The following is a 56,931-nucleotide window of genomic DNA, read 5'->3' as shown; positions in this document are numbered from 1 at the left end:
TTACGGCGTCGGTGAACCCCGACCAAGTGCGCTCCGTGGTCGACAACGTCTCGGGTTTCGCGGCCGCGCTGAATGGCCAGTCGAGCCGCATCGGCACGGTGGTCGCCGCCACCGACACGGTTCTCGCCACGCTGAACAACGCACTGACGGGCCTCAACGGGACGCGGGCGCGGGTGGATGGCCTCCTTGCGGGCGTGCGCGCCGACGACATCTCGCGTGCGGTCAACAACGTTTCCTCGGCCACGACCAATATTGCGAGCGCGGCGGACTCGGTGCGCGCCGTCGCCGACGACATCGGCAATCGTCGCGAGGATATCAACTCGATCATCACCAACACGCGCGACACGACGTCGAACCTGCGCACGGCTTCGGCCCAGGCGCAGACGCTCATCAGCTCGGTCAACAACCTCGTCAACAGCCCGGACGGGCAGGGCTTGACGGCTGAAGCGCGCGACACGCTGCGCACCATTCGCCAGACGGCGCAGACCATCCAGGCGGCGGTCGGTCCAATCTCTTCCAACCTCAACAGTTTCACGGGCCAGGGGCTGCAGGAAGCGCGCAACCTCATCCGCGAAGCGACGCGGGCGGTGACGCGGATCGAGCAGGCGGTTACCGATCTATCCGCCAACCCGAGCCGCATCATCTTCGGCGGCGACGGCGCCGGTGGTGGCGAAATTCGCCAGTTCGATGGCCGGGCCCGGCGCTGACGCTCCATTCCATAATTGCTCCGCCGGCTGATGCGAACGGTCGGCGGATCCCTTACCGTTCGAGCGGCACGGCCGCCTCTACCAACTCGCCGAGGATATAGGATGGCAGGCAAGGCCTCTCACAAGTTCGTTTCGGTCTCGCTCCTGGCCGTGCTCCTGTCGGGATGCGCGTCACTGAAGCAGCCGCCCGCGACCTTCGAACTTTCGGCTCCGGCGCCCGCCGTCAGCCGCAGCGCGGCGACCCGCGCTCAGATCCTCATCCCCGAGCCGACCGCCTCCAAGTCGCTCGACAGCCAGCAGATCGTTATCCGTCCGACACCGCAGACGATCGAAACGCTCGGCGCCAGCCAGTGGAGCGACCGTCTTCCGCGCCTCGTGCAGCTTCGCCTGCTTCAGGCGTTTCAGAACACGGGCCGTGTGGGTGCCGTCGGCGTTCCCGGCCAGGGCCTGGCGATCGACTATCAGGTCGTGACCGAGCTGCGCCGCTTCGAGGTGAGCGTTGAGGGCGGCGGCACGACCGCCGTGGTTGAGATCGCCGTCAAGGCGCTGAACGATCGCACGGGCGTCGTGCGCAGCACGCGCATCTTCCGCGGCACCGCTCCTGTCACTGCCGCCGGCAACCCGGCCTATGTCGCTGCGCTGGATCAGGCCTTCGGACAGGTCGCCGACGAGATCGTCGCCTGGACGCTGAAGCTGATCTGAGAAGACGGCATTCGGCATGAAAGAAAAAGCCCGCCTTCACGGCGGGTTTTTTTTTGTACCCGGTTGCCGGGTTGATGCTGATTGTGCTGCTCGCCATTCGAACCAAGGCCTCGTTCAGAAGGATGCCTAGCGAGCGTTGGTTTGGGGTGCACCGACGAGTTGTTCGTCGGTCGGATGTTGATCTCGAAGACTCGTCTCCGAGACCGGGGGTCGTTTAGCGCGCAGAACTCCGTCGGCCGGAAGGCCTCGCTTGCAGTGGGTCGATTGTCTCTCGGATAGGCCAGTCAATCTCCAAGCAGACCGACGTTTGATCCGCATCAGGAGCGAAGCGGTCATCCCGCGCATTCCGCCGGATCAATGTGGAACACCACCTGCCCAAACGAAAACGGGCGACCTTTCGGCCGCCCGTCCTCATGAATGGTTTAACCTTCGACTTACTCGAAGCGGCCTGAGGCGTGGGCCAGCATCGTGTAGACCTTGCCGGTGTCGGAGGTCAGGTAGCTCTTGCTCTTCGCGTTGTCGGGGTCGTTGCGCGACGCTTCCTGGAGCAGCATCTCGAAGTCGCCGATATAGCGATCGACCGCCGTCTTGAAGCTCGCGTCGCGCTGATACTTCCGACGAATCTCGTCGAAGGTCTGCTGGCCCTTCATCGTGTAGAGCCGGCGCGTGAAGACGTTGCGCTCGCCGTTGCGATAGCGATCCCAGAGTTCGACCGAGACGTTGTGGTCGATCGCCCGGGCGATATCCACCGACAGCGAATTCAGCGAGTCGACAACATGAGCTTGCGAACGCTCCGTACGGATCGGGGCTTCAGTTGCTGCTGGGATAGGGGCAGCGGCATCGTCCGACGCGGCGTCCTCTTCCTCTTGTGACGCGCGGCGGAGAAGGTCGGAGACCCAGCCGCCCTGGCGGTCGGCGTCATTGCCACCCGCGTCCGGGCGTTCCGGCGCGGCAGAGGGACGAAGCGGCGAATGGTCCGTGGCACGCGGCGCGGGAGCCGGAGCAGCGACCCGCGTTTCCACCATGCCGCGTGTGTCGCGGGCGAGATTGCCGTCACTCACGAAACCGCCAGCCATCTGAGCTTCGGTCTCGGTGCGCTGCGGCGCCTGAACGTGCTGCGCAGTGGCGGCAACCGGCGCGCGGGGCGCACGCGCCTCGCTGGAGCGTGCGGTCAGTGCGGCCGCCGAGCGCCCGGCGCCGGCATCCGGGGTGCGAACGTCCAGAGAGCGGCCCGATTGCGTGACGATGTCGGTGAGTTCGCGCAGGGCGCGGATCTGGTCCGACACGGCACGGCGCATGGCCCGCGTGCTTTCCTTCGTCTCCTCGGGAAGCTCGAAGACGCCCTTGCGGATTTCCGAACGCGCGTTCTCAAGTTCGCGGCGAATGTCGGCGGCGGCGCGGTGCATGTCCGTCGTCGCGCTGCCGAAGCGCTGGGTCGCCTCTTCCACTACGCCCCGGATCGTCTCGCGAACTTGGCCAGCGGCGGCGGCAGAGCGACGCTCGGTTTCCTCCAAATGACGACCCGCTTCGTCCAGCGAGGCGGTGAGTTCGCCGCTGATCGTCTCGACCACCGACTGCGAGCGACGCTCGGCTTCGGCGAAGAGGCGATCCACCACGCCCTCGAAGGAGAGGAGCATGCGACCGACATCGTCGGAGCGCGTCGCCAGACCGCTGGCCAGCTGCTCCAGACCCTCGCGGCGACCTTCCAGCGTTTCCTGCAGGTTGGACTGCGTGGAGTCGAGAAGAACGGCGGCCTCGGTCAGCATGCGCTCATGCTCGCCGAGCTTTTCGCCCAGCGTCGAGAGACGTTCCAGGGCCTGCGCAGTGGTGTCGTCCATGCGAACGACGTTCCGCTCCAGGCGCTCGGACGAGGCGGCGATCTCGCCGCCGACGCGGTCCGCCTCGTCGCGGAAGCGGGCGCCCGTTTCGTTGAGGGCCGATTCGGCGCGGCCCATGTTCTTGGCTGCATCGTCCAGCAGGCTGCGCAGCGCCGAGTTGCCGCTTTCCAGACGCTCGGCGATGGCGCCGATGTCGCGGCCGAGAAGCTCGCGAGCATCGGAGATGGAGGAGGTGAGCGAACCGGAGCGATCGTCCAAAGCGGCCAGGAGGCCTGAGGACGAGACGCCGAGATGCTCGACCGTCTCCTCGGCGCGGCGAACGAAGTCAGCCACGATCGCGTCGTTCTCGCTGCGCAGACGCTCGGCGACCTGACGGGCCGCCTGTTCCAGCGCTTCCACCGCCTGCGATCCCGTCGCGGAAAGGCGATCCACGATCGGACGGGTTTCGGTGTCGATGAGATGCGCAATCTCGGAGTTGCGGCTGGCCAGCAATTCAGCCAGCTCGCGGGTGCGGTTGCCCATGGCGTCGCCCACGGCTCCGGCGCGCTCCACCAGATGGTTCTCGGTCTGGCTGACGCGCTGCGCCAGTTCGTTGCCGAAGAGGCTGGTCGATTCCGCGATCTGCTCGCGAATGCGATCGGCTTCCACGCGGATGGCTGTGGCGACGCCCGAAAGGCGCTGCGTGATCTCCGAGCCTTCCGCCATGAGGTTTTCGCGGGCGGCCTGCGCGTCTCGTAGGATGGTGCCCGAGAGCTCCGAAGCGTCGCCGCGCATGGTTCCGGTGACGGAGACGATCTCGTTGCGGATCAGCTCTGCGGCTTGGGCGATTTCGGCCCGCAGCACCGAAGCCGACTGGGTGAGATCCTCGCGAACGCCATCCGTGGTTCCGTCCAGAACCTGCGACAGCTGAACCGACAGGCCAGCGAGTTCAGCCGCAAAGCGGGCCGCGCGTTCGTCCAGCGTCGAGGACGAGCGGTCCGTCTCGCCGCGAATGAGGGCGGCCGCATCTTGCACGCGGCTCGCGAAGCTCTCGGCATCGCCGGAGAGGCGATTGCGCGCGGCTTCCGCCTGCTCGCTCATTGAGAGGGCGACGGCATCGAGCTCTTCCGACAGACGCAGGGCCTCGGCGGCCAAGCGCTCGCGGGTTTCGCCGGCGCCGGTCTGCAGACGGTCGGTCGCCTGGGCGACTTCCTCGACGATGCGGCGTGCCTGCTCGGATACTTCCTGCTGCAGACGGTCCGTTTCGCCGCGCATGGCACTGGCCACGGAGCCGACCTGTTCGGCGATCCGCCCCGCATCTTCCAGCAGAAGGCGGCGCGACGTCTCGCCCGCTTCGTTCAGATGGCCGCTGGCGTTCTGGAACTCGGCGACGATGGCAGCGGCCTGCTCGGCCACCTCGCGGCGCACGACGTCCGAGTTCTCGCGGATCTGGATCGCGGCGCTCGCGACTTCCTCGCGAATCTGGTTGGCGTCGGCGGCGAACTGTTCGCGCGTCTGGTTTCCAACGATGCGCAGCTTGTCGGCCGCCCCTTCGAAGTCGGACGAGAGCGCCACGGCCTGATCGGCCACCACGCGACGAGCCGTTTCGGCGTCCTGGCGAAGCCGCTCGGCCATGTCTTCCAGACCACCGGCGAACTCGTTGGCGACGAGAGCCAGACGCTCGCGGGCGGCTTCGGCTTCGGCCCGCATGGCGAGCGACGCGCCGCCGATCTGCGTGGTGAAGCTATTGCCTTCTAGAGCCAAGGCCTCACGGACCTCTTCGGCGTCGGTCCGCATGCGGCCCGCGACGTCGGCCACCGTGCGGCCCAGCGTTTCCGCCTCGTTGGCGAAGCGCTGACGCGCTTCCTCGCTGAGGTTGCGGATGGCCTCGGCGGAGGCGGCGATGCCTTCGGCGACGCGCTCGCTCTCGCCCGTCAGCTCGCTGCGAGCCATGGCCGAGACATCCTGCACGGACTGGGAAACGGCGCGGATCCGATCCTCGAACTTCGCGACCTCCTCGGCGAACTGCCCCCGAGCCTCTTCGGAGGAAGCACGGAAAACGCTGCCGAGCTCGCCGATGACGATGGCGATCTTCTGTGTCTCGCTTTCCAGGCCGGAGCGGGCGCGGTCGGCTTCCTCGCCCATCGTGGCCGTCGCGGCGACGATCGAGTCGCGCAGCGTGTCGGCGATGTGGGCGGCGCGGCCGGTCAGGGTGCGCTCAACATTGGCGAGACCCCGCTCGAGGGTGGAGGTCATCGACTCCGTGCGCTCGTCGACGGCGAGCGCCAGCGTGACGACGCCGGCTTCCAGGGCCGCGACGATTTCCTCGCGCTTGGCTTCCAGCGAGCGAGTGACATTGCCCGTGCTCTGTTCCAGCACGCGGCGAACGTCGTCCGCCCGGTCGCCCAGCGTGGCCGCCAGCGAGCTGGCGACGTCTTCGATCGCGGAGGTCAGGTTCTCGCGGCGCTCGTCCATCGCGGCGGCGAGCTGGCCGTCGGATTCCAGAAGGGCTTCGCGCAACGATGCGATGCGCTGGTCGAGGGTCTGGGCGATGGCCGTGTGGCCCTTGTCCAACTCCTCGCCGAAGCGGACGGTGCGGTCCTGCAGATCGGTCAGGAGCGAGGACTGAGAAGCGTCGGCCAGCTCTCGCATGGCGATGACGCGCTCGTCCAGCCCGTCGAGCAGCGCGAGACGCGCGGTCTCCACGCTGTCGCGCAGCTGCGTGCCACGGCCGTCGAGGCCTCCCAGAAGCGAGGCCAGGGCATTCTCGACCGCCGTGAGGATGGTCCGAGCGCTCTGGTCGGCCTCGGTGGAGAAAGCGCCACTGCGCTGCTCCAGGCTGCCGACCAAGCTGTCGCGTGAGGCTTCGATGACGCCGCGCAGGTCGTCGACGCGCGCCTTCAGGTCGCCCGCGATGCGCTCGACCGTGCCTTCGAAGGCCGCCTCGACGCCGGAGGTCTGGAGTTCGAGCCCGGCGAGGAAGGCCTGACGGCGATCGTCGCCCATGGCGAGAACCGCTTCGAGGCGGCCGATCACGTCTTCACCGACTCGAGCGGTGTAGAGCTCCAAGGATTCGGACAGACGCTCTCCGCTGGCGCGCACGAAGGCCTCGCTCGCCGAAAGGCGATCGGACAGGCCGGTGGCGATGGCATTGGAGCGCTCGTCCAAGTCGTCGAGCAGGCGTGCCGAACGCTCGGCGATCAAATCCTGCAGGGTCGCGGTGCGCTGGTCGAACGAACCGGCGAGACCGCGCGAATGCTCGTCGAGCACCACGTTGATCGCGTCGCGCTTCTCGGCGAGCAGAGCGTTGATGCGGGTCAGACGATCGTCAAGATCGGTCCCGAGCAGGGCACGGCCTTCCTCGAGAAGGCGACCGACCTTGTCCGCATGCGTTTCCAGCGACTGGCGGATTTCGATCGCCTTGCCGTCGGCGCTTGCGGCCAAGCGCGTGTCGGCCCCGTCCAAAGCGCCTTCGATGCGCGTGACGCTGGTGTCGAGCGCCTGGGTGATGGCGTTGCCGCGCTCCTCCAGCGTGGCGGCCAGAGACTGCTGAGCGAAGGCGAGAGACGTGTCGATATCGGCGGCGCGGTCGTTCAGGACCGAGCCGAGCGTGCCGATCCGCTGCTCGAACGTGTTGCGGAGTTCGTCCGTCTGCGACTGGAACACCGCATCGACATTGGCGACGGCGTCGCTGGCCGTCCGTGCGATCGTCGCCTGGCCCGAAGCGAAGGCACGCCCGATCTCGCCGGTGCGCTCGCTAAGCACGTTGGCGAACTCGCCCGTGCGCTCACGCAGAGCTTCGGAGATCCGGTCGGCGGACCGGTCGATCGCCGCAGCGCGATTCTCGATCGACGTGACCAGCGCCGCGCCCTTGCCGGACAGGGCCTCTTCGAGCTGAGCCAAGCGCTCGTCGAACCGGCCGAGAATGTCGGCGTTGCGGTCCGACAGAAGGGCGGTGGCGCGCTCGATGCGGGCGTCGAAACCCTCGTCCATCAGGCCGATGAAACGCTGCGCCTCGTTGGACAGGCGCTCGACGCGATGGTCGAGATTCTCGGCGAGCGAACCCACCAGCGCCTGGCCGTCGGCGCGCATCCGCTCCGAGCGGCTGTCGAGCGTTTCGGCAACGCTTTGGTCGAACTGCGCGCTCTCGGCTGCAAGGCGCTCGGCGCGCTCAGACAGGACGCGTAGGACCGTCTCGTTGGATTCGGCCAGCCGCGTGCTGGTTTGATCGTTGATGGTGGAGACGTGCTGAAGAAGTTCGGCGGAGCGGGCTTTCAGCGCGTCCATCTGCTCGGCCAGAGAACGAGCAATGTCGTCGCCGGTCTGGCGAAGCTGGCCGGTCGTGGCCTCGGCAGTCTGATTGATGCGCTCCACAATGTTGGTGCTGCTGCCCTGCAGGGCACCGTCGACTGCGCGGCTGCGCTCGTCGAACATTTCCATCATGGCGCGGCTGCGCTCGTCATAGGCGCGGGCGATCTCGGCGCTGCGATCGTCCAAGAGCGCGTTGAGGCGGGCGGAGGCTTCCTCGACCTGCGACAGGATACGCGTGGAAACGCCGTCTACATCGCCGACAAGCCGGTCATGCGAACCGACGATCGAACTGCGCAGGCGCTCGGCATGCGAAAGCATGGCTTCGCGCTCGGAGCCGAGATCGGCCACGAGCGAACGGATCTTCACCTCGTTGTCGGCATAGGCGCGCTCGAGCGAGGAGACCTCGGCGTTCACAAGGCCTTCCAACTCGCTCATGCGGGCCAGCGCGCGTTCGACGCCTTCGCCAAGCACCGCGACTTCACGCCGAACGGCCTGTCCGACGCTGGTGACGCGCTCGGAGGCAAGGCTCTCCGGCTCGGCCAGACGCAAGGCAACCTCGGCGAGGGAGCGGCTCATCAGGCGCAGATCCTGCGACCGGCGAACCATGACGGAGAAGCCCATAATGAGCAGCGGCGGAAGAGCGATCGCGGCCGCGAGCGGCGCCAGAAGCGGAACGATATTGGCGGTGAGGCCGGGTTCGCTTGTGAGGAAGGAATAGGATGCGGAGGCCGAAAGGGCGGCCCAGCCTGCGGCGATGACGCCGCCGATCACGAGCGGGCGGTTCGACGAGCGGCGGCTGAGAAGCGCGTCCGCCATGACGGCGGCCGAGCGCTGCTCGTCGTTCGCGACATCGCTCTTGAAGTCGCGGGCCGGGCGAGCGGGCGCTTCCGCCAGGGGCGCGGCGGCGGAGCGACGCGCATCGCCGGTGGGCTGCGCCGGGGTGCGCGAGCGCCGCTCGGAACGAAGGCGCGAGCTGGCATCCGCCGCAGCCAGAACGGCCGGCGAGGTGGCCTCGGCAACTTCCGGCGAGACCTCAGCCGCTGCCGCAGGGCGCGACGCGGGCGCTTCGCTGCGAAGACCGGCGTCAGCCTGGCTCAAGGGCGCCTGTGCTACGAAGGGCTCGTCCTCGAAACGGAAATCGTCGAGGTTCGGCATCAGGTCGTCATGGTCGGGTGTCGTTGCGGCGGCCGCAGCTGGTGTGTCCAAGCCGGCGTCCTGACGCAGGGCGCGCGTCGCCTCTTCCACGCTGCGGTCGAAATCGCTCAAGGCGAACTCGATCGAGATGTCCTCGGCCTTGAGGGTCTGCTTCTCGACATGGCCTTCGGCCTTGCCCGACAAGCGATCCGCTTCGCCGTCCGACCGCAGGAAGTCTTCGTTCTGAAGCGCCGCCTCCAGTTCGTTGACCGCTTCCTCGGAAAGCTGTTCGGCCGTCTTGATCTTCGACATCGTGCGCCGCGCCTCGATACTCGTTACATTGGGTTCCTGCGGGCAGGGCGGTCATGTCGGAAACATGTCCGTAGCCTGCCTCAAGAACCACGCCACCCTCCTGCCACCGTTTGGGCGGCAGGAGGGCATGGTCCCTGCTCTTAAAGTAAATAGAGGAGCGTCGGAAGGGAACCGGAAAAGCGGGCGAAACCTACAAGTTTAAACATTTGGTTAACGCCCTTTCATATCTTGATAAACGGAAGTCGGTTTCGGCCTCGAAATTCGACCGGATCTCTCGTTCACGGATCGACCTTGACCAATCCGCGATAAGCTCACCATTCCAAATCCGAACGAATTTTAATTTTCCCCCGGTTTCTCAACACATTCGCTGCTCCTTGGACTTCCCTTCGACCGTGTCTCAGACTCCCGGAACCCTGCCAAACCTGGATCGCCGGCTTCTTCTTCTCCATTGCGGCGGGGATAAAAGCTTAGCGCGCGAGATCCTGGACCTCATGCTGAGCCAGATCCAAACGGCGCGGCGCATTCTCTCTGATGCCGATCCGGCGACCCGCGTTTTCATCGCCCACGGCCTCAAGGGCGCGGCGCGCAATTGCGGCGCCTCGGCTTTGGCGCAGGCGGCAGACGAATTGGAAAGCGATCCGTCGAGCGAAAAGGCCGCAGCAGGCCTTGCCGCCGAACTCACGACCTTGGAGGGGATCCTTCGCGGCGAAGACGAGCGGAGAAGCGTCGGCGGTTGACCTCTCGCGCCCACGGGTCTACCCGACAGCCATGACAGCGATCGTATTCATTGCCCATGACGGCACCCGCTACGAGATCGATGCCGCCAACGGTTCGAGCGCAATGGAGAACGCCGTTCGCAACGACGTTCCTGGCATCGACGCCGATTGCGGCGGTGCCTGCGCCTGCGCCACCTGTCACGTCTATGTCGAGGAGGCGTTCCTGCCGCTGCTTCCCCAAATGGAAGCGATGGAGGAGGACATGCTGGATTTCGCGATCGACGTGCGCGCCAATTCGCGCCTTTCTTGCCAAATCCGTGTTCGCCCGGACCTCGATGGGCTCACGCTCTGTGTGCCGGAACGACAGCCCTGAGGCATCGTCCCGGCGAATGGATCGACGTTACCGAGCGGCGAGGCGGCTCATGCTCTCGTCCAGCTTTCGCTTGAGCCGTGCGTCGATCCGCTTCGCTTCAGCGGCGTCGAACGCCAGCTGATCGGCATCGTGATGCTTGATCATGGCGCGGATTTCGGCGTTGGCCCGCGACTCCATCAAACTGCAATTGGCCTCGGCGGGAAGCGAGCGGATTTTGTCCTCGATGCGCTTCAGCCAGGACTTGGCGATATGGGCGTGCTCGGCCTCATGGGTCGCGATGTCGTCGCGAAGGGTCTTCCAGAGAACCCGTGTCTCGCGGGTGCTGTTGGAGGGCGCGGACCAGCGAGGGAGCGTCGTGCGCAGGTCGAGCTTCACGCGCGCCTGACCGATACGGCAGCCTCCCGGAACGGCCTTATAGCTCGTATCGGACTTGAAGGAGACTTCGGTGGAGCCGGCATGGCGGTCACCTCCGCCGATGTCGGGACCCTTCATGCCGAGCTGGCGGTTCAGCTCGTCGAAGCTCTTGCCGCTCACCATGAAATAGGTAGTGTGCTCTCGAATCTCGCCCGAAAGAGCCGGCCCTGCCGACAGGGCGCCGAAGACGATGCATAGGGCGAGACTACGTTTCATGCCATGCTCCCAGCTGCTTGAAACTTGCGCGCCCTACGCTATCCGAACATCGACGCGGCACAAGCCGGTTTCGTTAGGAATTTCTTGCGTGTTGTTGATTTCCCCTCAGTCCGGGTCTTCCTCGTGATCGATCCCTCAGCCTTCGCGAGTCGAGTCTGGCTGCTGGCGCATGGGCGCCGAATCGAGCTCGGGCCGCGTTCCGTGCTGATGGGCATCCTCAACGTGACACCGGACAGCTTCTCCGACGGCGGTCTTTATCGCGGCGACGTGACGCAGGCCGTGGAAGCGGGTCTGCGGCTGGTGGAGGAAGGAGCGGAGATCATCGACATCGGCGGGGAGTCGACGAGGCCCGGCGCCGTGCCAGTGACGCAAGAGGAAGAGCTGGCCCGTGTCCTGCCGGTGATCGAGGCGCTTATGAAGCGCTCCGACTGCCTGATCTCCATCGACACCTATCGCAGCACCACGGCCCAGGCCGCCGTGGAACGCGGCGCCCATATCGTGAACGATGTCTGGGGCGCGCAGCGCGACCCTGCAATCGCCGGCGTGGCGGCAGAGACCGGCGCCGGTCTCTGCCTGATGCAGACGGGACGCGAGCGGGAGCGGCTGCCGGACGTGATCGCGGACCAGGTGCAATTCCTAGCTACCTCGCTCGCGATCGCCTCCGAGGCAGGTGTCGCCCCGTCTCAGATTGTTCTCGATCCGGGCTTTGGATTTGCAAAGGACGGATCTGAAAATCTGGAGCTGATGATGCGGTTGGCGCAGCTTCGCCGGCTTGGCCATCCGCTTCTGGTCGGCACCTCGCGCAAGCGCTTCGTCCGCGGGACGCTTCTTCACGAGGCGGGCGACGCGGATGCGGCGACGGCGGCGACCAGCGTGCTGCTTCGCGAACGCGGTGCGGCTATCTTCAGGGTCCATAAGATCGGCCCGACGCGTGACGCCCTGGCGCTGACCGACGCCGCGCTGGCGACCGTTCTGGGAGCGCGATCGTGAGCCAGGCCTGGATCGGGCTCGGTGGCAATCTCGGGGACCCGCTGCGCCAGATGGCGGAGGCACTTCGGCGTTTGGATGCAGGCCCGGACATGTCGGTCGAAATCGTCTCGCCGGTCTATCGAACACCGCCTTGGGGCAAGACCGATCAGCCGGATTTTTTGAACTGCTGCGCTGGACTGCGCACGTCCTTGGACGCGGACAGCTTGCTGATGCTGTGCCTTGCGACCGAGCGGGCGCTTCATCGCGAGCGGAACGAGCGCTGGGGGCCTCGAACGATCGACATCGATCTTCTCGATCACGATGGCACCAGAATGCGCACGGACAGTCTGGAACTGCCGCATCCGCGTCTGACGGAACGCGCCTTCGTTCTCGTGCCGCTGGCCGAGATCGCGCCCGATCTGCAAATCGCCGGAAGGCGCGTGCAGGATTTACGCGCCTTAGTGGAAACGGGCGGGATCGAGCTGTTCCAGCCCGGCGGGGATTGGTGGCGGCAGGAGGAGCCGAGCGTCAGTCGATCGACGCGCGCTTGACGCTCTCGTCGCGCTTCAACTGCATGCCGATCACCGGCACGAGTTCGTTGGCGACCTGCACCGAGATCGTCACCTGGAGCTTTTCCTTGTCCTTGCCGTCGAGGCGGGCGACCATCGCGCCCTTGAGCTGCTTGCGGTCGAGCCCGACGACGATTTTGTCGCCCGAAACGTCACCCGACACGATGTCGAGGCCCTTGCCGGCGGAGCCGTCCAGGAATGAGCCCTTGTAGGATGAGCCGCCCTTGATGAAGGTCGCGGTCATCGGCTGCGAGAACATGCCGACGCGGCAGGTCCCGTCGAGCGACATGCCGACGTCTTTGGCGGTCTTGGCGCCGCTGAGGTCGCAGACGAATTTGGTGCCCTTGTACTTGCCGGCGACGATCTCGCCCGGACCGACCCAGCGCCCGAAGACACTTTGGAAAAAGGCCTCGTCCTTATCGGCGGCGGATGCCGGGACGGCAACGCCGGACAGAACCAGAAGCGCGAGGCTGGCAGCGAAGGGGCGAACCATGGTGGACCTTCCGGCACGTGCGGGATGCGGATCGATGGTCCTTTTATCACGCCGGAGGGTTAATCAAATCTTTCTCGTAACGGCTCCGCAACCGGATGTTGCGGGAAGGTCTCACCGCCCACTTAGTCCGGTAGCAGGGGAGAGGTCGCGGAGGAAATCGCCGATCTTCGGCCGCTGGACGGACAGGAACGGCAGAGGTCGGCACAAGTCCATGGCTGCAAGACCGACCCGCGCGGTCAGGAGGCCGTTGACGACGCCTTCGCCGAGTTTGGCCGAGAGGCGCGCGGCCAAACCGTGGCCCACCACCTGTTGCACGACGCTGTCGCCCACCGCGATCGAACCGGTCACAGCCAGATGCGCCAGAACGTCGCGCGTCAGGCGAATGAGCCCGATCGTGCCGGGACGCGCCCCGTAGAGTTCCGACACCATGCGGATCAGGCGCAGTGTTTCGAACAGGACGAAGGCGAGATCGACGATGGCGCGCGGGCTCACCGCCGTCACCACCGAGACGCGCTTCGAGGACGCCAGCACCAGGGCCCGCGCCTTGGCGTCGAGGGGAAGCAGCAGCTCGCGTTCGGCAAGGCCGATCATGTCCCGCCCGTCGATCACATCGTCGGCCGTGGCGCGCATCCGCTCGCGGCCGCTGGCCGTATCCGGCCGCTCCGAGAGGATGGAGACGAGGCGGGAGACGACGGCGCGAGCCTCACGCTCGTCGTCGGTACGGAACGCCTCCATCCCGTCTCGCCGTTCGCGCTCCACGACATTGAGGCGCAGCAGCCCCCTGATCTCTCGGCCGACGACGCCGAACAGTCCGAGGAGCGCGGCCGCCGTGAGGCTGAGCGCAACCCAGCCCAGCCAATCCGCTCGCGTGAAGAGATCGCGGATAAAGGCATCGAGCGCCAGACCGAAGGCCAGCGAGACGATGGCACTGAGCGCGCCGAGGAAGAGCTTGCCGAAGGAGAAGCCGGAGCGTCGTCGCGCGGTGGCGGCGGGTGCATCCAGCGCTTCCAACGCCGCTTCTTCGAGCGCCTCGTCTGGCTCGATCTGGACGCGCGCAAGGTCCGGGATGGCGCGGGGCGCCCGCTCAGGGTCAGCCGGCTTGGTCGGCGCCTGCACCGGCGGCACGTCCAAGCGGAAGGCGGCCGGTCGACGCGGATTGTCCTCGCTCATGCCAGACGATCTCCCAGAAGAAACTGCATCGCCCGGTCGAGGCGGATATGGGGCAGCGACAGGGTGAGCCCGTCCTCGGTGCGCTCCAGCCGGGGCGGCCGAAACCGCACGAAGGTGACGGGCGGACGACGCGCGCCCTGGCCCTGCGGCTCACGCAGGAGCCGACCGGGATCGCTCGGCAGATCGCCGGGGAAGACGGCGGTTTCGGTCTCGCCATCGAAACGCTCGTCACCGATCCGTTCGCCGGCCAGCGGCGTGCCGACGATCACCGGCAGCGTGTCGCCGCGATCCGTCACGCTCGCTTCGCGCGTGGCGCGGATTGCGGCCATGGCGATCACGTCGGTCTCGGCGCCCGAAAAGTCCGCGCGGGCGACGGCATCCTGCACCAGCCGCCGAACGATATTCTCCAGCTTCTGATGATCGCCCCGATGCAGATGATCGGCCTTGGTGGCGGCCACCAGAATCCGATCGATGCGTCGCGTGAGGAACGATCCCAACCAACTGGCGCGACCGGGCCGAAAACAGGAGAGAATGTCGCTGAGCGCGATCTCCAGATCGCGCACCGCCTCGGGGCCTGCGTTGATCGCCTGTAACGCGTCGATCAGGAGAATCTGGCGATCGAGCCTTGCGAAATGCTCGCGAAAGAAGGGCTTCACGACAACCGACTTGTAGGCCTCGTAGCGCCTTGCATGCAACGCGCCGAAACTGCCCTTTTCATAAACCGCGCCGAGCTCGACCGGCAGCGGCGCGAATGTCAGTGCCGGCGAGCCTTCGAGATCGCCGGGCATGAGGAAGCGCCCCGGCGGGAGGGTCGACAGGGCGGTGCGGTCGGCCCGGCAGGCCCGGAGATAATCCGCGAAACTCGCGGCGAGCCGTACGCTGGTCGGCTCGTCGGCCGGGGCGTTCAGATCTATCGTTTCCACGAGTTGGAGAAAGGGGCGGGCCATCTCCGCGCGAGACGGCAGCTTGGCGCGTTCGAGAGACTCGCTGGAGAACTGCTCGAAGCTCTTGTCGATTAGGGGAAGGTCGAGCAGCCATTCGCCGGGATAGTCGACGATATCGAGCGACAGCTTGCCGGCGGAAAAGAAGCGTGACCAGCCCGAAGCCGACTCGTATTCGATCGTGAGCCGCAGCTCGGAGATCGCCCGCGTCGACTGCGGCCAAAGCCGATCTTCCAGAATGGCACGCAGATGCTCCTCGTACTGGAAGCGGGGCACCGCGTCGTCCGGCTGTTCCTCCAGATAGGCCCGGCTGATGCGCCCTCCCGCCCGCGCCTGAAACAGCGGGAGACGCCCGCCATGCACGAGATTATGGACGAGCGAAGTGATGAACACCGTCTTGCCCGCGCGCGACAAGCCGGCCACGCCCAGCCGCAATGTTGGGTGAAACAGGCCGGCGCTCCGATCGGCCAAATTGTCGAGAACGATTCGTGCTTCGTCGGCGAAGGAACTCATAGGCGGAGCAGCGGCCTCGGTGATGATCTGCCGCCTATATAAGAGAGGAATCGTCCCACAAAACCTCGCGAACGGTATGATTATCGCTGAAACCGGTGATTCTCATGCCGTTGGCGGGAGGCAGGTTCGAAAAGGGCGAGGCGAGGACAACTACAGCATGTTTCGCGTCGATATCTGCTTTACTTATGATGTGCCTGAAAAAGCGGCGACCGTCTGCTCGATGATCGTTCAAAAGTCGTTGTCTGACGGAAGCTTAGGCGACGCTTGCGCGTTTTCTCGCAAAGGCGCGAAGCGCTTGTTCACAGCCCGAGGCATGGTTATAAGCGCCTCAACTCGGCTTGGAGGTGGCAGATGAGCGAAACCTTACCAATCGGAACCGGCGTTCCCGAGGATGGGCCGTTCATGAACGATCGGCAGAAGGAATATTTCCGTCGCAAGCTTCTGGCCTGGAAGACCGAGATTCTTCGCGAAGCCAAGGAAACACTCGAAGCGCTCGCGACGGAGAACGCCAACCAAGCCGATGCGGCCGATCGGGCTTCGTCGGAAACGGATCGGTCGATCGAATTGCGGGCGCGCGATCGCCAACGCAAGCTGATCGCTAAGATCGACGCCGCGATCGAGCGGATCGACGACGGGACTTATGGATATTGCGAGGAAAGCGGCGAGCCGATCAGCCTGAAGCGGCTGGATGCGCGCCCGATCGCGACCATGACTCTTGAGGCACAGGAACGGCACGAGCGCCGCGAGAAAGTGTATCGCGACGAGTAGGGAGCCGCCGGTTCTGCGGGCCTTCGAATGGGTGCCGGTTTCGGACCGTGTCCTCAGCGACGGCCGTATAGAAACCTGATGGTAGCGTGAGGGATAGGAAGGGCATCGAGCCCTTAATTCTTGCAGTAAGAGCGCTGGACACAAAACAAAACGGGCCGCGAAAGCGGCCCGTTTTGTTTTATCCATTTCAGAACATTCGCTGAAGTTTGGGCTTACGCCCTATTGTCAAAGCCTCAGCGGCGATCCGACACGTCGAGCGTGAAGTCATGGAGCAGGCGTTCCATTTCCTCTTCGAGCGTCATCGGGCGCTCGGTCTGATCTGCCTTTGACTCTTTCTCCACGCTCGGCGCAGCTGTGAGCGAAGCGGGCTCCGGCGGCCGCGGAGCCGGTGCGACCGAAATCGCCGGCTCGATCGGTCGAGGCGTTTCCGCCTTCGGTCCCACGGATGCTTCGACCTGCGGAGCGGGAGGAGTCGGTGCGGCCACCGGCGGCAGTGGCAGCGGCGTGGTGCGACGAGACTGGATGGCAGAGGCGAAGCTGCGAACCTGCAGAGGCGAGCGGGCATCGCCGTCGCTCTCGGGTGCCGAACGTTCCGACGTGGGAACGGGCAGCTCGTCCGCTTCGGGCTCCACCACTTGCGTGAGGCGAGTTTCGTCAACCGCAGGCGGCTTGGGGGCGGTTGGGGCGACGGGTGCGGCTACCGGTTCCGTGCGCGGCGGTGAAACAGGCGCGCTCTCGGCGGCGAACGGGGTAGGCGACCAGAGCGCGCGAGCGCTGGTCGGCAAGATCGGCTCGGGCGGGCGCGGCGGAGCAGCGACGACAGGCGCGTTGGGAGCCTGAACCGGCGGCGCGATGGGCGGAGCGGGGCGTGCCGGCGAGGGCAGTGTCGGCGTTGCCATGGAGCGCGGCGCGACGACAGCACCAGTCGGCAATCCCATCGGAGCGGCGACGGGAGGCGCTGGCTGCGGTGCAGAGCGAGCAGGATCGCGGGACTCCGCTGCATCGTCCGTCAGCGCAAAACCAACGATCGGCTCCGGCTGCTGCGGGGGGGCGGATACCGGTATTGCAACGCGCGGCTCGGGCGTGTGGGAAACAGCCGGCGTCTCAGCGACGGCAGGTTCGGGGGTGGGAGCGACCCGAGAAACCGGTGTTGGGATCGGTGCGGGCAAAGGCGCAGCGACAGGAGCGCGCGCCGGCTCGGCTCGGCTCGGCTCGGCTTTTGGAGGCGCAGGCTGACGCTGAGGCGGAATGACCGGTGCGGGTGAGAGGGGCGGCTCAACCGCGCGTTGCGGTTCGACCGGCCGGGGCGGCTCCACGGCTGCACGCGGCGGCTCGACCGCAGCACGCGCGGGCTCGGTCGGGCGAGTCATCGGCGGCGCTTGGCGAGGCGGTTCGGGGGTGACGGCCGCACGGCGCGGCGGCTCCGCCTGCGCGGACAGTTGCGGCTCAAGGAACGGCTCGGCGCGCAGGGCGGGCGCCGCACGCGGCGCCTCGACCACGGGATCGGCCGCGCGCGCATTCTGAATGGCCGGGGGAACTTCGGGAACGAACGGCTCGTCCAGATCGGCGCGAACCGGCTCCGGTGCGGGCCGTGCGGGAGCCTGCGGCGGTACGCGGCGATGCGGAAGCGGGCCGGGGGAGGAGGAGCGATCGGCGCCGCCGAGTTCCGGCTCCTGACGAACGGCGCCCGGCGGGCCGCGACGCGCGCCTGGGCCGCGATAGATGCCCTGTTCCACGACGAGGTCGTTCGAACCGCCGATCAGGATCAGATGCTCCGCCTCGTCGCGGCGCACGAGCACCAGCTTGCGGCGCTGGTCCACCGGCACGACGTCCAGAACTGCGAGACGTGGCGCCCGGCCTCGGCTTCCGAGGCCTCCGGTTCCGGCGAACACCCGCTTGGCCAAGCCGACAAGCAGCAGGACCAGGAGAATGACCACCGCGGCGGCCAGAACCACCGAAACGATCGGCGCCAAACTCTCTCCAACCACGCCGGTCAACCAATCACGCATTTACCATACCTCCGCGATGACGACGGTCCCGATCGTCGTTGACGTTTCGAGACCGCTATCGGTATTCGGTTCTTATGTCGCCACCCGCCCCGATCCAGTGTCAGGTCAGCTACGACCCATACTGCCGTGCCATCATGACGAACGGCAATGACGGGCGCAAATTCGACAGAATCTCGTGCGCTTCGCGCCAAACGGTCGTAACCTTTCCAGCCCGTTATCGGAAGGGCCGATGCTGATGCATGGAGCATCCCCTGTGGAACAGACCGCGCCGGTTCACCCCAGCCCGACCGAGAAGCCGTTGATCGATCGCCATCCTGATTCGTCGGGCGTCCGCCGCATCCTGTTTCTCGCCGGGTTTCTGTTCGTCTTCGCCGCGACACTGGCTCTGTTCGGTCATGTCTATGGGGCCATCGCGCTTCTCGGCATCTTCGGCCTTCTCGCCATGGTCGGCGTGGCCGCCGTGTTCGGGCTGGCGCTCGGGCTCCTGCAGTTCGGCTTCCGCCGGGCGGAGCAAGGGATCGCGAAAGCTTTTCTGGACGATCTGCCCACCGGTACACTGGTTACGGACCGAAAAGGCCGCGTCGTCTACGCCAACCGCGCCTATGGCGAGCGCACAGGCGCGCAGTCCGCCGGCGAGGTGCGCACGTTGGAACGCCTTCTCTCGCGCGAGCCGGAAGCCTCCGAGGCCATCTATCGCCTCGCCAACCTGTCGCGCGAAAATCTGGTCGGCCAGGAGGAGTTCCGCCTGACGCGCGAACTCGGCAGCCGCACCGCCGACGCCTCACCGCGCTGGTATCGCGCATCCGTGCGCCCGCTCGCCACCGACAAGGGCACGCTGCAGGTCTGGCAGATCGCCGACATCACGCGCGAGCGGGAGGAGCAGGAAAGCTTCTTCCGCGACCTGCAGCACGCGATCGACTATCTCGATCATGCGCCCGCCGGCTTCTTCGCTGCCGACGAAGCCGGGCGCCTCGGCTATATCAACGCCACGCTGGCCGACTGGCTGCGGATCGATCTGGCCTCGTTCAAACCCTATGCGCATTCGATCTTTGACTATATGCGCGAGGAAGACGCGGCGCTTCTGCGCCGTTCCAAGCGCGTGGCCGACGAGAACGACATCAGTTCGGTCGATCTCGACCTCGTGACAGCGACGGGTCAGCGCCTGCCGGTCCGCCTCCTGCGCAATTTCGCGCCGGCAGGCGAGCGCATGAAGGGCGTAACGCGCACGCTCGTGCTCAACCGGGTCGGCACGGGCGAGCAGGAACAGGCGTTGCGCGCCGCCGAGGTGCGCTTCACCCGCTTCTTCAATTCCTCGCCCATGGCCATCGCCGCGCTCGACGCGAACGGCCGCGTGGCGCGGGCCAATGGCGCGTTCGGCCGCCTGTTCGGCGAAAACGCCGCGATCGGCGCGCAGCCGATCACCGACTGCGTGCGCGAGGAAAACCGGGAGGCGATCCGCCAGGCGCTCGCCGCCGCCTCGCGCGGCCAAGCCGACATACCCTCCGTCGACGCGGAGCTTCCAACCGAACCCATGCGCTCGGCCCGGCTCTATGTCAGCGCCAATGCCGACATGCAGGACGGCACGAGCGAGGTGGCGATTCTCTACGGCGTGGACATCACGCAGCAGCGCACGCTCGAAGACCAGTTCGCAAAAAGCCAGAAGATGCAGGCCATCGGCAATCTGGCCGGCGGCATCGCGCACGACTTCAACAACGTCCTCACCATCATCACCGCCTCGGTCGATTTCCTCCTGCTCAACCATCGCTCGGGCGATCCGTCCTTCCAGGATCTGCTTCTCATCAAGCAGAGCGCCAACCGCGCGGCCTCGCTGGTGCGCCAGCTCCTGGCCTATTCCCGCCGCCAGACCATGCGTCCCAAGATGCTGAACCTGACGGACGTGATCGCCGACATGCATCTGCTCCTGAAGCGGATTTCCGGCGATCTGGTGAAGCTGGAGCGACACCACGCCCGCGATCTCTGGCCCGTCATGGCCGATATCGGTCAATTCGAGCAGGTCGTGACCAATCTTGTGCAGAACGCCCGGGACGCGATGTCCACGCAAGGGACGGTCACGATCTCCACCCGCAACGTGTCGGAAGCCGAGGCGGCCGCATTCGCCTATTCCGAGCTCATCTCCGGCGAATACGTCCTGATGGAGGTCGCCGACACCGGTTCGGGCATGCCGGCCGACGTCGCGGAGCGCATCTTCGAGCCCTTCTTCACCACCAAGGAAATCGGCAAGGGAACGGGCCTCGGCTTGTCCATGGTCTATGGCATCGTGAAGCAGTCCGGCGGCTTCATCTTCGTGGAGTCCAAGCCCGGCGAGGGTACGGTGTTCCGCATCTTCCTGCCGCGGCACATCCCGGCCGAAGTCGCCGCGCCGCGCGTCGAGCAGGCGGGCACGCAGGCCGCCAATGCCAAGATGGACCTCTCCGGCACAGCTTCGATTCTGCTGGTCGAGGACGAGGACAATGTGCGCGCGGGCAATGTGCGCGCGCTCAAAATGCGGGGCTACGAGGTTCACGAGGCGTCGTCCGGCATCGAGGCTTTGGACGTGATGGAAGAACTCGACGGCAAGGTCGATCTCGTCGTATCGGACGTCGTCATGCCGGAGATGGATGGGCCGACCCTCCTGCGCGAGATGCGCAAGGTGCGGCCCGACCTCAAGTTCATCTTCGTGTCCGGCTATGCCGAGGACGCCTTCGCCAAGAATCTGCCGGAGGGCGAGAAGTTCGGCTTCCTGCCCAAGCCCTTCTCGCTTCGCGACCTCGCCGTGGCGGTCAAGGACGCCTTGGAAGAGTAGCGACAGACGCGGGAACGCCGGCTGTCGGTTCGTCCGGTTCGGCGACCCTAAACGTTATTGCGGAGCGCCTCACAATCGAGCGCGCTCCGCTTAGATTTTTGCCGAACAGTCTTCGATCAATATTGAAGTCTACGTGCCGTCAGGCCTTCGGGCGTTTGGCGAGCGCGACACCGATGCGGGCCGCAAGACGCGCGTTGGACTGCACGAGATCGATATTGGTCGCGAGCGAGCGGCCGTCACTGAGCTCGAAAATCCGCTGCAGCAGGAAGGGCGTCGTCGCCTTGCCCTGGATGCCCTGTGCCTCGGCGTCGCTCAACGCGGCGTCGATCCATGTGCCGATCGTGGCACCGTCGATCTCCAACTCTTCCGAAAGCGGATTGGCGATCAGCATGCCGCCGGCGATCTCCAGCTTCTCGCGAACCCGCTGGAAGTCGGCAATGGCGTCGGCGCTGTCCATGCGGATGGGCGCGGCGATGCCGGAGCGGCGCGACCAGAAGGCCGGCAACTCGTCGACGCCATAGCCGATCACCGGAACCCCTTTGGTTTCCAACACTTCGAAGGTCTTCTTCAGGTCGAGGATCGCCTTGGCGCCAGCCGACACGACGATCACCGACGTTTGTGCGAGTTCATCGAGATCGGCCGAGATGTCGAAGCTGGTTTCCGCGCCCTTGTGGACGCCGCCGATCCCACCCGTCGCAAAGACTTCGATCCCGGCCAGTTTGGCGGCGATCATCGTCGCGGCGACGGTGGTCGATCCTGTCCGCCCGGCGGCCACGGCATAGGCAAGGTCGGCCCGAGACAACTTCAGCGCGCCTTGCGTCTGCGCCAGGGCTTCGAGCTGGGCGTCGGTCAGGCCGACATGCAGCTTGCCGTCGATCACGGCGATCGTCGCCGGCTCGGCGCCCTCCTCGCGAATGAGCGCTTCCACCTGACGCGCCATCTCAAGATTGCGCGGCCAGGGCATGCCATGGGTGATGATGGTGGATTCGAGTGCCACGACGGCGCGGCCGAAGCGCAAGGCTTCGGACACGGCGGGCGAAAGCTGGATCAAGTCGTTCATGAGGTCATGCCTTACGCAAGAGGTGTGGCGGGAGGAAGCGACGCGGCCCGCAGGCGGCAACGCAGAAGCGAATCGAGGGGCAGCTCGGCCTCGATATGGAATGAGGACGCCGCCATGCCCACCCGAACGGCCGAGACGAAATCCGCCCCGTGGAGCAACTCGAATGCGGCGCCGGCCGCCAGCGTGTCGCCGGCCCCGGTCACGTCCCGAATGGATGAAATCTGAGGCGTCGCCTGAAGGTGGCGCGCCGAACCGTCGAGAATCAACGCAGGGTTCGGCCCATCCGTGATCACCGCACGCCGGAGGCCAGCGCTGAAGAGTCCCTCCGCGAGATCGGGAAGAGGCGTGTCCTTGCTGAGGCAAAGCAGCGAGACCGCTTCCGTTCGCGACAGGAACAGCGCCGAAAGCGCGGGCAGACAAGCCCGAAAGCGCAGAACCTTAACCGGGGAAACGGCGATGCCGAAGACGGGGCGCCCGCTCGCCGCGCCCGCGAAATGCGTCAGGCTGACGTCCGGCAGATTTGCGTCGAGAATCCAGGCGTCAGCCGAGGCGAGCTTGTCCCTCAGGTGCGAGCGTCGAAAAGACCGGGGCGAGAGAAGGTCGTAGATCTCCATGTCGGCGATCGCCGCACGCAACTCGCCAGTCTCGTCCAGGATAGCGGTGTAGCTGGCCGAGCGCCGATCGAGCCAGGTTAGGGAACCATCGCCGATCCCCTCGCTTTCCAAAGCACTCTCCACGGCAATTCCGATCCCGTCTCCGCCCCTGGCGCTGACGAGATGGGTCTGCGCGCCGAAACGGGCGAGGGCGCGCGCGGCGTTGAAGGCGGCGCCGCCGACACTCTCGCGGCTTCGGCCGGGGTTGGAGGCGCGCGGCACGAAGGACACGCCGGAGCGCGCCACGCGGTCGAGATGCGCTCCGCCGAGAAGGACGATCTTGGGCAGGACAGGATCGGTCGTCATGGGCAATCGAAAGCCGAAAACTGCGCGCTGGAAATCAGAAACAAAGCAGGAACGCGCCTTGAAAAATGAGAACAAAAAGGGTACATGTCCGTCACAGCCAAGCGCATTGCACCCCGTCTCGCCCCGTGAAATAAGGTTTCACCTTCATGGCCCAGAGCCCACTCCGTCTCGTTGAGGATACTTCGGTGGACAAGAACAAGGCGCTCGATGCAGCGCTTTCGCAGATCGAACGGGCCTTCGGCAAGGGCTCCATCATGCGACTCGGCCAGACCGAGAAGCTGGATATCGAAACCGTTTCGACCGGCTCGCTCGGCCTCGACATCGCGCTCGGCATCGGCGGCTTGCCGAAAGGGCGTATCGTCGAGATCTACGGGCCGGAATCGTCGGGCAAGACCACGCTCGCGCTTCATACCGTGGCCGAAGCTCAGAAGAGCGGCGGCGTCTGCGCCTTCGTGGATGCCGAGCACGCGCTCGACCCGGTCTATGCCCGCAAGCTCGGCGTCGATCTCGACAATCTCCTGATCTCGCAGCCCGACACGGGCGAGCAGGCGCTGGAGATCGTGGACACGCTGGTTCGCTCCGGCGCGATTGACGTGCTGGTCATCGATTCGGTGGCGGCGCTGACGCCGCGCGCCGAAATCGAGGGCGAGATGGGCGACTCGCTGCCCGGAATGCAGGCTCGCCTGATGAGCCAGGCGCTGCGCAAGCTCACCGGCTCGATCTCGCGCTCCAAGTGCATGGTCATCTTCATCAACCAGATCCGCATGAAGATCGGCGTCATGTTCGGCTCGCCCGAGACGACGACAGGCGGCAATGCGCTGAAGTTCTACGCCTCCGTGCGCCTCGACATCCGCCGCATCGGCTCGATCAAGGATCGCGAGGAGGTCACGGGCAACCAGACCCGCGTCAAGGTCGTGAAGAACAAGCTGGCCCCGCCGTTCAAGCAGGTCGAGTTCGATATCATGTATGGCGAAGGCGTGTCGAAGGTCGGCGAGCTCGTCGATCTCGGCGTGAAGTCTGGTATCGTCGAGAAGTCGGGCGCCTGGTTCTCCTACAATTCCCAGCGTCTGGGCCAGGGACGTGAGAATTCCAAGCAGACGCTGCGCGACAATCCGGCACTTTTGGCCGAGATCGAGGCGGCCATCCGACAGAATGCCGGCCTTATCGCCGAGAAACTGCTGGACTCCGGCCCGTCCGAGGACGACGGCGAGGGGGATGGCGAAGCCTGAGACCCGCTTCCCAATAGATGACGACGCCCGCCGCATCGGCGGGCGTTTTCGTTTCCGGCCCTCGGCAGCGCCATCGTCCCGATGCGGCATAGACAGGATTTTCCCTCGCCGCTAAAAGGCTTGCGCGGAGCGGTTCCCATGCCCCGGCCGCGTCTCCCCAGTTGAAGGTTTTTCCATGAGCGGCGTGAACGAGATCCGGTCGACCTTTCTTCAATACTTCGCGAAGAACGGGCATGAGCCGGTCGCCTCTTCGCCGCTCGTGCCGCGCAACGATCCGACCCTGATGTTCACGAACGCCGGCATGGTGCAGTTCAAGAACGTTTTTACCGGGCTGGAGAAGCGCGACTACACCCGCGCCACCACGGCGCAGAAGGTGGTTCGAGCCGGCGGCAAGCACAACGATCTCGACAATGTCGGCTACACCGCCCGGCACCACACGTTCTTCGAGATGCTCGGCAACTTCTCTTTCGGCGACTATTTCAAGGAAGAGGCGATCAGCCTCGCCTGGAACCTCGTCACCAAGGAGTTTTCGCTCGACAAGAGCCGTCTGCTCGTCACCGTTTACTCCGAGGATGAGGAGGCCGCGCGCCTCTGGAAAAGCATTGCGGGCTTCTCCGATGATCGGATCATCCGCATCCCGACCTCCGACAATTTCTGGACCATGGGCGAGACCGGCCCCTGCGGCCCGTGCTCCGAAATCTTCTACGACCAAGGTGAGAGCGTCTTCGGCGGCCCTCCGGGCTCGCCGGACGAGGACGGCGACCGGTTCCTCGAATTCTGGAACCTCGTCTTCATGCAGTTCGAGCAGGTTTCGCCGGGCGAGCGGGTGGCTCTGCCGCGTCCCTCGATCGACACCGGCATGGGCCTCGAGCGCATGGCCGCCATCCTGCAGGGCGTCACCTCCAACTACGAGATCGACCTGTTCCGCCGACTGATTGCGGCGGTGGAGGAGGCGATCGGCTCGCGCGCCCAAGGCGATGCGCTCGCCAGCCACCGCGTCATCGCCGACCATCTTCGTGCCACTGCCTTCCTGATCGCCGATGGCGTCCTGCCATCGAACGAAGGGCGCGGCTATGTGCTTCGCCGTATCATGCGCCGCGCCATGCGCCACGCCAAGCTGCTGGGCGCGCGTGAGCCGGTTCTCTTCAAGCTGCTGCCGGTGCTGGTGTCCGAGATGGGTCGCGCCTATCCCGAACTGGTGCGGGCCGAGGCGCTGATCTCGGAGACGCTGAAGCTGGAGGAGAAGCGCTTCCTCACGACGCTCGACCGCGGCCTCATCTTGCTCAACGACGCCTCGCAAGGGCTCGGCCAGGGCGACAGTCTCAACGGCGAGGTCGCCTTCAAGCTCTACGACACCTATGGCTTCCCGCTTGACCTTACGCAGGACGCGCTGCGCGCTCGCGGCGTCGGTGTCGATCTCTCCTCCTTCCAGGCCGCCATGGAGCGCCAGAAGGCCGAGGCGCGCGCGAGCTGGGTGGGCTCTGGCGAGGCGGCGGCGGAAACGGTCTGGTTCGCGATCCGCGAGCGCGAAGGCGCGACCGAGTTCCTGGGTTACGACACCGAAACGGCCGAGGGCGAAGTGCGCTCGATCGTGCAGGGCGGCGCCGAGGTGCCGGAGATCACCGCCGGTCAGCAGGCCACGATCGTCCTCAACCAGACACCTTTCTATGCGCAGTCCGGCGGCCAGGTGGGCGACACCGGCATTCTCAAGGGCGACGGCATCCGCTTCGAGGTCGAAGACACGCAGAAGGTCGCCAACGGCCTGTTCATCCATCGCGGCAAGCTCGTCGGGGGCACGCTGAAGGTGGGAACGCCTCTGGAACTGGTGGTCGATCACGCGCGCCGCACAAAGATCCGCGCCAACCATTCGGCGACGCATCTACTGCACGAGGGTTTGCGGGAGATCCTCGGGACGCATGTCGCCCAGAAGGGCTCGGAAGTTTCGGCCGATCGCCTCCGCTTCGACTTCTCGCACCCCAAGCCTCTCGAGGCCGCAGAGCTCGCGAAGGTCGAGGAACTCGCCAACGCCGTGATCCTTCAGAACACGCCGATCGAAACCCGTCTCATGGCGGTGGACGACGCCATCGCACTCGGCGCCATGGCGCTGTTCGGCGAGAAGTATGGCGACGAGGTTCGCGTCGTCGCGATGGGCGAAGCCAAGGGCGGAAAGTCCGCCTATTCGATCGAACTTTGCGGCGGCACCCATGCTCGCGCGACCGGCGACATTGGTCTGGTCCATGTCGTGTCCGAAGGGGCCGTGGGCGCCGGCGTGCGCCGCGTGGAAGCGCTGACGGGCGTTGCCGCGCGCGACTATCTCCTCGAGCAGGACGCCCGCGTGAAGCGCATCGCGTCCACTCTCAAGGTGGCGCCGGCGGAACTGGCCGAGCGTGTCGAGGCGCTAGCCGAAGAGCGCCGCCGCCTTGAGCGCGAGCTGACCGAGGCCAAGAAGAAGCTGGCGCTGGCCGGCGACGGCAATGCCTCTTCCACGGCACCGAAGGAGATCGGCGGCGTGTCCTTCGTCGGCCGCGTGCTGGACGGTGTCGCGCCCAAAGACCTCAAGGGTCTTGTGGACGAGGTGAAATCGGGTCTCGGCTCCGGCATCGTTGCCTTCGTCGGCGTGGCGGACGGCAAGGCCAGTGTGGTGGTCGGCGTCACCGACGATCTGACCGCCCGTTTCAGCGCCGTGGAACTCGTGCGCGCGGCTTCCGAGGCCATCGGCGGGAAGGGCGGCGGCGGTCGTCCGGACATGGCGCAGGCCGGGGGACCGGATGCGGCCAATGCCGACGCCGCTATTGCGGCGGTCGAGGCTAAGCTCGCGGCTTGACTATCCTGACTACTGGGACAGAAAAGGGGCGCCCGGAGCGCCCCTTTTTTTTGCGCGAGACTTACGAGTTCCAGGCCGGCATGGCGGCCAAGTCCGACGCGCTGCTGCGCAGCGAAAGAATACCGTCCGCGAGCGTGAACTGCTCCAGCGGGATGGCTGTCTTTCCCTGGCGATAGCCTTCGACGCCGGTGAAATCGACCACGGCAGCGGCCGGGCTGTTTCGATCGGCTCCAAGGATCTCGCCCACCTTCCCGACCTCGGCGCCGGTGGGGCCGAGAACTTTCATGTTCGTCGCCATACCGGCGGTGGTGTTCCAGCCAGCGAGCGCTGCGTCCTTTCGAACCTCGACCCAGGAAGCCGACTGGGCGGAAACGGACGGAATAGCCACCATCGCACCAAGCGAAAGGGCGGTGATGGTCGTGAGAGCGAGGCTCTTGATCGACATGACAGACTCCATGATTGGGTATGATTGGAGAATGCCCCGTTCGATCAATGGTTTCTTTTGCAGCATGACAATTTATTGAACGAACTGTTTTCGCGAGATTGGATTTGGCGAAAACGAAAAAGCCCGGCCAGATGGCCGGGCTTTCTCTCGTGCATTCAATGACGGATAGCGCGTCAGGCGACCGACATCGCCTTCTGGAGGTTCTCGTCGATCTTGTCGAGGAAGCCGGTCGTCGAAAGCCAGGGCTGATCCGGGCCGATGAGAAGGGCCAGATCCTTCGTCATGTGGCCGGCCTCGACCGTGTCGATGCAGACCTTCTCCAGCGTCTCGGAGAAGCGCTTCAGCTCTTCGTTGCCGTCGAGCTTGGCGCGATGCGCGAGACCGCGTGTCCAGGCGAAGATCGAGGCGATCGAGTTGGTCGAGGTCTCCTGACCCTTCTGGTGCTGGCGGTAGTGGCGCGTCACGGTGCCGTGCGCGGCTTCCGCCTCGACCGTCTTGCCGTCCGGCGTCATCAGGACCGAGGTCATGAGGCCGAGCGAGCCGAAGCCCTGGGCCACGATGTCGGACTGCACGTCGCCGTCGTAGTTCTTGCAAGCCCAGACATAGCCGCCCGACCACTTCAGAGCCGAGGCGACCATGTCGTCGATCAGGCGGTGTTCGTAGGTGAGTTTGCGCTTGTCGAACTCGGCCTTGAACTCCGCGTCGAACACTTCCTGAAAAATGTCCTTGAAGCGGCCGTCATAGGCCTTGAGGATCGTGTTCTTGGTCGAGAGATAGACCGGGAAGTTGCGCAGAAGGCCGTAGTTGAACGAGGCGCGGGCGAACTCGCGGATCGACTCGTCCAGATTGTACATGGCCATCGCGACGCCGGCGGAGGGCGCCTGATAGACCTCGTGCTCGATCACCTGGCCGTCTTCGCCGACGAACTTGATCGACAGCGTGCCCTTGCCGGGGAACTTGAAATCGGTCGCGCGGTACTGGTCGCCGAAGGCATGGCGGCCGACGACGATCGGCTGCGTCCAGCCCGGCACGAGGCGCGGCACGTTCTTCATGATGATCGGCTCGCGGAAGATCACGCCGCCGAGAATGTTGCGGATCGTGCCGTTGGGCGACTTCCACATCTTCTTGAGCTTGAACTCTTCGACACGCTGCTCGTCCGGCGTGATCGTCGCGCATTTGACGCCGACGCCGTGCTTCTTGATGGCATTGGCCGAATCGATCGTCACCTGATCGCCAGTGGCGTCGCGGTTCTCGACAGAGAGGTCGTAATATTCGAGATCGATGTCCAGGTAGGGGTGGATCAGCTTGTCCTTGATCGCCTGCCAGATGATCCGGGTCATCTCGTCGCCGTCCAGCTCCACGACCGGATTTTGGACCTTGATCTTCGCCATATGCTGCTTTCCCCAAGAGGCCCCCGGCCAAGGCGGCCGGAGCGTTGTTGGACAGAGGGCGGAAATGCCCCCGGCGTGATGGCCGCGCTATAACACCCGGTTTCCCCGCCGCAAAGCCGTCGAACCGCAAGGCTAAGGGTTTGCTCGGCTTATGAGCCGCGCTAAGGGCAGTCGAGGCGAAATTTCAGGAAAGGGCGCGCCTTGGCCGGCACGAACCGCACCGACGAGAACCTGACCGAAGGACCCGCGATCATTTTGGTCGAGCCGCAGCTTGGCGAGAATATCGGCATGGTGGCGCGCGCCATGGCCAATTTCGGGCTGGCGGACCTACGTCTGGTGAACCCACGCGACGGATGGCCCAACGAGAAGGCCCGCGCCAGCGCCTCGCGTGCCGACCATGTGATCGACGCGGTGACGCTTTACGACACGGTCGAGGCGGCAGCCGCCGACCTGACCTATCTCTTGGCGACGACGGCGCGGCCGCGCTATTCCGTCAAGCCCGTGCGCGGGCCGGACGATGCGGCGGGGCAGCTGCGCACGCGCATCAGAGGCGGCCAGAAGGCCGGCATTCTGTTCGGGCGCGAGCGTTTCGGCCTGTCGAACGAGGAGGTCGACCTTGCCGACGAGATCGTGACCTTCCCGGTCAATCCCGCCTTCGCCTCGCTCAACATCGCCCAGGCGGTCCTCCTGATGAGCTACGAGTGGATGAAGTCGGGTCTGGGCGAGGGTGCCGCGCCGCGCTTCACCGCGCCGGAGATCGTCCCCGCAGAGAAGGAGATCCTCTACCGCTTCTTCGCGCATCTGGAAGGATCGCTGGACGGAGCGGGCTATTTCTTCCCGCCGGAGAAGCGGGAGGTCATGGTTCACAACCTGCGGATCATGCTGACCCGCGCTGGGTTCAGCGGCCCCGAACTCAGCACCCTTCATGGCGTGCTACGCTCCTTCGAGCGCCAGATCCGCATCGCTTCTGAGAAACCCTCCATCGAGGGCGGGGAATGAGCGACCGGCCCGTTCTCCTTTTCGACTCCGGCTTGGGCGGACTCACCGTGCTGCGTGAGGCGCGCGTGCTGATGCCCGAACGGCGCTTTTTGTATGTCGCCGACAATGCGGCCTTTCCCTACGGAGACTGGGAGGAGGAGGCACTGCGCGCGCGGATCGTGGACCTGTTCGAGCGACTGATCGCCGAGCACGATCCGCTCCTGTGCATGATTCCCTGCAACACGGCCTCGACACTGGTGCTGGGCGACCTTCGCGCCGCGTTCCCGGCGATGAGTTTCGTGGGAACTGTTCCCGCGATCAAGCCAGCTGCCGAGCGCACGCAGTCCGGCCTCGTCAGCGTGCTGGCGACGCCCGGCACGGTGAAGCGCCAATACACGCGCGATCTCATCACCCAATGGGCCTCGAAATGCGAGATAAACCTCGTCGGCAGCGTTCGGCTGGCGGCGCTGGCCGAGGATTATCTCCGTCACGGCTTCGTGGACGAGCAGGCCGTACAGGCCGAGACGGCACCTTGTTTCGTCGAGCGCGACGGCCGGCGGACCGACATCGTGGTGCTGGCCTGCACGCATTATCCGTTTCTCGCCAACCGTATGCGCAAGACGGCGCCCTGGCCGGTGGACTGGCTGGACCCGGCCGAAGCCATCGCCCGGCGCGCGCTCTCGCTTCTGCCGCCCGATGGAGCGCCCGTCCCGGACGAGCGGGACCGGGCGATCTTCACGGCGGGCGAGCCGGATGCCGCCACCCGGTCGCTCATTCGCGGGTTCGGCCTGCGCGCCTGACGGTTAGAACTAGCTGCGGCTGAGCGAGACGTTGGATGTCGTGCGCGATTGCCCGTCTACCTGATCCGTCACCGTCAGGGTGAAGCGTCCGTTGCCGCTGTTGCGGATCGTCATGACCGCGTTGCGATCGCCATGCACAGGCTGGGGATAAACGAGATCGAGCGTCAGCGTGTCGCCTCTCAGCCGTCCGTTGCGGAGCTGCGCCGGGCCGCGACTGGAGCCGGTATAGGTGCCGGCAAAACGCTGCGAGGCGGGATCGTAGCGAATGTCGGCGCCGATCTCGCGGCGCACGATGATGGCTGCGCGGCAGGAGCCGTCGATGCGCAGCCGATTGGCGGAGGGTGCCGCGCCTGTCAGCGAACAGGATACGCGGCGGGGTGAGCTGTCCTGTTCGCGCTGGACGGTGCCGTTTCCCGAGAACGATCCAGCGAAACGCTGGAAGTAGGAAGCGTCCGCCAGGGCGGGCGCCGAGAGGGCGCCAAGCAGCGCGGCCGTCAGGGCGCCGAGAAGGCTGGGCTTGAGCATGAGTCCTGTCCTTGATCTATCGCCTGCGAGGCGCGGCCGCGAATGAACCGCACTTGAGAGCGTTGGAGGACGAGGAACGAGCGGGGCGCTCGAACGTTCAGGGCTCATCGAGACGTGAACGGGCGTTCCATGGACCTGATCAAAATCATTTTCGCCATTCTCCTTCCGCCGCTCGGCGTGTTCATGGAGGTTGGCCTCGGCAAGCAGTTCTGGATCAACATCATCCTGACCCTTCTTGGCTATATTCCCGGCATCGTTCACGCCGTCTGGGTCATCGCTCGCAAATAGGCGCAACGCCTCCCGAGCCTTGACGATTTGTGACGGATCGATTAAGCGGCATGCATCGGCGGATCGAAAGGTCCGCCGTTTCTTTACGTGTCCCGTGGGATGGTCGCGCTTGTCGTGGCATTCCTGTCGGCTCGCCGCAGGGCGAGCAAAGGAGGGCGCGTTTCCTCGGCCGGATGGAATGGTCCGCCGGTCTTGTCTTTAGGAAATGCGATGTCTAAGCGCGAAGCCGCTAAATACAAAATCGATCGCCGCATGGGCGAGAACATCTGGGGCCGTCCGAAGTCCCCGGTGAATCGTCGCCAGTACGGCCCGGGCCAGCATGGCCAGCGCCGCAAGGGCAAGATGTCCGACTTCGGTACGCAGCTGCGTGCCAAGCAGAAGCTCAAGGGCTACTACGGCGATCTGTCCGAGAAGCAGTTCCGCAAGATCTACGAAGAGGCCGCCCGTCGTCGTGGCGACACCTCGGAGAACCTGATCGGCCTGCTCGAGTCCCGCCTGGACGCGATCGTGTACCGCGCGAAGCTCGTTCCCACGATCTTCGCAGCGCGTCAGTTCGTCAACCACGGCCATGTCACCGTCAACGGCGTGCGCACCAACATCGGTTCGTTCCGCTGCAAGCAGGGCGACGTGATCGAGGTTCGTCAGAAGTCCAAGCAGCTGACCGTGGTCATCGAGGCCACCCAGCTCGCCGAACGTGACGTTCCCGACTATCTCGAAGTCGATCACGGCAAGATGGTCGTCACCTACCAGCGCGTTCCCGGTCTGCACGATGTTCCGTATCCGGTCGTCATGGAGCCGAACCTCGTCGTCGAGTTCTACTCGCGCTGATCGGTCGCCCTTCGGGACAGACCTTTTCGAAAGGCCGCCTTCGGGCGGCCTTTTGTTTTTGGGCCGTGGTTGCTACTGCGAGCTTCGAAGGAGCTGCTATCCATGCTGGACGACGACAGGCATAGCGCGACGGACGCGGCCGACACCGAGCCAGAAGGCGGCGAGGGCGTCCATCCGCTGTTTCGCGAGGCTCCCGGCTCCGTCGGCTTCAAGAAGCTGCGCAAGCGTCTGCTGCGCCAGGCGCGCGACACGATGCAGACCTACGCCATGGTTCGGCCCGGCGCGCGTTGGCTGGTCGGCCTGTCGGGTGGCAAGGACTCCTACACGCTGCTGGCGCTGCTGCTCGACCTGCAATGGCGGGGCCTGCTCCCGGTCGAGTTGCTCGCTTGCAATCTTGATCAGGGTCAGCCGAACTTCCCAAAGCATATTTTGCCGGACTTCCTCACGCGCTATGGCATCGCGCATCGCATCGAATATCGCGACACCTATTCGGTGGTGAAGGAGAAGGTGCCCGAGGGCGCTACGACCTGCGCCCTGTGCTCGCGCCTTCGACGCGGCAATCTCTATCGCATCGCGCGCGAAGAGGGCTGCGAGGCGCTGGTGCTCGGCCACCATCTCGACGATTCGATCGAGACCTTCTTCCTCAACATGCTCCATGGCGGCAAGCTCTCGGCCATGCCGGGAAAGCTCCTGAACGACGAAGGCGACCTCACCGTGCTGCGGCCGCTGATCCGCTCGGCGGAGGAGGACATCGCCCGCTTCGCCGAAGCCATGCGCTTTCCCATCATTCCCTGCGACCTCTGCGGCAGCCAGGAAGGCCTGCAGCGCAGCGCGCTCAAAGGCTTCCTCGGCGATCTCGAGCGCCGCTTCCCCGGCCGCAAGGAGACGATCGCCCGCTCGCTCTCGACCGTGAAGCCGAGCCATCTTCTCGACCCCAATCTCTTCGACTTCGCACAGCTTCAGCCTCATTCCAGAACGGACCCGACGCCGTGACCCTGCCGATCGATAAACTCGCCGCCATCCTGCGCGACGCCGCCAAGGCCGAAATCCTGCCGCGCTTCCGGCGCCTTAGCGAAGGCGACATCCGCGAGAAGACCTCGGCGGTCGATCTCGTGACCGAGGCCGACGAAGCGGCCGAGCGCTTCATCAAACGCGAATGCGCGGCACGTCTGCCGGACGCGCTCTTCGTTGGGGAGGAGGGCGTCGCGGCCGACCCGGCCCTGCTTGCCAGGATCGGCGAGGCTGACCTCTCGATCATCGTTGACCCGATCGACGGCACCGCGAACTTCGCTGCAGGCGCGCCGCTCTTTGGAGTCATGGCCGCCGTGGTGTCGAAGGGCGAGACGGTCGCCGGTCTGATCTACGATCCGCTGGGCGACGACTGGATGATCGCGGAAAAGGGCGCTGGCGCTTTCCTAGTTCGGCCGGACGGCGAACGCGTGCGCCTGCGCGCCGCCGAGCCCGCCGGCATCGCGGATATGATCGGCGTCGCGTCGTCCTCCATGCTCCCCAAGGACCAGCGCAGGGCGCTTCTGACGCGGCTCGCCGACACGCGCATTCTCGCCAATTACCGCACAGCCGCGCACGAGTACCGCCTCGCGGCCTCCGGCGCTCTGCACTACCAGTTCTATGTGAAGCTGATGCCGTGGGATCATCTCGCCGGCACGCTGCTTCTGGAGGAGGCAGGCGGCTATGTCCGCAAGTGGAACGGCGAGCCCTATCGCCCGACCGACACCAAGGGCGGGCTGTTGACCGCGACGGACCCGGAAAGCTGGCAGGCGCTGCGTGCGCTGATTGGCGATGACATTCTTCGCGCTTGAAACGCTACGCTATTTCAAACGAAAACGCCGGCCTTTGGGCCGGCGTTTTCGTTATTCGGCCGCCGCTGCGGCTGGGTGCGTGACGATCGGGTCTTCGTAATCCACGGTCCGATCAGGCCGGAAGAGTTGTCCGTTCTCAGCCACCAGCGCGCAGACGACCGCCCCGATCGACAGGACGACAAAGCCCGACAGGAGCGGGATCAGCGTTCCGTTGTAGAGATAGCCGATCGCTGCGCCCAGCACGCCGCCGCCGAAGGTCTGCATGAAGCCCAGCACGGAGGACGCCGTGCCGGCGACGTGGCCGAGCGGCTCCATGGCCAGCGCGTTGAAGTTCGTGCCGATGAAGCCGAACAGACAGAGCGTCGCGATGATCCCGACGAAGAAGACCGGGAAGGGCGGCACGCCGCCCGACAGAAGCGCGACGCTCAGATGCAGGATGTTGAACGCCAGGAACAGGCAGAGCGCGCCATGCGACAGGCGACGCATGCCGAAGCGCTCCACCAGCCGGGAATTGGTGAAGGACGCCACCGCCATGAAGACGGCGCCGGCGGAGAAGTAGAGCGTAAAGGCCGGGCCGAGGGCGTAGATCGTGCCGTAGATCTGTTCTGCCTGGTTGATGAAAGCGAAGAGCACGCCGAATATCAGCGCGGTCGAAAGGGTGTAGGCGAAGGCCCGGCGGTTGGTCAGCACCAGACGGAAGGCGCCGACGACGCGGCTGACTGTGAGTGGTAGCCGATCCTCGGGATGCAGCGTCTCGGGCAAACGGACATAGGTCCAAACGCCGACGAAGGTCCCGAACACGGCGATGGCAATAAAGATCTCGTGCCAGTCTCCGAACAGGAGAACGAGCTGGCCGATATTGGGTGCGATCACCGGGATCGCCATGAAGATCATCATGACGAGGGACATGACGCTCGCCATGCGCGCGCCCCCGAAGCAGTCCCGAACCACGGAAACGGCGATGACGCGCGTTGCCGCCGCGCCGACGCCCTGGAGCGCGCGCAGCGCGAGCAGCACGCCGAATGTCGGCGAGAAGATCGCTGCCACGGAAGCGACGACATAGACAGCAAGGCCCGCGAGCAGCACCAGGCGCCGTCCGAAGCGATCCGACAGCGTGCCATAGGCGATCTGTGCGATGCCGAAGCCCATCACGTAGGACGAGATGACGAACTGCGCCTGGTTCGGATTGGCGAGCTGCAGAGACGTCGCGATGCCCGTCAACGCGGGAATGAAGATATCGATGGCGGCGGCGTTCAGCGCCATGATGCAGGCGATGAGGGTGACGAGTTCCCAATAGGGAATCCCGCGCGTGGGATGCGACGCGTCGGACATGGTCTCAAATCTTTCCTGATGCGGCTCTCGTCTACACGCTCCCCCGCCAATTGCAAGGGAGACTTATATTTCAACGCTTCGTAGCAAAGCTCCGTGACTGAACGAAGAAGGCCCGCTTCGGTTCGAAGCGGGCCTTCAGACGAATGGCTCTTTGCGCGCTTAGGCGTTACTGCGCCGCAGCGGCGCCCTTGGCTTCCACGCCGCGTTCGGAGAAGAAGTCCTGCAACTCGCCGGCCTGGAACATCTCGCGGAGAATGTCGCAGCCGCCGACGAACTCGCCCTTCACATAGACCTGCGGAATGGTCGGCCAGGAGCCGTATTCCTTGATCCCGGTGCGAAGTTCGTCCGAAGACAGGACGTTGACGCCCTTATAGTCGACGCCGAGATAGTTCAGGATCTGAACGACCTGACCGGAAAAGCCGCATTGCGGAAAGTCCGGCGTACCCTTCATGAAGACGACCACGTCGTTCGCCTTCACCTCGTTGTCGATCCAGTCGATGATGCCGCTCATGGTCGGGTCCGTTTCAGGGTTGGCCTGCGCCGCGAGGCGATGGCGAAAAGAGTGGGGTCGCGACCTCTCGGCTTACCGCTGTCGGACGCGTCACTTGCGCAGATATTACTTCGGCGCGCTGGTTTGAAGGGCGAGGGCGTGAAGAACGCCGCCCATGTTTCCCTGCAGCGCCTGATACACCATCTGGTGCTGCTGAACGCGCGACTTGCCGCGAAAGCTCTCCGCCACGACTTCGGCCGCGTAATGATCACCATCGCCCGCCAGATCGCGGATCGTCACCACGGCGTCGGGGATCGCCTCTTTGATCATGGTTTCGATGTCGCGGGCGTTCATCGGCATGCGGTCGATCTCCTGGCTGGGCGCGACCAAACCGGTCGCGTCTCCCCGAAGCGAAGATAGGCGCTTCGGGGGAGGCTCGCAACGCGGTTCAGGCCGCGCTGGCGTCTACGACGCCGGCCATGAAATTGGGGAACCAGCTTTCATGCGCGACGGTCAGCCGCTCGACCTCGATCGAGAGCGCGCCGTTCACCACCAGTGCCGTGCCGCCGACCGTGCCGAGCTCGCGCATGGGAATGCTTCCCGCTTCTGTCTCGATCGCCGATGCATCTTTCGACGCGACGGCAACGACATAGCGGGCTTGATCCTCGCCGAAGAGCGGACCGTGCAAGGCGCCCCCGCCGACATTGACCTTGGCCCCTTTGCCAGCGGCCATGCACATTTCGGCCAGCGCGATGCCGAGCCCGCCGTCCGACAGATCGTGGCAGGCGGTGACGCGGCCCGAGCGGATCAGCCCGCGCACCAGATCGCCATGGCGCTTCTCGGCTTCGAGATCGACCGGCGGCGGGGCGCCGTCTTCGCGGCCCTCGACCTCGCGCAGATAGATCGAGCTGCCGAGATGCTGCCCGTCCTGGCCTACCAAGAACAGGACATCGCCTTCCTGCATGCCGCCGATCGTCGCCGTGTGCCGGCGATCGTCGATCAACCCAACGCCGCCGATGGTCGGCGTCGGCAGGATCGCGCGCCCATGCGTCTCGTTGTAGAGCGAGACATTGCCCGACACGATCGGGAAGTCGAGCGCGCGGCAGGCGGCGCCGATGCCTTCGACCGCTTTCACGAACTGGCCCATGATCTCGGGCTTCTCGGGATTGCCGAAATTCAGATTGTCGGTCGCGGCCAGCGGCTCGGCGCCGACGGCCGTCAGGTTGCGCCAGCATTCGGCCACGGCCTGCGCGCCACCCTGCCAGGGATCGGCCTCGCAATAGCGCGGCGTCACGTCGGAGGAGAAGGCCAGCGCCTTGGTCGCATGCCCCTCGACGCGCACCACGCCGGCGTCGCCGCCCGGGCGCTGCAGCGAGTTGCCCTGGATCAACGTGTCGTATTGCTCGAAGACCCAGCGGCGCGAGGCGATGTCGGGCGAACCGAGAACCTTGAGCAGCGCCTTCGCGTAGTCGCGCGGCTCCGGCACGTCGGAGAGATGCACGACCTTGGCGGGCTTGGGCTCGGTCCAGGGACGATCGTATTCCGGCGCCTGATCGCCGAGATCCTTGATCGGCAGGTTCGCGACTTCGCGGCCATCGAACAGGATGCGGAAGCGCAGGTCGTTCGTGGTCTTGCCGACCACCGCAAAGTCGAGACCCCATTTGCGGAAGATCGCCTCGGCCACCTCCTGCTTGGAGGGCTCCAGCACCATGAGCATGCGCTCCTGGCTTTCCGAGAGCATCATCTCGTAGGGCGTCATGCGCTCTTCGCGCACCGGCGCCTTGTTGAGATCGAGCTCGATGCCGAGATCGCCCTTGGCGCCCATTTCGACCGCCGAGCAGGTCAGCCCCGCCGCGCCCATGTCCTGGATCGCGATCACCGCGCCGGTCTGCATGAGCTCGAGACAGGCTTCGAGCAGGCACTTCTCGGTGAAGGGGTCGCCGACCTGCACGGTCGGGCGCTTCTCCTCGATCTTGTCGTCGAATTCGGCCGAGGCCATGGTTGCGCCGCCGACCCCGTCGCGGCCCGTCTTGGCGCCGAGATAGACGACCGGCAGGCCGACGCCCTTGGCTTCCGACAGGAAGATCGCGTCCGTCTTCGCAAGGCCGGCCGCGAAGGCGTTGACCAAGCAATTGCCGTTGTAGCGAGGATGAAAGTTCACCTCACCGCCCACCGTCGGCACGCCGAAGGAATTGCCGTAGCCGCCGACACCGGCCACGACGCCGGCCACGAGATGGCGCGTTTTGGGATGGTCCGGCGCCCCGAAGCGCAGCGCGTTCATCGCCGCGATCGGCCGCGCGCCCATGGTGAAGACATCGCGAAGGATGCCGCCGACCCCGGTCGCCGCGCCCTGATAGGGCTCGATGTAAGAGGGGTGGTTGTGCGACTCCATCTTGAAGACGACGCAGTCGCCATCGCCGATGTCCACGACGCCCGCGTTCTCACCCGGACCCTGGATGACGCGCGGCCCCTTGGTCGGCAGCGTGCGAAGCCAGCGCTTGGAGGATTTGTACGAGCAATGCTCGTTCCACATGGCCGAGAAGATGCCAAGCTCGGTGATGGTCGGCTCGCGGCCGATCAGGTCGAGAATGCGCTGGTACTCGTCCGGCTTCAGCCCGTGGCTGGCGATGAGGTCGGGCGTGATGGCGATGTCGGTCATGGAGCCTCCGGGCGAGAGGAGAAAAACGCGCTCGGCCGTCCTTCGCATTGGCGAAGGTCGATCACAAGCGGAAAGCGGACAGTTTTCACCGGGCGTCCACCCAGTCGGAACGGTTGCGACAAAGGCCGACATCAGCGGCGGCGCGAACGATCTGCACGTCGTCCTCCACCTGGCTGACAGCGCCTTCGATCCGGCGTTGAAGAATCAGCAGCGTGTGGTCCTGCCCGCCGTCACGCATCGGTGCGCGCAGGCAAAGAGCGAAGCCGCGCGCGGAGTCGGCGAAGACGAAACCTTGCGTGCGCTGGAAGGGGCGGCCACGATAAATGGCGCGTCCGGTATCCCTCGCATAGCGTGCTTCCGCGCCGTTTGGTGCGCCGAACTCGCTTGCTCGGGCGACTGTCACCGGGCCACCGGGCGACTGACATCCAGCCAGAACGGCGAGGGCGATTACGGTGGCGAAGCGGACGAGCGGCGAGAATGGCATGTCAGGCGGAACAATCACCCGAACCGGCCGACCAGCGAGCAAGATCGCTTTCGAGACGCGCGCGCAGAGGGGACTGAAGCAGCGGGCCGTAGGTGTCGACCTCCGCGGAGCCGCTTCGCCCTTCCACCACGAGGAGCGGGCGCTCTTCCGGCCGGTTTTTCGGAACCAAGAGAAAGCGCGGGCGACCGGAGAAGGAGGAGAGTTCGGGCGCCAGCGAATAGCCGGTAAAGGCGGGATCGCGCGACTTAAACCAGCAGCGATTGACCGTCAGTGCCAGACGCTCCATCCGATCTAGGCCGGTGTCGATCTTGCGCACAGAAGGCTGCTTCGCAGGAGGCACCACGGGCGGGGTCGCGCAGCTGGCGAGAAAGGTCAGGATCAGACCGATACTGGCAGCGGCCAGACCCGAGGCCGCGCCGAGCAGCCCCAGAACCACGGCTGTCGCGCCGAAACTCGCGCCGACAAGCGCAAAGACCGCCGGCGAGAGAACGAGCAGAACCGGCAGCAGCCCAAGGATCAGAAAGAAACGGACGAGGCGCTGGCGGCTCACGCAGCCAGACCGCGCGGAACGAGGCCGAGGGCACTTTCGAAAATGCCGCGACCATCCGTCCCGCCGTGCTCGGGCTCGATCAAGTTCTCGGGATGCGGCATGAGACCGAGGACATTGCCTTCGGCGCTGACGATGCCGGCAATGTCGTTGATCGCCCCGTTCGGGTTCGTGCCCTCAGCGTAGCGAAAGGCAACCTGACCCTCGCCTTCGATCCGCGCGAGCGTTTCCGAATCCGCGAAGTAATTGCCGTCGTGATGGGCGACGGGGCAGCGGATGAGCTGGCCCTTCCGATAGGCGCTGGTGAACCGCGTCGAGGCGTTCGCCACTTCCAGCTTCACCTCGCGGCAAACGAACTTGAGGCTCGTGTTGCGCATGAGCGCGCCGGGCAGGAGCCCGGTCTCGCACAGGATCTGAAAGCCGTTGCAGACGCCGAGCACCGTAACGCCCTTGCGCGCCTTTTCGGCCACGGCCTGCATGACGGGCGAGCGCGCGGCGATGGCACCGCAGCGCAGATAGTCGCCGAACGAGAAGCCGCCCGGCACGACGATCAGGTCGACATCGGGGATGTCCGTGTCCGTCTGCCAGATGGTGACGGGCGCGGTTCCCGAGATCTTGGTCAAGGCCGCGATCATGTCGCGGTCGCGGTTGAGGCCGGGGAGAAGGACGACGGCGGATTTCATGGCGGCCCGACCTCAGACGATCTGAATGGCGTAGTTCTCGATGACCGTGTTGGCGAGGAGCTGTTCGCACATCGCCTTCAGGTCGGCTTCGGCCTTGCCTGTATCGACGCCATCGATCTCGACGTCGAAGACCTTGCCCTGACGGACGGCGCCGACGCCGCCGAAGCCGAGCGTTCCGAGCGCTCCTTCGATCGCCTTGCCCTGCGGGTCCAGAACGCCGTTCTTGAGGGTGACGACGATGCGAGCCTTGATCACGGAATAAGCCTGCCTTGCGAATGAACCAGTCTGAGAGCCGGCGCCGGTTGCGACGCCGGCAGGGGCGTCACTTGACCAACACCGGCCCGGAAGGGCGGGGCGGCTCGTTTTCGTTCATGATGCCGAGCCGGCGGGCGACTTCCTGATAGGCCTCGACCAGACCGCCCATGTCACGCCGGAAGCGATCCTTGTCGAGCTTGTCCTGCGTCTGCACGTCCCAAAGGCGGCAGGAGTCGGGCGAGATCTCGTCGGCCACGACGATGCGCATCATGTCGCCTTCGAACAGGCGACCCGTCTCGATCTTGAAGTCGACGAGCTGGATGCCTACGCCGAGGAAAAGGCCGGACAGGAAGTCGTTGACGCGAATGGCGAGCGCCATGATGTCATCGATTTCCTGGGGGCTGGCCCAGCCGAAGGCCGTGATGTGCTCTTCCGAGACCATTGGGTCGTCGAGCTGGTCGGCCTTGTAGTAGAATTCGATGATCGAGCGCGGAAGAACCGTGCCTTCCTCGATGCCGAGGCGCTTTGCCAACGAGCCGGCCGCGACATTGCGCACAACGACCTCGAGCGGAATGATCTCGACTTCCTTGATCAGCTGCTCGCGCATGTTCAACCGACGAATGAAATGCGTCGGGATGCCGATCCGGTTCAGGTGCGTGAAGATATATTCGGAGATCCGGTTGTTCAGGACGCCCTTGCCGTCCACGACCTCGTGCTTCTTCTTATTGAAGGCGGTCGCGTCGTCCTTAAAGAACTGGACGAGGGTGCCGGGCTCGGGGCCTTCATAAAGGATCTTCCCCTTGCCTTCGTAGATACGGCGGCGACGTGTCATGGACATTGCTCGATCGTGAGTTAGGAAGCGAGTCGTTGGAAAACTCGCGAAGAACCGCATGCTTAAGCCGGCTCATTATCCCAAACGCGGGTTCTAAACAATCGCTTCCCCGAAATTCCGGCATCTGCGCCCCGTGCAAGAGGCTCGCGGCCTTGCTAAACGGCACCGAAGGGTCTGGTCTCACCGGACGCGATGGGAGGACGAGGTCGTGACGGTCGGAAAACTTCGAGAGATGTTGGGCAGCCCGGACGTGGCGCTTTCGGCCTGGGCGGGACTCGGGGACCCCGTGGTCCATGAAGCGCTTCTTGCCGCCTTCGACGTCATCACTTTCGACGTTCAGCACGGCTTGCAGAGCATCGAGGAGATTCGTGAAGGGTGCGCGCGGGCCGTGTTCCTCGACAAGCCGGCGCTCGTCCGGGTGCCGATCGGCGATCTCGCGCTGGCCGGCCGCGTGCTGGACTTCGGTGCGACGGGCGTGATCCTGCCTATGGTGGCCAATGCCGCAGAAGCCGAGCGCTTCGCCCGCGCGTTGCGCTACCCGCCGCGAGGCACGCGCTCCTTCGGCCCCGCTCGCGCGCTTTCGCTCTTCGGCATGAATTCGGCGGAAGCCTATATCGAGGAAGCGAACGAGGCCATCGTTTCGCTCGCGATGATCGAGACGGCCGGCGCCTTCCGCGAGATCGATGCGATTCTCGCCGTGCCGGAACTCGGCGGCGTGTTCGTCGGTCCGTCCGATCTCTCGCTGGCTCTCGGCGGAAAGCTCGATCCGAACGGATCGGCCAGCGACGAGGCCGCCCATCTGATCTGCCGGCAGGCCAAAAGCGCAGGCAAAATCGCCGCCGTCTATGCCGCGAATGCTGCCGACGCCCGGCGCTACCGCGACATGGGCTACGACCTCATCTGCGTCGCCTCCGACATCGGTCTTCTCAAGCAGGCCTCGCTCGCGATCTGCGCCGAAATCCGCCGCAAGGATTAGGCGGCGGGCAGGCGCGCCAGAAACTTGCCGAAGGTGAGGAGGCCTTCCGGCCAGGGGCCATGGCCGCTGTCGCCGTTTAGATGGCCCGATTCTCCAGCATCGATGAAAAGCGAGCCCCAGGCGCCGGCCGCATCCTCCGCCGCCTCGAAGCGGGAATAGGGATCGTTGCGGCTGGCGACCACCACCGACGGGAAGGGCAGCGGCTCGCGCGGATAGGGGCCGAAGGTCGTGAGGTGCTTCGGCCGGATCGTCATGTCCGCCACGTCCGGCGGGGCCACGAAGAAAGCCCCTGCGACCTGCTTGCGGAACAAGGGAACGGCCTGCACCACGGCGGCGACGCCGAGCGAATGGGCCACGATCACCGGCGGCCGCTCGGCGGCGTTCACCGCCTCAGCGACGGTGCGCACCCAGTCCTCGCGGACCGGCTTCGACCATTCCACCTGCTGGACACGGCGGGCCGTGGACAGCTTCTGCTCCCAGCGGGACTGCCAGTGGTTTTCGTCCGCCCCCTGGTAGCCGGGAACGATGAGGATATCGGCTTCTGAAACGCGCATGCGCGGCAGATGCGAGCGCGAGGCCGGCTTGTCAAGGAAGCGTCACAGAAGAGGCGAGATCAGGCGGGTGACATTTTCGGTCAGCTGCACGAAGAAGCCGCGCCGCGACCATTCCTCCAGCCGCAGCCGATGGCTCTTGAAGCGGTAGTCGTCCTCGATGGCGCGGAGATCGCGCACCACGTCCTCGCTATAGGCGATCAGCGTCACCTCGGAATTCAGCTCGAAGGACCGGCGGTCCATATTGGCTGAGCCGATAATGGCGATGTCGTCGTCGATCGACAGATGCTTGGCGTGAAGGAAGCGCTCGCGATAGAGCATGACCTCCACGCCGGCCTCCAGCAGCTCGTCGTAGTAGGACTGCTGGGCCCGGTCGATCAGCCAGCTATTGGTGGTGGAGGTGACGAACAGCGTGACCCGAACGCCTTTCGACACGGCCGTGCGCATGGCGAGCAGCAGCGGCTCGTTGGGAATGAAATAGGGTGTCGCCAGCACGACGCGCCGGCGCGCGCTGTAGATCAGGTCGGTGAAGAGAATGTCGACGCCGGCATCGGGGTAGTCCGGGCCGCTCGGCAGGACCTGCGCTGTCGCCGTGCGCTCCAGCGAATGGGGAAGGGGCTCGGGCATCAAGTCGGGCGAGGCGATGTCCTCCTCCGTCTCCAGATACCAGTCGCCGATGAAGATCGCCTGCAGTTCCAGAACCACGGGGCCTTCGACGCGCGCCATCAGCTCGCGATAGAAGGTCTTGGGCTCGTATTCGATGCGGTGCATGTTCTGAGAGCCGACCCATCCGACACGCCCGTCCACCACCAAGATCTTGCGATGGTTGCGAAGATCGAAGCGCGTCGCCTGGTTCCAGAAGCGCAGGGGTAGAATCAGCCGAAGCTCGACCCCGGTTCCCTCCAGCCGCTTGGCGATGGCGCGTCGATCGCGCGAGGAGCCGACGGCGTCGATCAGCAGGCGACACTTCACGCCGCGTCGCGCCGCCCGCTCCAGCGCGCTGAGGATGCGGTTTCCCGCCTGGTCGTTCTGCAGGATGTAGACCATGACATGGGCATGGTGCCGGGCCTGGTCGATATCGGTGGCAATCCGGTCCACGACGCGGTTGTAGTCGGCATCCAAGACGATGCGATTGTCCGGCAGGACGGGAAAGCGGCCGATCCGGTGGACGAGGCGGCCGGTCAGCTGATGGTGCGGCCGAAGCGCGCGCAGCCCGCCCATGGCGCGGAGCGAGATGTGCTCGATCGCCTTGCGGATGATGTCCGGCATGGCCTCCAGCCGATCTCGGCGCCATTTGGGATGCCGCGCGTTGCCGACCGCGAGATAGAGCAACAGCGCGGCCCAGGGCATGAAGAAGAACAGGAGCAGCCAGGCTTGGGCGGCGACGGGAGATCGGCGAAAGGGAATGTAGACGACGGCGCCAACCAGAATCGACCAGCTCATGACGGCGATCACAAGCGGCCAGATCGTCCCGTCCAGAAATTGGCTCATTCCGCCCCGATCCCGCCACGCGCTGGGTCCAAGACAGGGCACCCAAGGGGCCCCGCCTTGCCGGACGCTCTGCCCGAGGATATGGGCACTGGCAAGATCGGGTCCAGCGGCCGGCTTCCCCTTCTTGAGGGTTTGTGATCGCGTGCGCCCGGGCAGCGGCGACGAATGGGCCTAGCGCCCGTTCGGAAAGCCGCAGCTGCTGACGGGCAGAACCAATCGACGGTCGGTGTCTTCAAACGCCACGTCGAAGAGGGGAAGAAAGCGGAACGAGCATGCTGCGCATCGTCTACGCCAATCTCGGCTATTCCCGCGACATCGACGGTTCGCTCGGGCACCATGTCCGCCGCGTCCATCATCATGTCTTCACCACCAAGCGCGTGCAGCTGCGAAGCCTGCAGCATGTGCGCGATCGGTTGCGCAACCTTCAGCCCGATCTCAGCTGCTTCGTGGAAATCGACCGGGGCTCGCTCACCAATGGCTTTTTCGACCAGAGCCGGGCGCTGGTGGAAGCTCACCACACGACCGTGCAGATCGACAACAAATACAGCGCCGAGCGGCAGTTCCGCCGCCTGTCGGTGTCGCGCGGCAAGTCCAACGCCTTTCTCGCTTCGCGGCCGGTCACATATGTCGCGCGCTATCTCTCCGCGGGCAAGAAGCGGCTCGTCTACGATCTGGAAATGGCGGGCATTCGGGTTCTCGTCGCGCATTTGTCGCTGCGCTACCGCATTCGCTGCGTGCAACTGGCCGAACTGGCGCGCTGGGTCGAGGAGCGCGAAGGGCCGACCGTGGTGATGGGCGATTTCAACGTGTTCCGGGGCTCGGGCGAGCTGGCGCCGCTCCTAGCCGGCGGGCGCATGGTGCATGCCAATGCCGATTCCGGTCCGACCTTCCGCTTCGGTCCCTATCAGGCGACGCTCGACACCTGCCTCATCTCGCGTGACCTGACGGACCATTGCACGGTCCATATTCTCGACCAGCCCTTTTCCGATCATCAGATGATCCAGCTCGACATCAAGGGCTTCGAGCAGAGGGAAGCGCCGCCCCTGGCGACGCCTCTTCTCGTGTCGGCCGAGGCCGAACCGGCCTGAACGTCAGGCCGCGCCGAAGACCCTAGCGAAGATCGTGTCGACATGCTTGGTGTGGTAGCCGAGATCGAACTTCTCGCGGATCTGGTCTTCCGACAGAGCGGTCGTCACGTCCTTGTCCGACAGAAGCTCGGTCAGGAAGTCGGCACCCTGTTCCCACACCTTCATGGCGTTGCGCTGAACGAGGCGATAGGCGTCCTCGCGGCTGACGCCGGCCTGTGTCAGGGCCAGCAGCACGCGCTGCGAATGGACGAGACCCTTGAACTGATTGAGGTTCTTGTCCATCCGCTCGGGATAGACGAGCAGCTTGTCCACGACGCCGGTGAGGCGGGCGAGGGCGAAGTCGAGCGTCACCGTCGCGTCGGGGCCGATATAGCGCTCGACCGAGGAGTGCGAGATGTCCCGCTCGTGCCAGAGGGCGACATTCTCCATCGCAGGGATCGCGAAAGCGCGAACCATGCGGGCGAGGCCCGTCAGGTTTTCCGTTAGAACCGGATTGCGCTTGTGCGGCATGGCCGAGGAGCCCTTCTGGCCCGGCGAGAAATACTCCTCGACCTCCAGAACCTCGGTGCGCTGCAGATGGCGGATTTCGGTGGCCAGCCGCTCGATCGACGAGGCGACGACGCCGAGCGTCGCGAAATACATGGCGTGCCGGTCGCGCGGGATGACCTGCGTCGATACCGGCTCGGGCTGGAGACCGAGGGCGGCCGCCACATGCTCCTCGACGCGCGGGTCGATATTGGCGAAGGTGCCGACGGCGCCCGAGATAGCGCAGGTCGCGATTTCCTCGCGCGCGGCGACGAGGCGCTTGCGGCAGCGGTCGAACTCGGCATAGGCGAGAGCCAGTTTGACGCCGAAGGTCGTCGGCTCGGCATGGATGCCGTGCGAGCGGCCGATCGTCACCGTGTCCTTGTGCTCGAAGGCGCGGCGCTTGAGTGCGGCCAGCAATGCGTCGAGATCGGCCAGAAGCAGGTCCGACGCGCGCACGAGCTGCACGTTGAAGCAGGTGTCGAGCACGTCCGACGAGGTCATGCCCTGATGGATGAAGCGCGAATCCGGGCCGACGAACTCGGCGAGATGCGTCAGGAAGGCGATGACATCGTGCTTGGTCTCGCGCTCGATCTCGTCGATCCGGTCGACGTCGAAGGTTGCCGCGCCACCCTTCTCCCAGATCGTCTTGGCCGCTTCCTTCGGGATCACGCCAAGCTCGGCCAGCGCGTCGCAGGCATGGGCCTCGATCTCGAACCAGATGCGGAACTTGGTTTCCTGGGACCAGATGGAGACCATCTCGGGGCGAGCATAGCGCGGGATCATGGAGGCAAGCCTTCGCAGCGGGGAGGAACAGGATCGGGCCGGTCCTAACAGACGTGTCGCATCGCCTCAATCCATGCCGCGCCGGGGCGGACCGCCAAGGTCAGACGAGGTCGCGCCAGGCGGGCAGAGCGGCGAATGCAGGGGCGCTGGCAGCATGGAAGACGCCGCGCGCGATGGCACGGGCCATGACGGCGGCGGCTGCCGCCGAGAGTTCGAGTCGGTCGACGGCCGAGAGCACCTCGTCGCGCGCGCCGGTCGCGGCGGCGAAGACGAGGTCGCCGTCGAAATCGGTGTGCGCGGGGTAGAGCGCGCGTGCGAATCCATCATGGGCCGCGACGGCCAGCCGCTTCAACTCCGCCTTGCTGAGATGCAGGTCGGTCGCGATCACGGCGATCGTCGTGTTGGTGCCCGGGCGCGGGTCCATCTTGCTGCGAGGCCGGGCGCAGTCGGCCGGCATCGGGACGGGCAGGCCGAGGCCGCCGAACTCTCCGTCCACCTCGAAAGGCGCGGCCCAGAAATGCCGCGTCCCGCCGACGAGGGGGGAGCCAACCGCATTGATCGCGACAAGGGCGCCGAGCGTCGCGCCGTTCGACAAGACGGCGGAGGCCGAGCCGAGACCGCCTCGACAGACCGCCGTGGTTGCGCCCATGCCGGCGCCCGCGCTGCCCAGCGCAAAATCCGCGCCCGCGCTTCGGGCCGCCGCGAGGCCGAGTTCGCGGTAGGGCGAATGGAGGCCCCAATCCTTGTCGCCGCCATTGGCGAGATCGAATAGGATCGCGCCGGGCACGATTGCCACTCTTTGACCCGCCACCTCGAAGCCGCGCCCGATCGAGCGCAGATGGCTCTGCACCCCGGACGGCGCATCGAGACCAAAGGCCGAGCCGCCGGAGAGGACGAGCGCGTCGACGCCCTGCACGAGATTTTGCGGATGGAGCAGTTCGGTATCCCGGGTTCCCGGCGCGCCGCCGAGAATCTCGACGGCCGCGCTGGCCGGCGCGTCGAACAGAATCGCCGTCGTGCCGCTCAGCAGCTGCGCGTCAGCGGCATGGCCGACGCGAAGACCGACCACGTCGGTGACGAGATTTCGCGCGCCTGCATGCCACATGGCTCTCAGCCCTCTTCGTCCGCCTGAAACCGGTCGCCCTGCCAGCGATAGGAGCGGAAGGGCACGACATCGGCGGACCCTTGCGCGTCGAAGCGCACAAGACCGCCCGAGGTGACGAAGGTTTCGTTGCCGAGGACATCGGCCAGCGTTCGCGTCTCCGCTTTGGACCGACGCAGCGCTTCGATTGCGATCTCGGCGCCGACACGCGCGATCCGCGCATAGCCCTCGTCGGCGGGCGGCGTCTCGCTGGGCGGCCAGCCGACGTCGAAGCCGGAGGCGACAGCCACCACGCCGTCCGGCAGGGGCACGTCCCCCGGCTCGTCCAGAAGCGATTCGCCGCTGGCGATTTGCAGGTCGGGCGTCACCTCCAAGGCGTCGCGCGCCATGATCGCGACATCGCGTCGCGCTCCGAACACCAGCACATGGCGGACGCCGCTTTGAGCGATGCGGCGCGCAAGGCCGAACTGCTTTTCTTCGGCGGGTCGGAAATTGTCCGTCAGAAGCGGGCGAAGGCCCTGCGCCTCCAGAAGTTCCCGCACGCCTTCCGCCAGATCGCGGCCATAGGACGAGCCGTCCTCAATAAGGGCGAACGGCGCGCCCTGCCAGCGCTCGCGTACGAAAGCGGCCAGCGCCTGGGCTTCCGCGCTGGTGCCGGGCGCGATGCGCCAGACCTGCCAGCCCGCCCGCTCCCGCCGCTCCAGAACGCGGTCGCTGCGCGCGCCGATGTCGATGGTTGGAATATCGGCCGACGAAAGGATGGGAAGCGCGCCTTCCAGCGCAGCCACGCAAAGGAAGCCCACTGAGATTTCGGCTTTCGCGTCCACCATGCGCCGGGCCGCTGCTTCGCCCCCTTCGCGGTCGCAACCCGTGTCGAACGTCGCGATCTGAGGAGCGGCGGTGTCGATCGCCGCAACCGCGCTGCGAGCGCCATCCGCTGCCTGACGGCCGAGAAGGGCGCTGGGTCCGCTCATGGGCACGGCGAGGCCGATCCCATCCGCGCGCGCCGGCAAGGACAGCGCGGAGGAACCGAGAGACACGGCGAGAACGATTCGCAGGCAAGCCTTCATGAGAGGGAGCCTAACCCGATTTCCGGGTAGGATGCGAGGCGCAGCGGCTCGCCTTGACCGCCCCGGCGCGCCCCGCTTAACTCGCGCCCCAAGCGGCCATGCCAGAGCCGGCCCAGCCCATCCCCAATCGGAGAATTGACCCGCATGACAGGCCCTTCCAAGACCCTTCTTGCCGCGACCGTGGCCGCCCTGACCCTGTCGGCTTCGCCTGCCGCCTTCGCGCAGGATGCAGCGGTCAAGCTCGGCTTCATCGGCGGCATCACGGGGCCGATCGAGAGCCTCATGCCGCCGATCACCAATGCGGCCAAGCTCGCCATCTCGCAGGTGAATGCCGCCGGCGGAATCGGCAAGAACGGCGCCAAGGTCGAGATGGTGATCGGCGACGACGGGTGCATCGACGCTGCCCGCGCCTCCGACGCCGCCGATCGGCAGGTCAATTCCGAGAAGGTCGCTGCGATCGTCGGCGCCATGTGTTCGGGCGCGACGATCGCCGCGGCGAATGCCGCGTCCATTCCCGGCGGCGTGGTGATGGTCTCGCCCTCCTCGACCTCGCCCGCCGTGACCGCGCTGGACGACAAGGACCTCGTGTTCCGCACCGCGCCGTCCGACGCCTATCAGGGCGAGGTTCTGGCCCGCGTCGTGAAGAAGAACGGCATCGACGAGGTCGCCGTGACCTATGTCAACAACGACTACGGCACCGGCTTCGCCCAGTCCTTCAAGACCGCCTTTGAGGCGGCGGGCGGCAAGGTCGCCGTGTCGCAGCCGCATGAGGACGGCAAGGCCGACTACCGCGCCGAGATCGGCTCGCTCGCGTCCTCCGGCGCGCAGGCGCTGGTGGTCCTCGCCTATGTCGACGGCTCGGGCGGTCGCATCGTCAACCAGGCGCGAGAGACCGGCGACTTCTCGACCTTCATCGGCGGCGACGGCATGGTGGGCGCTGCGCTGACCAACACGGCCGGCGGCGACGAGAAGCTGATCCTGACCCGGCCCGGCGGCACGGCAGCAGCCGGGGCCGAGCTCTACGCCACGGCCGCGAAGGAAGCCGGCTTCGACCCTTCGGCGACCTATGCCGCGACGTCCTACGACGCGGCCTTCGTCCTGATGCTGGCGCTGGAGAAGACCGGCGGCAGCCGCGAAGGCTTGTCCGCTGCGCTGCGCGAGGTCGCGAGCGCGCCGGGTGAGGTGATCCTGCCGGGCGAGTGGCAGAAGGCCAAGGCGCTGATCGACGAGGGCAAGGACATCAACTACGAGGGCGCCTCGGGCTCGCTGGAGTTCGACGCCAAGGGCGACGTGCCCGGGTCCTATGACGAGGTCACGGTGCGAGACGGCAAGATCGTTCCGGTCGGCCCGGCGCAGTAAGCCACACGGGCTTCAAGGAATACGAGAAAGGCCCTGGCACTCGACCGCCGGGGCCTTTTTTCGTTCAGTCCTTCAGCGGATCGTGGCCCCAGTTCATCAGCGAGAAGCGCCAGTTCGTTTCGGTGATGTCGCCCTTCGGCTTCTGCTTGGAATGGCGCTTGATGTAGCCGACGACCTTCTGCATATGCGCCCACTGCCTGTCGGTGAGATCAGCCTTCTTCGTGTGCTTGATCTCGATGATCGTGCGGCCCGAATGGTGGCCGACGGACTCGGCTCCGTCGTCGCTCTTCTGGCCGACCGAGCGCGAGTCCTCCGTCTCCAGCCACTTCTCCAACTCGCTCGGCGTCATGTTCACCAGCGAGCGGAACTCTTCGTAGATTTCCTGATGATCGTTCTCGGCCATGTGGCTTTCTCCGTTCGGCACCTGTTGGTGCGGCCAACGGAGGGCAGCGCGCGGCGGTTCCGGGGCAGCCGCCGCCGAAACCGGCGCTAATGCCGCAGGCGCTCCGGCAAGACGCCGTCGGGCGCGAAGCGCAGGACGAGCGTGATGGTGAGCCCGATCACGAAGACGCGCATCTGCAGCGCGCGGGAGTCGAGATCGGCCGGGGCGACCCAGCCGAAGAGCGCCGAGCCCCAGTCGCGCGCCAACGAGAAGAGCGAGAGCGCCGCCGGCTCCGACATCGTCCACACGATATAGACCAGCACCGCGCCGAAGATGGCGCCACGATTGTTGCCGGCTCCGCCCAGGATCACCATGACCCAGATCAGGAACGTGTGGTTGAGGTCCACGAAGCCGGACGGGTCGAAGACCGAGGTGAAATGCACCAGCACGGCGCCGCCGAGCCCCATCAGCATGGCCCCGAGCACGAAGATTTCCATGCGACGCCCGTCGACATTCTTGCCCATGGAACTCGCCGCCGCCTCGTTGTCGCGGATGGCGCGCATCATTCGGCCCCAGGGCGCGCGATAGGCGCGCTCCAGAAGCAGCGTGACGACGACGAGGATGATGGCGGCGACTGAGAGATAAAGCCCGCGCGCCCAGAGAAAGCCGATCTCGCCCGGCGTCGGGACGGGCCAGGGCAGGGGCGAGACGGTGAGCGTTCCCCGCGTCAGCCAGTCGGCGTTCTTCAGGAAGGTCTTGATGATCTGCGCGATGCCCAGCGTCGCGATGGCGAGATAATCCGCGCGCAGACCCAGGCAGATCTTGCCGATGACGAAGGCGATGGCACCGGCCACGAGCCCGGCCGCGATCCAACCGACCGCGACGGGCAGGCCGAAGCCACCGATGAAGCCGGCCTCTGCCTCGATCGCCGTCGTGGCCGGATCGAACTTGGCGGAAACGAGCATGAACGCGACCGCCGCGACGATCAGGGTCGAGGCGGTGACAAGGCCTTTCGGCAGGCCGATGCGCCGACCCTGCGAAACGAGAGCGACGACCACGGCCGCGCCGAGGAGCCAGACGAGCGCCTCGCCCAACAGCGGCGCGCCGCTCCCGGCCCAGAAGGCGGGGTTGACCGGCACGGTCATCAGGACGGAGGCTGCCGCGCCGGCGACGATGAAGCCCATGATGCCGACATTGAACAGGCCGGCATAACCCCACTGGATGTTGAGCCCGACCGCGATGATCGCATAGGCCGAGGCTTCCACCAGCATGCGCGTGGCATAGGCCGAGCCCTGAAGGGCATAGACGAGCGCCACCAGCGCCAGCAGCGCGGCGACGAGGAGGAGTTCCCGGCGCAGCGGGCGGGCTGGGGCGGCAGGGGTGGCGGAGGCACCGGTCATCAGAACACCCGTCCCTTGAAGATGCCTGTCGGCCGGTAGATCAGAACCGCGACCAGAATGAAGAAGGGCACGACGAGGCGATATTCCGTCGGCACCATCGCAAGGCTCGCAGGGATTTCGAAGCCGGCGGGCAGCAGGTCGCGGAAGGGGCGCAGCAGCACCGAAAAGTTGAACACGGCGAGCGTCTCGGCAAAGCCGATGAGATAGCCGCCGGCGATCGCGCCATAGGGCTGCCCGATGCCGCCCAGAATGGCCGCCGCGAAGATCGGCAGGAGGATGTTGTAGGCAAGGTCCGGCTTCAACTGCACGTCCATGGCCAGCATCGTTCCAGCGATGGCCGCCAGCCCGCCGCCGATCGCCCAGGTCGCCTTGACCACCCGCTCGATCGGAATGCCGGTAACGCGGGCGAGATCGGGATTGTCGGACACGGCGCGCATCGCCTTGCCGAGGCGCGAGCGCGTGAGGAAGAGATGCAGCGCCACGACGGAGAGCACGGTGAGCGCGATCAGCGCCACCTGCGGCTCGGTCAGAACGATGGGCCGTCCGCCGGTCGGGATGCGGAAAATGGTCTTGGGCGCATCCAGATACATGTCGCGCGACCCGGTGCCGGCAAACAGGCGGATCAGGCCCTGCAGCATTAGCGTGACGCCGATCGAGGCCATGACCAGCACAACGGGCTTGGCGCCGCGCTTTCGCAGCGGCCGGTAGAAGGCGCGGTCGAGTCCGATCGCGAAAAGCGCTGTCAGAACCATGACAACCGGCAGCAGCGCCAGCACCAGCGGGATCGGCAGGGTGATGCCGAGCGACGAAAGCGTGGCGGCCAACGCCAGGGCGATGAAGGCGCTGGCCGTCATCATGTCGCCATGCGCGAAATGGGCAAAGCGCAGGATGCCGAAGATCAGCGTGACACCGACCGCGCCGAGCGCATAGACGGAGCCGATGATGAGCCCGCCGACCACGCCGCGATTGATGAAGAAGATGAGCTCGTCCAACGGAAGGTCTCGTGCGTTCGCGGGGTGGTGTCAGCCGCCGAGGAAGGATTTGGCGACGTCGGGATCGGCGAGCAGCGCCGCGCCTGTGTCGGTGAACCGGTTGCGCCCGCCGGCCAGCACGAAGCCCTTATGGGCGATGCCGAGCGCCTGCCGCGCGTTCTGCTCAACCATCGCGACGGTGACGCCGGTCGCGTTGATGGCGAGGATGCGGTCGAAGATCTCGCTCATAAACAGCGGGGAAAGGCCCGCCGTGGGCTCGTCCAGAAGGATGAGCTTGGGGTCGATCATCAGTGCGCGGCCGACCGCCACCATCTGGCGCTGGCCGCCGGACAGTTCGCCAGCCGGCTGCGAGCGCTTGGCTTTGAGCGGCGGGAAAATCTCGTAGACCCGGTCGAGCAGCGCCGAGACGTCGTCGCGCCGAACATAGGCCCCCATCTCCAGATTCTCGTGGACGCTCAGTGTTTTGAAGACATTGTGCTCCTGCGGCACGAAGGCCATGCGCAGGGCGCTCAAACTCTCGGTCGGCCGGTTGGTGATGTCCTGCCCGTCGAAGGTGATCGTGCCGGCGGAGACGCGCAGAAGCCCGAAGATCGCCTTCAGCGTCGTGGACTTGCCGGCCCCGTTCGGGCCGACGATGACGCCGATCTCGCCCTGGTTCAACGCAATGTCGACGCCGTTGAGGATGGTCGCCGCGCCATAGCCGGCGACGACGCCGCGCACCGAGAGGAGGCTCATGCTCGAGCTCCGGGAAGCGTGGTGGCGTGGCCGGTCGGCGAGCCGCCGAAATAGGCTTCGACCACGCGCTGGTCGGCTTGGATGTCCTTGAGCGAGCCCTTCATCATCACCGAACCCGCCGCCATGACGATGACGGGGTCGCAGAGGCGACCGATCAGATCCATGTCGTGCTCGATCACGAAAAACGTGTAGCCGCGCTCGCGGTTGAGGCGCTCGATATTAGCGGCGAGGTCGTTCAGCAGCGTTCGGTTGACACCGGCCGCGATCTCGTCGAGCAGCACGACCTTGGCGTCCACCATCATGGTGCGGCCTAGCTCCACGAGCTTCTTCTGGCCGCCCGACAGATTGCCAGCGAGCTCGTTCTTCACATGGGCGATCTGCAGAAAGTCCACGACCTCCTCGGCCCGCGCGCGCACCTTGATTTCGAACTCGCGCACGCGGCGCCCGCGAAACCAAGCGTCGAACACGTTCTCGCCGGGTTGGCCGTCCGGCACCATCATCAGGTTTTCCAGAACCGTGAGGCGAGAGAATTCGTGCGCGATCTGAAAGGTGCGCAAGAGGCCGCGCCCGAAGAGTTCGTGCGGCCTGAGTCCGCCGATCGGCTGGCCGTCGAGCAGGATCGTACCCGAACTCGGCTCCAGATTGCCGGCCACCATGTTGAACAAGGTGGACTTGCCCGCGCCATTGGGACCGATCAAACCCGTGATGCTGCCGGCTTCGACGCTCAGGCTGCAGTCGTTCACCGCCACGAACCCGCCGAAGCGGCGGCTGACATTCTTCACTTCGATGATCGGGGCCATGCGGGGTCGTTTCCGTTCGGCGGACGTAAGGTCGCGCGACAAGAAAAAGGCGGAGCGGCCCCCATAAGCCAAGCCCCGGATTTTTCAAACCCTTTAAACGACCCGTGCCAAAGCGGGAGGGGCATTCTATGTTAGTCGGGAAGCCTCACGCCGACCTCCGAGTCGGAGATTTGCGGAAAGAGTTCGTGTTGAAGTCTGGTGTCGCCTCTCATCCGCTCGTCGACCGTCCGACCTATCGGGAGGCGATGAGCCATTTCGCGGCCTCGGTCTGCCTCGTGACGACGGATGGGCCGGCGGGCCGGCGGGGCGTCACCGTGACCTCGGTCTGCTCGGTCTCGGACGAGCCGCCGACCCTTCTCGTGTGTCTCAACCAGAGCAGCGCATCCAACACGCGCTTCGACCACAACGGCGTTTTCGCGGTCAACATACTGGCCTCGCACAACGAGCCCGTGGCCCGCGCCTTTTCCGGCGAAGGCAAGTTGGAACTCGAAGAACGCTTTGCCGCAGGCCGCTGGGCGACGCTCGCAACCGGTGCGCCCATACTGGCGGATGCTCTGGTCAGCTTCGACTGCCGCGTCATCGACAGCCGCCCGGTGGCGACGCACCGTGTCATTCTGGGCGAAGTTCTGGCCATCGGTGAGCCGACGCTCGGCGAAAGCCTTCTCTATCGCGCGCGCCGATATCATTCTCTCTGAAGGGCGCCGCGTTCCAGCTTCCAAAATCGCAAGGACCTGAACCCGTGACCCAAGTGCCAGCCAGTATCGAGGAAACGGTCGCGCTGCTGGCCGGTGCGGATTACGTGGCCGATCGGTCGCTGGCGACGGTCCTGTTTCTCGCCCTGCGCATGGGCAGGCCGCTGTTTCTGGAGGGCGAGGCAGGGGTCGGCAAGACGGAACTTGCCAAGGTGCTGGCAAAGACGCTGGACCGGCCGCTGATCCGGCTCCAATGCTACGAGGGGCTCGACATTTCCTCGGCCGTCTACGAGTGGAACCACGCCGCCCAGATGATCGAGATCCGCCTGCGCGAGGCGACGGGAAGCGCCGAGGGCGACGCGCTGCGATCCGACATCTTTTCCGAGCGCTTCCTGATCCGTCGTCCGGTTCTGCAGGCGCTGGGTGGCGAGCCGGGCCGGGCCCCGGTGCTCCTGATCGACGAGCTCGACCGCACCGACGAGGCCTTCGAGGCTTTTCTTCTGGAAGTTCTGTCCGATCATCAGGTCACCATTCCCGAATTCGGCACGATCGGCGCCGCCGAGCCGCCCATCGTCGTCATCACCACCAATCGCACGCGCGAGATCCACGACGCGCTGAAGCGGCGCTGCCTGTATCACTGGCTGAATTATCCCAATGCCGAGCGCGAACTCGATATCGTCCGGCGCAAGGCACCGGGCGCCGGCGCGGACCTGTCCCGCGAGATCGTCGCCTATGTGCAGAAGCTGCGCGCGGCGGACCTGTTCAAGGCGCCGGGCGTCGCCGAGACGATCGACTGGGCGACGGCACTGACCGAGTTGGATGCTTTGGCGCTCGACCCGCAGCTCGTGTCCGACACGCTGGGCGTCCTCCTCAAATATCAGGACGATATCGCACGGATCGAGAAGGGCGAGGGGCGCGAGATGCTGAACGCGGTCAAGCGCGAACTGGCCGTGGGCTGAACCATGAACTGGCAAGCGGCGCCAGAGGGAGAGCGGCCGGGCGGGCAGATGCCGGCCAATGTCGTTCATTTCGCTGGCGCTCTGCGCCGCGCCGGCCTGCGCACCGGGCCGGCGGAAACGCTGGACGCGATCAGCGCCCTGCGGCTCGGCGGTGTCGGCTCCCGCGAGGATGTCTACTGGACGCTGCACGCCGTGTTCGTGCATCGGCGCGAGGACGGGCCGGTCTTTGCGGAGGTCTTTGCCGCCTTCTGGCGCTCGCGGCAGATGATCGAGAAAATGATCGCGCTGTTCTCGGGCGGCGCCCCGGCTCGGCCAGCCGAGCGCAAAGCCGGCGCCCGGCGGGCGGGCGAGGCCCTGTCGGACGGACTGCCGCCGCGCCCGGCGCGGCAGGACAAGCCGATCCTCGATGTCGACGCGCGCTTCACCGTCTCGGCGGATGATCTTCTACGCTCCAAGGACTTCGCGCAGATGACCGCGAGCGAACTGGAAGCGGCGCGCCGCGCGGTTCGAAACCTTGTGCTGACCGGCGACGAGCGGCGCACGAGGCGATTGCGCCCGCATGCGCACGGCGAGCGGGTCGACCTTCGGGAAACGCTGCGCGCCAGCGCTCGGACCGGCGGTGATCTTCTCCTCCCGCATTGGCGCACCGCGCAGCGG

At 65.7% G+C, this 56,931-nt stretch carries 51 protein-coding genes and 1 pseudogene (1 of these 52 only partly in view); 22 read left to right on the top strand and 30 right to left on the bottom strand.

Annotated features, from left to right (window positions below; all coding sequences use genetic code 11):
• On the top strand, positions 1-707 hold the 3' portion of the coding sequence (locus tag AUL32_RS16330) for an MlaD family protein (RefSeq protein ID WP_062117054.1). 967 nt of this gene lie to the left of the window's left edge; 707 of the gene's 1,674 nt are visible here — the last part of the coding sequence; the start codon falls outside the window, past its left edge; the stop codon is at positions 705-707.
• Positions 708-809: 102 nt separating this feature from the next.
• Complete coding sequence (locus AUL32_RS16325; RefSeq protein WP_061975862.1) at positions 810-1,409, top strand: ABC-type transport auxiliary lipoprotein family protein; 600 nt, start codon at positions 810-812, stop codon at positions 1,407-1,409.
• A gap of 434 nt (positions 1,410-1,843) precedes the next feature.
• Here the strand turns inward: AUL32_RS16325 and AUL32_RS16320 are convergent, their stop codons facing one another.
• Complete coding sequence (locus AUL32_RS16320; RefSeq protein WP_062117047.1) at positions 1,844-8,983, bottom strand: hypothetical protein; 7,140 nt, start codon at positions 8,981-8,983, stop codon at positions 1,844-1,846.
• A 206-nt stretch (positions 8,984-9,189) separates the two neighbouring features.
• Here AUL32_RS16320 and AUL32_RS25290 point away from each other — a divergent pair, with 206 nt between their 5' ends.
• Positions 9,190-9,720, top strand: a complete 531-nt coding sequence (locus AUL32_RS25290; protein WP_156421498.1) for an Hpt domain-containing protein — start codon at positions 9,190-9,192, stop codon at positions 9,718-9,720.
• 31 nt (positions 9,721-9,751) lie between these two features.
• Positions 9,752-10,072 (top strand): 2Fe-2S iron-sulfur cluster-binding protein, encoded by a 321-nt coding sequence (locus tag AUL32_RS16310; RefSeq protein WP_062117041.1) that lies wholly within the window; start codon positions 9,752-9,754, stop codon positions 10,070-10,072.
• Between the two features lie 27 nt (positions 10,073-10,099).
• Here the strand turns inward: AUL32_RS16310 and AUL32_RS16305 are convergent, their stop codons facing one another.
• Entirely contained in the window at positions 10,100-10,702 is a 603-nt protein-coding gene (locus AUL32_RS16305; RefSeq protein ID WP_082659748.1) for a DUF922 domain-containing Zn-dependent protease, read from the bottom strand.
• A 126-nt stretch (positions 10,703-10,828) separates the two neighbouring features.
• Between AUL32_RS16305 and folP the strand changes: the two genes are divergently transcribed.
• Positions 10,829-11,692: a dihydropteroate synthase gene (folP, locus tag AUL32_RS16300; RefSeq protein WP_062117495.1), complete on the top strand. Its 864-nt coding sequence runs from the start codon at positions 10,829-10,831 to the stop codon at positions 11,690-11,692.
• Positions 11,689-12,222 carry a 2-amino-4-hydroxy-6-hydroxymethyldihydropteridine diphosphokinase gene (folK, locus tag AUL32_RS16295; RefSeq protein ID WP_062117035.1) on the top strand — a complete coding sequence of 178 codons (534 nt, stop codon included), beginning with the start codon at positions 11,689-11,691 and terminating at the stop codon, positions 12,220-12,222. Before folP ends, folK begins: the two co-directional genes overlap by 4 nt.
• Here folK and AUL32_RS16290 read toward each other — a convergent pair.
• The 3 genes from AUL32_RS16290 to AUL32_RS16280 form a co-directional block, all read right to left on the bottom strand.
• On the bottom strand, positions 12,200-12,733 hold the full coding sequence (locus AUL32_RS16290) for a hypothetical protein (protein ID WP_061975873.1): 534 nt from the start codon (positions 12,731-12,733) through the stop codon (positions 12,200-12,202). The two genes, folK and AUL32_RS16290, sit on opposite strands and share 23 nt — an antisense overlap.
• Positions 12,734-12,844: 111 nt before the next feature.
• Positions 12,845-13,903, bottom strand: coding sequence for a YcjF family protein (locus tag AUL32_RS16285; RefSeq protein WP_062117032.1), 1,059 nt, complete (start codon positions 13,901-13,903; stop codon positions 12,845-12,847).
• Positions 13,900-15,357, bottom strand: a complete 1,458-nt coding sequence (locus tag AUL32_RS16280; protein ID WP_062117028.1) for a YcjX family protein — start codon at positions 15,355-15,357, stop codon at positions 13,900-13,902. The genes AUL32_RS16285 and AUL32_RS16280 overlap by 4 nt, the downstream gene beginning before the upstream one ends.
• Positions 15,358-15,708: 351 nt before the next feature.
• Here AUL32_RS16280 and dksA point away from each other — a divergent pair, with 351 nt between their 5' ends.
• Positions 15,709-16,125 carry an RNA polymerase-binding protein DksA gene (gene dksA, locus AUL32_RS16275; protein WP_061975878.1) on the top strand — a complete coding sequence of 139 codons (417 nt, stop codon included), beginning with the start codon at positions 15,709-15,711 and terminating at the stop codon, positions 16,123-16,125.
• 233 nt (positions 16,126-16,358) lie between these two features.
• On the opposite strand, the gene AUL32_RS24590 is transcribed toward dksA, so the two are convergent.
• Positions 16,359-18,134, bottom strand: a complete 1,776-nt coding sequence (locus AUL32_RS24590; protein ID WP_082659744.1) for a flagellar biosynthetic protein FliO — start codon at positions 18,132-18,134, stop codon at positions 16,359-16,361.
• A gap of 253 nt (positions 18,135-18,387) precedes the next feature.
• Here AUL32_RS24590 and cckA point away from each other — a divergent pair, with 253 nt between their 5' ends.
• The gene (cckA, locus tag AUL32_RS16260; RefSeq protein ID WP_244497931.1) at positions 18,388-20,937 is read left to right on the top strand and encodes a cell cycle histidine kinase CckA; all 2,550 of its coding nucleotides are present in this window, start codon (positions 18,388-18,390) and stop codon (positions 20,935-20,937) included.
• A gap of 139 nt (positions 20,938-21,076) precedes the next feature.
• Here the strand turns inward: cckA and AUL32_RS16255 are convergent, their stop codons facing one another.
• Positions 21,077-21,997 (bottom strand): pseudouridine-5'-phosphate glycosidase, encoded by a 921-nt coding sequence (locus AUL32_RS16255; RefSeq protein ID WP_062117018.1) that lies wholly within the window; start codon positions 21,995-21,997, stop codon positions 21,077-21,079.
• Positions 21,998-22,008: 11 nt separating this feature from the next.
• A complete protein-coding gene (locus AUL32_RS16250; RefSeq protein ID WP_062117015.1) occupies positions 22,009-22,956 on the bottom strand; it encodes a PfkB family carbohydrate kinase in 948 nt (315 codons plus the stop codon).
• 146 nt (positions 22,957-23,102) lie between these two features.
• Here AUL32_RS16250 and recA point away from each other — a divergent pair, with 146 nt between their 5' ends.
• Both recA and alaS read left to right on the top strand, forming a co-directional pair.
• Positions 23,103-24,185: a recombinase RecA gene (gene recA, locus AUL32_RS16245; RefSeq protein WP_061975887.1), complete on the top strand. Its 1,083-nt coding sequence runs from the start codon at positions 23,103-23,105 to the stop codon at positions 24,183-24,185.
• A gap of 175 nt (positions 24,186-24,360) precedes the next feature.
• Positions 24,361-27,009: an alanine--tRNA ligase gene (gene alaS, locus AUL32_RS16240; RefSeq protein ID WP_062117012.1), complete on the top strand. Its 2,649-nt coding sequence runs from the start codon at positions 24,361-24,363 to the stop codon at positions 27,007-27,009.
• Positions 27,010-27,070: 61 nt separating this feature from the next.
• On the opposite strand, the gene AUL32_RS16235 is transcribed toward alaS, so the two are convergent.
• Positions 27,071-27,454, bottom strand: coding sequence for a hypothetical protein (locus AUL32_RS16235; protein WP_156421497.1), 384 nt, complete (start codon positions 27,452-27,454; stop codon positions 27,071-27,073).
• Positions 27,455-27,627: 173 nt separating this feature from the next.
• The gene (locus AUL32_RS16230) at positions 27,628-28,845 is read right to left on the bottom strand and encodes an NADP-dependent isocitrate dehydrogenase (protein WP_062117006.1); all 1,218 of its coding nucleotides are present in this window, start codon (positions 28,843-28,845) and stop codon (positions 27,628-27,630) included.
• A 201-nt stretch (positions 28,846-29,046) separates the two neighbouring features.
• Between AUL32_RS16230 and AUL32_RS16225 the strand changes: the two genes are divergently transcribed.
• Complete coding sequence (locus tag AUL32_RS16225) at positions 29,047-29,844, top strand: RNA methyltransferase (RefSeq protein WP_062117003.1); 798 nt, start codon at positions 29,047-29,049, stop codon at positions 29,842-29,844.
• Positions 29,841-30,623 (top strand): glutamate racemase, encoded by a 783-nt coding sequence (gene murI, locus AUL32_RS16220; protein WP_062117000.1) that lies wholly within the window; start codon positions 29,841-29,843, stop codon positions 30,621-30,623. The genes AUL32_RS16225 and murI overlap by 4 nt, the downstream gene beginning before the upstream one ends.
• Before the next feature lie 9 nt (positions 30,624-30,632).
• On the opposite strand, the gene AUL32_RS16215 is transcribed toward murI, so the two are convergent.
• On the bottom strand, positions 30,633-31,148 hold the full coding sequence (locus AUL32_RS16215) for a hypothetical protein (RefSeq protein WP_062116997.1): 516 nt from the start codon (positions 31,146-31,148) through the stop codon (positions 30,633-30,635).
• A gap of 129 nt (positions 31,149-31,277) precedes the next feature.
• Between AUL32_RS16215 and AUL32_RS24585 the strand changes: the two genes are divergently transcribed.
• The 4 genes from AUL32_RS24585 to AUL32_RS16200 all read left to right on the top strand — a co-directional run bounded on the left by AUL32_RS24585 (position 31,278) and on the right by AUL32_RS16200 (position 34,084).
• Positions 31,278-31,436, top strand: coding sequence for a YqaE/Pmp3 family membrane protein (locus AUL32_RS24585; protein WP_082639326.1), 159 nt, complete (start codon positions 31,278-31,280; stop codon positions 31,434-31,436).
• 210 nt (positions 31,437-31,646) lie between these two features.
• Entirely contained in the window at positions 31,647-32,264 is a 618-nt protein-coding gene (rpsD, locus tag AUL32_RS16210; RefSeq protein ID WP_061975903.1) for a 30S ribosomal protein S4, read from the top strand.
• Positions 32,265-32,366: 102 nt separating this feature from the next.
• The gene (ttcA, locus tag AUL32_RS16205; protein ID WP_062116994.1) at positions 32,367-33,257 is read left to right on the top strand and encodes a tRNA 2-thiocytidine(32) synthetase TtcA; all 891 of its coding nucleotides are present in this window, start codon (positions 32,367-32,369) and stop codon (positions 33,255-33,257) included.
• Positions 33,254-34,084, top strand: coding sequence for an inositol monophosphatase family protein (locus tag AUL32_RS16200; RefSeq protein WP_062116991.1), 831 nt, complete (start codon positions 33,254-33,256; stop codon positions 34,082-34,084). The genes ttcA and AUL32_RS16200 overlap by 4 nt, the downstream gene beginning before the upstream one ends.
• 51 nt (positions 34,085-34,135) lie before the next feature.
• Here AUL32_RS16200 and AUL32_RS16195 read toward each other — a convergent pair whose 3' ends face one another.
• The 9 genes from AUL32_RS16195 to purC all read right to left on the bottom strand — a co-directional run bounded on the left by AUL32_RS16195 (position 34,136) and on the right by purC (position 41,366).
• Positions 34,136-35,416 carry a multidrug effflux MFS transporter gene (locus AUL32_RS16195; protein ID WP_062116988.1) on the bottom strand — a complete coding sequence of 427 codons (1,281 nt, stop codon included), beginning with the start codon at positions 35,414-35,416 and terminating at the stop codon, positions 34,136-34,138.
• A gap of 166 nt (positions 35,417-35,582) precedes the next feature.
• Complete coding sequence (grxD, locus tag AUL32_RS16190) at positions 35,583-35,927, bottom strand: Grx4 family monothiol glutaredoxin (protein WP_061975911.1); 345 nt, start codon at positions 35,925-35,927, stop codon at positions 35,583-35,585.
• 105 nt (positions 35,928-36,032) lie between these two features.
• Complete coding sequence (locus AUL32_RS16185; RefSeq protein ID WP_061977777.1) at positions 36,033-36,266, bottom strand: BolA/IbaG family iron-sulfur metabolism protein; 234 nt, start codon at positions 36,264-36,266, stop codon at positions 36,033-36,035.
• Positions 36,267-36,354: 88 nt separating this feature from the next.
• Entirely contained in the window at positions 36,355-38,565 is a 2,211-nt protein-coding gene (gene purL, locus AUL32_RS16180) for a phosphoribosylformylglycinamidine synthase subunit PurL (protein ID WP_062117491.1), read from the bottom strand.
• An 85-nt stretch (positions 38,566-38,650) separates the two neighbouring features.
• Entirely contained in the window at positions 38,651-39,049 is a 399-nt protein-coding gene (locus AUL32_RS16175) for a hypothetical protein (protein WP_062116985.1), read from the bottom strand.
• Between the two features lies 1 nt (position 39,050).
• On the bottom strand, positions 39,051-39,392 hold the full coding sequence (locus AUL32_RS26450; RefSeq protein ID WP_374700963.1) for a hypothetical protein: 342 nt from the start codon (positions 39,390-39,392) through the stop codon (positions 39,051-39,053).
• Positions 39,393-39,595: 203 nt separating this feature from the next.
• Entirely contained in the window at positions 39,596-40,279 is a 684-nt protein-coding gene (purQ, locus tag AUL32_RS16165; protein WP_062116981.1) for a phosphoribosylformylglycinamidine synthase subunit PurQ, read from the bottom strand.
• Positions 40,280-40,291: 12 nt separating this feature from the next.
• Entirely contained in the window at positions 40,292-40,534 is a 243-nt protein-coding gene (purS, locus tag AUL32_RS16160; RefSeq protein WP_061975917.1) for a phosphoribosylformylglycinamidine synthase subunit PurS, read from the bottom strand.
• A 67-nt stretch (positions 40,535-40,601) separates the two neighbouring features.
• Positions 40,602-41,366: a phosphoribosylaminoimidazolesuccinocarboxamide synthase gene (purC, locus tag AUL32_RS16155; RefSeq protein ID WP_061975919.1), complete on the bottom strand. Its 765-nt coding sequence runs from the start codon at positions 41,364-41,366 to the stop codon at positions 40,602-40,604.
• A 208-nt stretch (positions 41,367-41,574) separates the two neighbouring features.
• Between purC and AUL32_RS16150 the strand changes: the two genes are divergently transcribed.
• Positions 41,575-42,342, top strand: coding sequence for an HpcH/HpaI aldolase family protein (locus tag AUL32_RS16150; protein WP_156421495.1), 768 nt, complete (start codon positions 41,575-41,577; stop codon positions 42,340-42,342).
• On the opposite strand, the gene AUL32_RS16145 is transcribed toward AUL32_RS16150, so the two are convergent.
• Both AUL32_RS16145 and cls read right to left on the bottom strand, forming a co-directional pair.
• A complete protein-coding gene (locus tag AUL32_RS16145; RefSeq protein WP_062116975.1) occupies positions 42,339-42,896 on the bottom strand; it encodes an RBBP9/YdeN family alpha/beta hydrolase in 558 nt (185 codons plus the stop codon). The genes AUL32_RS16150 and AUL32_RS16145 overlap by 4 nt on opposite strands.
• 42 nt (positions 42,897-42,938) lie before the next feature.
• The gene (gene cls / locus AUL32_RS16140; RefSeq protein WP_062116972.1) at positions 42,939-44,384 is read right to left on the bottom strand and encodes a cardiolipin synthase; all 1,446 of its coding nucleotides are present in this window, start codon (positions 44,382-44,384) and stop codon (positions 42,939-42,941) included.
• A gap of 272 nt (positions 44,385-44,656) precedes the next feature.
• Here cls and AUL32_RS16135 point away from each other — a divergent pair, with 272 nt between their 5' ends.
• Positions 44,657-45,472, top strand: a complete 816-nt coding sequence (locus tag AUL32_RS16135) for an endonuclease/exonuclease/phosphatase family protein (protein ID WP_062116969.1) — start codon at positions 44,657-44,659, stop codon at positions 45,470-45,472.
• A gap of 3 nt (positions 45,473-45,475) precedes the next feature.
• Here the strand turns inward: AUL32_RS16135 and purB are convergent, their stop codons facing one another.
• The 3 genes from purB to AUL32_RS16120 form a co-directional block, all read right to left on the bottom strand.
• Positions 45,476-46,783: an adenylosuccinate lyase gene (gene purB, locus AUL32_RS16130; RefSeq protein WP_062116966.1), complete on the bottom strand. Its 1,308-nt coding sequence runs from the start codon at positions 46,781-46,783 to the stop codon at positions 45,476-45,478.
• A gap of 100 nt (positions 46,784-46,883) precedes the next feature.
• Positions 46,884-47,888: a P1 family peptidase gene (locus AUL32_RS16125; protein ID WP_062116963.1), complete on the bottom strand. Its 1,005-nt coding sequence runs from the start codon at positions 47,886-47,888 to the stop codon at positions 46,884-46,886.
• A 5-nt stretch (positions 47,889-47,893) separates the two neighbouring features.
• Positions 47,894-48,925, bottom strand: coding sequence for an ABC transporter substrate-binding protein (locus AUL32_RS16120; RefSeq protein WP_192847477.1), 1,032 nt, complete (start codon positions 48,923-48,925; stop codon positions 47,894-47,896).
• Positions 48,926-49,099: 174 nt separating this feature from the next.
• On the opposite strand from AUL32_RS16120, the gene AUL32_RS16115 reads away from it, so the two are divergent.
• Positions 49,100-50,314, top strand: coding sequence for an ABC transporter substrate-binding protein (locus AUL32_RS16115; RefSeq protein ID WP_062116957.1), 1,215 nt, complete (start codon positions 49,100-49,102; stop codon positions 50,312-50,314).
• Positions 50,315-50,378: 64 nt separating this feature from the next.
• Here AUL32_RS16115 and AUL32_RS16110 read toward each other — a convergent pair whose 3' ends face one another.
• The 5 genes from AUL32_RS16110 to AUL32_RS16090 form a co-directional block, all read right to left on the bottom strand.
• Positions 50,379-50,717, bottom strand: coding sequence for a DUF3140 domain-containing protein (locus AUL32_RS16110; RefSeq protein ID WP_062116954.1), 339 nt, complete (start codon positions 50,715-50,717; stop codon positions 50,379-50,381).
• Positions 50,718-50,803: 86 nt separating this feature from the next.
• Positions 50,804-52,096, bottom strand: a complete 1,293-nt coding sequence (locus tag AUL32_RS16105) for a branched-chain amino acid ABC transporter permease (RefSeq protein ID WP_062116951.1) — start codon at positions 52,094-52,096, stop codon at positions 50,804-50,806.
• Positions 52,096-53,088, bottom strand: a complete 993-nt coding sequence (locus tag AUL32_RS16100) for a branched-chain amino acid ABC transporter permease (RefSeq protein WP_062116948.1) — start codon at positions 53,086-53,088, stop codon at positions 52,096-52,098. The genes AUL32_RS16105 and AUL32_RS16100 overlap by 1 nt, the downstream gene beginning before the upstream one ends.
• A 30-nt stretch (positions 53,089-53,118) precedes the next feature.
• Positions 53,119-53,823: an ABC transporter ATP-binding protein gene (locus tag AUL32_RS16095; protein WP_062116944.1), complete on the bottom strand. Its 705-nt coding sequence runs from the start codon at positions 53,821-53,823 to the stop codon at positions 53,119-53,121.
• The gene (locus AUL32_RS16090; RefSeq protein ID WP_062116940.1) at positions 53,820-54,623 is read right to left on the bottom strand and encodes an ABC transporter ATP-binding protein; all 804 of its coding nucleotides are present in this window, start codon (positions 54,621-54,623) and stop codon (positions 53,820-53,822) included. Before AUL32_RS16090 ends, AUL32_RS16095 begins: the two co-directional genes overlap by 4 nt.
• 245 nt (positions 54,624-54,868) lie before the next feature.
• On the opposite strand from AUL32_RS16090, the gene AUL32_RS16085 reads away from it, so the two are divergent.
• The 3 genes and pseudogenes from AUL32_RS16085 to AUL32_RS16075 form a co-directional block, all read left to right on the top strand.
• On the top strand, positions 54,869-55,318 hold the full coding sequence (locus AUL32_RS16085) for a flavin reductase (protein ID WP_062117487.1): 450 nt from the start codon (positions 54,869-54,871) through the stop codon (positions 55,316-55,318).
• A gap of 44 nt (positions 55,319-55,362) precedes the next feature.
• Positions 55,363-56,274 (top strand): AAA family ATPase, encoded by a 912-nt coding sequence (locus AUL32_RS16080; RefSeq protein WP_062116934.1) that lies wholly within the window; start codon positions 55,363-55,365, stop codon positions 56,272-56,274.
• Between the two features lie 3 nt (positions 56,275-56,277).
• Positions 56,278-56,931, top strand: a pseudogene (locus AUL32_RS16075) (VWA domain-containing protein); the annotation flags it as partial.

Source organism: Aureimonas sp. AU40, from assembly GCF_001463785.1.
Lineage (GTDB): Bacteria > Pseudomonadota > Alphaproteobacteria > Rhizobiales > Rhizobiaceae > Aureimonas.
This window is presented reverse-complemented; position numbering and strand designations above follow the sequence as displayed.

Excerpts from the sequence above, each read along its gene's own strand:
- cls (WP_062116972.1), bottom strand. The coding sequence starts at position 44,384 with ATGAGCCAATTTCTGGACGGGACGATCTGGCCGCTTGTGATCGCCGTC.
- recA (WP_061975887.1), top strand. The coding sequence starts at position 23,103 with ATGGCCCAGAGCCCACTCCGTCTCGTTGAGGATACTTCGGTGGACAAG.
- AUL32_RS16280 (WP_062117028.1), bottom strand. The coding sequence starts at position 15,357 with ATGAGTTCCTTCGCCGACGAAGCACGAATCGTTCTCGACAATTTGGCC.
- AUL32_RS16175 (WP_062116985.1), bottom strand. The coding sequence starts at position 39,049 with ATGCCATTCTCGCCGCTCGTCCGCTTCGCCACCGTAATCGCCCTCGCC.
- AUL32_RS16125 (WP_062116963.1), bottom strand. The coding sequence starts at position 47,888 with ATGTGGCATGCAGGCGCGCGAAATCTCGTCACCGACGTGGTCGGTCTT.
- purQ (WP_062116981.1), bottom strand. The coding sequence starts at position 40,279 with ATGAAATCCGCCGTCGTCCTTCTCCCCGGCCTCAACCGCGACCGCGAC.
- AUL32_RS16185 (WP_061977777.1), bottom strand. The coding sequence starts at position 36,266 with ATGCCGATGAACGCCCGCGACATCGAAACCATGATCAAAGAGGCGATC.
- AUL32_RS16145 (WP_062116975.1), bottom strand. The coding sequence starts at position 42,896 with ATGCGCGTTTCAGAAGCCGATATCCTCATCGTTCCCGGCTACCAGGGG.
- AUL32_RS16105 (WP_062116951.1), bottom strand. The coding sequence starts at position 52,096 with ATGACCGGTGCCTCCGCCACCCCTGCCGCCCCAGCCCGCCCGCTGCGC.
- dksA (WP_061975878.1), top strand. The coding sequence starts at position 15,709 with ATGAGCGAAACCTTACCAATCGGAACCGGCGTTCCCGAGGATGGGCCG.
- AUL32_RS16320 (WP_062117047.1), bottom strand. The coding sequence starts at position 8,983 with ATGTCGAAGATCAAGACGGCCGAACAGCTTTCCGAGGAAGCGGTCAAC.
- AUL32_RS16230 (WP_062117006.1), bottom strand. The coding sequence starts at position 28,845 with ATGGCGAAGATCAAGGTCCAAAATCCGGTCGTGGAGCTGGACGGCGAC.
- AUL32_RS16135 (WP_062116969.1), top strand. The coding sequence starts at position 44,657 with ATGCTGCGCATCGTCTACGCCAATCTCGGCTATTCCCGCGACATCGAC.
- AUL32_RS16195 (WP_062116988.1), bottom strand. The coding sequence starts at position 35,416 with ATGTCCGACGCGTCGCATCCCACGCGCGGGATTCCCTATTGGGAACTC.
- AUL32_RS16085 (WP_062117487.1), top strand. The coding sequence starts at position 54,869 with ATGAGCCATTTCGCGGCCTCGGTCTGCCTCGTGACGACGGATGGGCCG.
- ttcA (WP_062116994.1), top strand. The coding sequence starts at position 32,367 with ATGCTGGACGACGACAGGCATAGCGCGACGGACGCGGCCGACACCGAG.
- AUL32_RS16115 (WP_062116957.1), top strand. The coding sequence starts at position 49,100 with ATGACAGGCCCTTCCAAGACCCTTCTTGCCGCGACCGTGGCCGCCCTG.
- AUL32_RS16255 (WP_062117018.1), bottom strand. The coding sequence starts at position 21,997 with ATGAACGACTTGATCCAGCTTTCGCCCGCCGTGTCCGAAGCCTTGCGC.
- AUL32_RS24585 (WP_082639326.1), top strand. The coding sequence starts at position 31,278 with ATGGACCTGATCAAAATCATTTTCGCCATTCTCCTTCCGCCGCTCGGC.
- AUL32_RS24590 (WP_082659744.1), bottom strand. The coding sequence starts at position 18,134 with ATGCGTGATTGGTTGACCGGCGTGGTTGGAGAGAGTTTGGCGCCGATC.
- AUL32_RS16290 (WP_061975873.1), bottom strand. The coding sequence starts at position 12,733 with ATGGTTCGCCCCTTCGCTGCCAGCCTCGCGCTTCTGGTTCTGTCCGGC.
- murI (WP_062117000.1), top strand. The coding sequence starts at position 29,841 with ATGAGCGACCGGCCCGTTCTCCTTTTCGACTCCGGCTTGGGCGGACTC.
- AUL32_RS16095 (WP_062116944.1), bottom strand. The coding sequence starts at position 53,823 with ATGAGCCTCCTCTCGGTGCGCGGCGTCGTCGCCGGCTATGGCGCGGCG.
- AUL32_RS16110 (WP_062116954.1), bottom strand. The coding sequence starts at position 50,717 with ATGGCCGAGAACGATCATCAGGAAATCTACGAAGAGTTCCGCTCGCTG.
- AUL32_RS16215 (WP_062116997.1), bottom strand. The coding sequence starts at position 31,148 with ATGCTCAAGCCCAGCCTTCTCGGCGCCCTGACGGCCGCGCTGCTTGGC.
- purC (WP_061975919.1), bottom strand. The coding sequence starts at position 41,366 with ATGACACGTCGCCGCCGTATCTACGAAGGCAAGGGGAAGATCCTTTAT.
- purB (WP_062116966.1), bottom strand. The coding sequence starts at position 46,783 with ATGATCCCGCGCTATGCTCGCCCCGAGATGGTCTCCATCTGGTCCCAG.
- AUL32_RS16090 (WP_062116940.1), bottom strand. The coding sequence starts at position 54,623 with ATGGCCCCGATCATCGAAGTGAAGAATGTCAGCCGCCGCTTCGGCGGG.
- AUL32_RS16325 (WP_061975862.1), top strand. The coding sequence starts at position 810 with ATGGCAGGCAAGGCCTCTCACAAGTTCGTTTCGGTCTCGCTCCTGGCC.
- purL (WP_062117491.1), bottom strand. The coding sequence starts at position 38,565 with ATGACCGACATCGCCATCACGCCCGACCTCATCGCCAGCCACGGGCTG.
- alaS (WP_062117012.1), top strand. The coding sequence starts at position 24,361 with ATGAGCGGCGTGAACGAGATCCGGTCGACCTTTCTTCAATACTTCGCG.
- AUL32_RS16235 (WP_156421497.1), bottom strand. The coding sequence starts at position 27,454 with ATGTCGATCAAGAGCCTCGCTCTCACGACCATCACCGCCCTTTCGCTT.
- AUL32_RS16310 (WP_062117041.1), top strand. The coding sequence starts at position 9,752 with ATGACAGCGATCGTATTCATTGCCCATGACGGCACCCGCTACGAGATC.
- grxD (WP_061975911.1), bottom strand. The coding sequence starts at position 35,927 with ATGAGCGGCATCATCGACTGGATCGACAACGAGGTGAAGGCGAACGAC.
- AUL32_RS16250 (WP_062117015.1), bottom strand. The coding sequence starts at position 22,956 with ATGACGACCGATCCTGTCCTGCCCAAGATCGTCCTTCTCGGCGGAGCG.
- rpsD (WP_061975903.1), top strand. The coding sequence starts at position 31,647 with ATGTCTAAGCGCGAAGCCGCTAAATACAAAATCGATCGCCGCATGGGC.
- AUL32_RS16305 (WP_082659748.1), bottom strand. The coding sequence starts at position 10,702 with ATGAAACGTAGTCTCGCCCTATGCATCGTCTTCGGCGCCCTGTCGGCA.
- AUL32_RS16285 (WP_062117032.1), bottom strand. The coding sequence starts at position 13,903 with ATGAGCGAGGACAATCCGCGTCGACCGGCCGCCTTCCGCTTGGACGTG.